This window comes from Proteiniphilum sp. X52 (assembly GCF_003712195.1).
Lineage (GTDB): Bacteria > Bacteroidota > Bacteroidia > Bacteroidales > Dysgonomonadaceae > Proteiniphilum.
Genome location: NZ_RDSD01000026.1, coordinates 1 through 57,671, shown reverse-complemented (window position 1 = coordinate 57,671; position 57,671 = coordinate 1). Strand labels below are relative to the sequence as shown.

The 57,671-nt window shown below is 47.3% G+C and carries 37 protein-coding genes; 19 read left to right on the top strand and 18 right to left on the bottom strand.

Features of this window, described 5'->3' with window-relative positions:
* Window positions 1-196: 196 nt before the first annotated feature.
* From purL to epsC, 7 genes are all read left to right on the top strand, one after another.
* Window positions 197-3,898 carry a phosphoribosylformylglycinamidine synthase gene (purL, locus tag D7D25_RS15565; protein WP_122969847.1) on the top strand — a complete coding sequence of 1,234 codons (3,702 nt, stop codon included), beginning with the start codon at window positions 197-199 and terminating at the stop codon, window positions 3,896-3,898.
* Between the two features lie 35 nt (window positions 3,899-3,933).
* Window positions 3,934-4,338 carry a thioesterase family protein gene (locus tag D7D25_RS15560; RefSeq protein ID WP_122969854.1) on the top strand — a complete coding sequence of 135 codons (405 nt, stop codon included), beginning with the start codon at window positions 3,934-3,936 and terminating at the stop codon, window positions 4,336-4,338.
* 142 nt (window positions 4,339-4,480) lie between these two features.
* Window positions 4,481-5,590 (top strand): DNA-processing protein DprA, encoded by a 1,110-nt coding sequence (dprA, locus tag D7D25_RS15555; protein WP_185140276.1) that lies wholly within the window; start codon window positions 4,481-4,483, stop codon window positions 5,588-5,590.
* Between the two features lie 78 nt (window positions 5,591-5,668).
* Window positions 5,669-5,794, top strand: coding sequence for a hypothetical protein (locus tag D7D25_RS18605; RefSeq protein WP_255417346.1), 126 nt, complete (start codon window positions 5,669-5,671; stop codon window positions 5,792-5,794).
* Between the two features lie 54 nt (window positions 5,795-5,848).
* Complete coding sequence (gene recA, locus D7D25_RS15550; RefSeq protein ID WP_122969846.1) at window positions 5,849-6,868, top strand: recombinase RecA; 1,020 nt, start codon at window positions 5,849-5,851, stop codon at window positions 6,866-6,868.
* A gap of 138 nt (window positions 6,869-7,006) precedes the next feature.
* Entirely contained in the window at window positions 7,007-8,995 is a 1,989-nt protein-coding gene (locus D7D25_RS15545; protein ID WP_122969845.1) for a DUF4954 family protein, read from the top strand.
* 12 nt (window positions 8,996-9,007) lie between these two features.
* Window positions 9,008-9,829 carry a serine O-acetyltransferase EpsC gene (epsC, locus tag D7D25_RS15540; RefSeq protein WP_122969844.1) on the top strand — a complete coding sequence of 274 codons (822 nt, stop codon included), beginning with the start codon at window positions 9,008-9,010 and terminating at the stop codon, window positions 9,827-9,829.
* Here the strand turns inward: epsC and mfd are convergent.
* Window positions 9,811-13,164, bottom strand: a complete 3,354-nt coding sequence (gene mfd, locus D7D25_RS15535; protein ID WP_122969843.1) for a transcription-repair coupling factor — start codon at window positions 13,162-13,164, stop codon at window positions 9,811-9,813. The genes epsC and mfd overlap by 19 nt on opposite strands.
* A 72-nt stretch (window positions 13,165-13,236) precedes the next feature.
* Between mfd and D7D25_RS15530 the strand changes: the two genes are divergently transcribed.
* The gene (locus D7D25_RS15530; RefSeq protein ID WP_122969842.1) at window positions 13,237-14,949 is read left to right on the top strand and encodes a glycogen/starch synthase; all 1,713 of its coding nucleotides are present in this window, start codon (window positions 13,237-13,239) and stop codon (window positions 14,947-14,949) included.
* 123 nt (window positions 14,950-15,072) lie between these two features.
* Complete coding sequence (gene glgP / locus D7D25_RS15525) at window positions 15,073-17,637, top strand: alpha-glucan family phosphorylase (protein ID WP_122969841.1); 2,565 nt, start codon at window positions 15,073-15,075, stop codon at window positions 17,635-17,637.
* Between the two features lie 124 nt (window positions 17,638-17,761).
* On the opposite strand, the gene D7D25_RS15520 is transcribed toward glgP, so the two are convergent.
* The 3 genes from D7D25_RS15520 to D7D25_RS15510 form a co-directional block, all read right to left on the bottom strand.
* On the bottom strand, window positions 17,762-18,238 hold the full coding sequence (locus D7D25_RS15520) for an AraC family transcriptional regulator (RefSeq protein ID WP_122969840.1): 477 nt from the start codon (window positions 18,236-18,238) through the stop codon (window positions 17,762-17,764).
* Window positions 18,228-18,638 carry a hypothetical protein gene (locus tag D7D25_RS15515; RefSeq protein ID WP_148038956.1) on the bottom strand — a complete coding sequence of 137 codons (411 nt, stop codon included), beginning with the start codon at window positions 18,636-18,638 and terminating at the stop codon, window positions 18,228-18,230. Before D7D25_RS15515 ends, D7D25_RS15520 begins: the two co-directional genes overlap by 11 nt.
* Before the next feature lie 181 nt (window positions 18,639-18,819).
* Window positions 18,820-20,412 (bottom strand): hypothetical protein, encoded by a 1,593-nt coding sequence (locus D7D25_RS15510; protein WP_148038955.1) that lies wholly within the window; start codon window positions 20,410-20,412, stop codon window positions 18,820-18,822.
* 379 nt (window positions 20,413-20,791) lie between these two features.
* On the opposite strand from D7D25_RS15510, the gene D7D25_RS15505 reads away from it, so the two are divergent.
* The gene (locus D7D25_RS15505) at window positions 20,792-22,006 is read left to right on the top strand and encodes an MFS transporter (RefSeq protein WP_122969837.1); all 1,215 of its coding nucleotides are present in this window, start codon (window positions 20,792-20,794) and stop codon (window positions 22,004-22,006) included.
* A gap of 1,028 nt (window positions 22,007-23,034) precedes the next feature.
* On the opposite strand, the gene D7D25_RS15500 is transcribed toward D7D25_RS15505, so the two are convergent.
* The 4 genes from D7D25_RS15500 to D7D25_RS15485 form a co-directional block, all read right to left on the bottom strand.
* Window positions 23,035-24,489: a SusD/RagB family nutrient-binding outer membrane lipoprotein gene (locus D7D25_RS15500; RefSeq protein ID WP_122969836.1), complete on the bottom strand. Its 1,455-nt coding sequence runs from the start codon at window positions 24,487-24,489 to the stop codon at window positions 23,035-23,037.
* A 25-nt stretch (window positions 24,490-24,514) separates the two neighbouring features.
* Window positions 24,515-27,670 carry a SusC/RagA family TonB-linked outer membrane protein gene (locus tag D7D25_RS15495; protein ID WP_122969835.1) on the bottom strand — a complete coding sequence of 1,052 codons (3,156 nt, stop codon included), beginning with the start codon at window positions 27,668-27,670 and terminating at the stop codon, window positions 24,515-24,517.
* Window positions 27,671-28,233: 563 nt separating this feature from the next.
* Window positions 28,234-29,247, bottom strand: a complete 1,014-nt coding sequence (locus D7D25_RS15490) for an FKBP-type peptidyl-prolyl cis-trans isomerase (protein WP_305000396.1) — start codon at window positions 29,245-29,247, stop codon at window positions 28,234-28,236.
* 72 nt (window positions 29,248-29,319) lie between these two features.
* Window positions 29,320-29,904 (bottom strand): FKBP-type peptidyl-prolyl cis-trans isomerase, encoded by a 585-nt coding sequence (locus D7D25_RS15485; protein ID WP_122969834.1) that lies wholly within the window; start codon window positions 29,902-29,904, stop codon window positions 29,320-29,322.
* 184 nt (window positions 29,905-30,088) lie between these two features.
* On the opposite strand from D7D25_RS15485, the gene D7D25_RS15480 reads away from it, so the two are divergent.
* From D7D25_RS15480 to D7D25_RS15460, 5 genes are all read left to right on the top strand, one after another.
* Complete coding sequence (locus D7D25_RS15480; protein WP_122969851.1) at window positions 30,089-30,775, top strand: NAD-dependent deacylase; 687 nt, start codon at window positions 30,089-30,091, stop codon at window positions 30,773-30,775.
* 570 nt (window positions 30,776-31,345) lie between these two features.
* Entirely contained in the window at window positions 31,346-33,961 is a 2,616-nt protein-coding gene (gene mutS / locus D7D25_RS15475; RefSeq protein ID WP_122969833.1) for a DNA mismatch repair protein MutS, read from the top strand.
* 69 nt (window positions 33,962-34,030) lie between these two features.
* A complete protein-coding gene (locus tag D7D25_RS15470; protein ID WP_122969832.1) occupies window positions 34,031-34,606 on the top strand; it encodes a thymidine kinase in 576 nt (191 codons plus the stop codon).
* A 218-nt stretch (window positions 34,607-34,824) separates the two neighbouring features.
* Window positions 34,825-35,295: a hypothetical protein gene (locus tag D7D25_RS15465; RefSeq protein WP_255417345.1), complete on the top strand. Its 471-nt coding sequence runs from the start codon at window positions 34,825-34,827 to the stop codon at window positions 35,293-35,295.
* 286 nt (window positions 35,296-35,581) lie between these two features.
* A complete protein-coding gene (locus D7D25_RS15460; RefSeq protein ID WP_122969830.1) occupies window positions 35,582-37,891 on the top strand; it encodes an ATP-dependent helicase in 2,310 nt (769 codons plus the stop codon).
* Window positions 37,892-37,956: 65 nt separating this feature from the next.
* Here D7D25_RS15460 and odhB read toward each other — a convergent pair whose 3' ends face one another.
* Both odhB and D7D25_RS15450 read right to left on the bottom strand, forming a co-directional pair.
* The gene (gene odhB, locus D7D25_RS15455) at window positions 37,957-39,171 is read right to left on the bottom strand and encodes a 2-oxoglutarate dehydrogenase complex dihydrolipoyllysine-residue succinyltransferase (protein ID WP_122969829.1); all 1,215 of its coding nucleotides are present in this window, start codon (window positions 39,169-39,171) and stop codon (window positions 37,957-37,959) included.
* Window positions 39,172-39,300: 129 nt separating this feature from the next.
* Window positions 39,301-42,036 (bottom strand): 2-oxoglutarate dehydrogenase E1 component, encoded by a 2,736-nt coding sequence (locus tag D7D25_RS15450; protein WP_122969828.1) that lies wholly within the window; start codon window positions 42,034-42,036, stop codon window positions 39,301-39,303.
* A 297-nt stretch (window positions 42,037-42,333) separates the two neighbouring features.
* Here D7D25_RS15450 and D7D25_RS15445 point away from each other — a divergent pair, with 297 nt between their 5' ends.
* Entirely contained in the window at window positions 42,334-43,989 is a 1,656-nt protein-coding gene (locus tag D7D25_RS15445; RefSeq protein ID WP_122969827.1) for a diphosphate--fructose-6-phosphate 1-phosphotransferase, read from the top strand.
* A 110-nt stretch (window positions 43,990-44,099) separates the two neighbouring features.
* Here the strand turns inward: D7D25_RS15445 and D7D25_RS15440 are convergent, their stop codons facing one another.
* The 8 genes from D7D25_RS15440 to D7D25_RS15405 form a co-directional block, all read right to left on the bottom strand.
* A complete protein-coding gene (locus tag D7D25_RS15440) occupies window positions 44,100-46,229 on the bottom strand; it encodes a peptidylprolyl isomerase (RefSeq protein WP_122969826.1) in 2,130 nt (709 codons plus the stop codon).
* A gap of 129 nt (window positions 46,230-46,358) precedes the next feature.
* Complete coding sequence (locus tag D7D25_RS15435) at window positions 46,359-47,648, bottom strand: hemolysin family protein (protein ID WP_122969825.1); 1,290 nt, start codon at window positions 47,646-47,648, stop codon at window positions 46,359-46,361.
* 161 nt (window positions 47,649-47,809) lie between these two features.
* Window positions 47,810-48,460 (bottom strand): LPS export ABC transporter periplasmic protein LptC, encoded by a 651-nt coding sequence (gene lptC / locus D7D25_RS15430; protein ID WP_122969824.1) that lies wholly within the window; start codon window positions 48,458-48,460, stop codon window positions 47,810-47,812.
* A gap of 26 nt (window positions 48,461-48,486) precedes the next feature.
* Window positions 48,487-49,851, bottom strand: a complete 1,365-nt coding sequence (locus D7D25_RS15425; RefSeq protein WP_122969823.1) for a lipopolysaccharide assembly protein LapB — start codon at window positions 49,849-49,851, stop codon at window positions 48,487-48,489.
* 146 nt (window positions 49,852-49,997) lie between these two features.
* Window positions 49,998-51,344 carry a hypothetical protein gene (locus D7D25_RS15420; RefSeq protein ID WP_122969822.1) on the bottom strand — a complete coding sequence of 449 codons (1,347 nt, stop codon included), beginning with the start codon at window positions 51,342-51,344 and terminating at the stop codon, window positions 49,998-50,000.
* Window positions 51,345-51,526: 182 nt separating this feature from the next.
* Window positions 51,527-52,084 carry a nitroreductase family protein gene (locus tag D7D25_RS15415; protein ID WP_122969821.1) on the bottom strand — a complete coding sequence of 186 codons (558 nt, stop codon included), beginning with the start codon at window positions 52,082-52,084 and terminating at the stop codon, window positions 51,527-51,529.
* 1 nt (window position 52,085) lies between these two features.
* Window positions 52,086-52,691: a riboflavin synthase gene (locus D7D25_RS15410; RefSeq protein ID WP_122969820.1), complete on the bottom strand. Its 606-nt coding sequence runs from the start codon at window positions 52,689-52,691 to the stop codon at window positions 52,086-52,088.
* Between the two features lie 74 nt (window positions 52,692-52,765).
* Window positions 52,766-54,799, bottom strand: a complete 2,034-nt coding sequence (locus tag D7D25_RS15405) for a M13 family metallopeptidase (protein ID WP_122969819.1) — start codon at window positions 54,797-54,799, stop codon at window positions 52,766-52,768.
* Window positions 54,800-55,129: 330 nt separating this feature from the next.
* Here D7D25_RS15405 and D7D25_RS18180 point away from each other — a divergent pair, with 330 nt between their 5' ends.
* From D7D25_RS18180 to D7D25_RS15390, 3 genes are read left to right on the top strand one after another with little or no spacing between them, the layout of a single operon-like run.
* Window positions 55,130-56,674 carry a hypothetical protein gene (locus D7D25_RS18180; RefSeq protein ID WP_185140275.1) on the top strand — a complete coding sequence of 515 codons (1,545 nt, stop codon included), beginning with the start codon at window positions 55,130-55,132 and terminating at the stop codon, window positions 56,672-56,674.
* The gene (locus D7D25_RS15395; protein WP_185140274.1) at window positions 56,671-57,102 is read left to right on the top strand and encodes a hypothetical protein; all 432 of its coding nucleotides are present in this window, start codon (window positions 56,671-56,673) and stop codon (window positions 57,100-57,102) included. Before D7D25_RS18180 ends, D7D25_RS15395 begins: the two co-directional genes overlap by 4 nt.
* A 14-nt stretch (window positions 57,103-57,116) precedes the next feature.
* Window positions 57,117-57,557, top strand: coding sequence for a hypothetical protein (locus D7D25_RS15390; RefSeq protein ID WP_255417344.1), 441 nt, complete (start codon window positions 57,117-57,119; stop codon window positions 57,555-57,557).
* Window positions 57,558-57,671 lie beyond the last annotated feature (114 nt).

Below are 57,671 nucleotides of genomic sequence, written 5' to 3'. Positions count from 1 at the left end.
ATGTTTAGACTTTTTCTTTACGCAACATCGACAAAACAAGTTTTGCTCTCTATCCGCTTATCGAAAAAGTTCAATTACATTAGACATTTTCTGTGCTCGGCAAAACAAATAAATTTATTCTGCTCTTGCTTAACGAAAATGTTCACTAACTTTGTCTCTCAATTCAAATGGATGAAAGTTGAATAGATTGACAGATATGATTACATTTTTTAGAACTCACTCCCAAAGCGTGATCGCCCTACAAACCAATGCGGAATTTTCCACTGAGGAGATTCAAAAACTGACATGGCTGTTCGGCGAGGCTGAATTACTCCCCGTAAAAAGTATCGACCAATCATTTATCGGCCCGCGCCGTGAAATGATCACTCCATGGAGCACTTGCGCGGTGGAAATCACCCAGAACATGGGTATCGGGGGAATCACACGTGTCGAGGAATATAGGCCATATAGTGACGACAATACAGCGGAATTTGATCCGATGTTGCAACGCAGGTATGACAAGCTGGATCAATCTGTGTTCACTATTGACAAGGAGCCCGAACCGATCATATATATTGACAATATTGCAGCTTATAATCAGGCGGAAGGACTTGCATTGAGCGATGAGGAGATCGATTACCTCAACGCTGTCAGCCGGAAAATGGGACGCAAGCTCACCGACAGTGAAGTGTTTGGTTTCTCACAAGTAAATTCAGAACATTGTCGACACAAAATATTTAACGGTAAATTCGTCATTGATGGTGAAGAAAAAGAGATGACCCTGTTCCAGTTGATCAAGAAAACGTCTTCCGTTAATCCCAACAGCCTTGTATCGGCTTACAAAGACAATGTGGCTTTTGTGCAAGGCCCTACCATACAACAGTTTGCCCCGGCAAGCGGTGATAAACCCGATTTTTTCCAAACCAAAGAGGTAGAAAGCGTGCTCTCACTCAAAGCCGAAACTCATAACTTCCCCACCACGGTGGAGCCATTCAACGGTGCGTCCACCGGCACGGGCGGTGAGATCCGCGACCGGTTGGCGGGGGGAAAGGGATCGCTTCCGGTGGCAGGCACAGCGATTTATATGACCTCCTATCCCCGTCTCGAAGAAGGACGCGCATGGGAACAAACGGTGCCATCACGCAAATGGCTTTATCAGACACCCGAACAGATCCTTATCAAAGCCTCCAATGGAGCGTCCGACTTCGGCAACAAATTCGGACAACCGCTGATCTGCGGATCGGTGCTCACCTTGGAGCATGCCGAGAACAACAAGAAGTTCGGATACGATAAAGTAATCATGCTGGCCGGCGGTGTGGGTTATGCCAACAAGCGTGACGCAAAAAAAGGAGATCCGCGAAGGGGCGAAAAAGTAGTGGTGCTCGGCGGTGACAATTACCGTATCGGCATGGGTGGCGGCGCCGTTTCATCGGTCAACACCGGTGAATACGCTGCCGGTATCGAATTGAATGCCGTGCAGCGCGCCAACCCTGAGATGCAGAAACGTGTAGCCAACGTGATTCGTGCCCTGGCCGAATCGGATGAAAACCCCATCGTTTCCATTCACGACCACGGAGCGGGAGGCCACCTCAACTGCCTGTCGGAATTGGTGGAAAAGACAGGGGGTATCATTGAGATGGGCAAACTGCCTGTCGGAGACGAAACCCTCTCCGCGCGGGAGATCATAGGCAACGAAAGCCAGGAACGGATGGGCTTACTGGTGGAACAAAAGGATATAGAACGGATAGGACGCATTGCCTCCCGCGAACGCTCGCCCATGTATGTGGTAGGTGAGACTACCGGCGATATGAGATTCACCTTCCGCCAGCCCGACGGTGCCTGCCCCATCGATATGGAACTGGAGGATTTCTTCGGAAAACCACCCGTCACCATCATGGAGGACACCAGTGTCACTGAAGAATACAGTGCCCCGGAATATGATCAGGAATTACTGGAAACATATATCGAGAACGTGCTCAAATTGGAAGCAGTTGCCTGCAAGGACTGGCTTACCAACAAGGTAGACCGGTCTGTTACCGGGAAAATCGCCCGTCAGCAATGCCAGGGTGAGATCCAACTGCCATTGAGCGACTGCGGTGCCATTGCGCTCGACTATAACGGTTATGCCGGTATGGCAACGTCGCTGGGACACGCCCCGCAAGTGGCCATGATTGACCCTGCCGCCGGATCGATGATGGCAATCGCCGAAGCACTTACCAACATCGTGTTCGCCCCGCTTGCCGACGGATTACAAACTGTCTCCCTCAGCGCTAACTGGATGTGGCCCTGCCGCAATCCCGGAGAGGATGCCCGTCTTTACAAAGCGGTGGAAGCTTGTTCCGACTTTGCCTGCGACTTGGGTATCAATATCCCTACAGGAAAAGATTCTCTCTCCATGACACAGAAATACGGCCACGACAAAGTCTACTCACCAGGGACGGTCATTATTTCCGCCGCCGCCGAAGTGAAAAATATCCGCAAGATCGTGTCACCGGTACTGGCTTACATAAGAGGCACCTACCTCTATTATATCGACTTTTCATTCGACATTTTCAAATTAGGAGGATCGGCATTCGCTCAAACAATGAGCAAGATCGGGGACGAAGCGCCTACGGTGACCGATGCCGAATATTTCAAGAACACCTTCGCGGCAGTGCAGGAGTTGGTGAACCGCGGATTGATCCTCGCCGGCCATGATATCTCTGCCGGAGGGATGATCACCGCCATGCTGGAGATGTGCTTTGCCAACCCCCGGGGAGGATTGGAAGCACGCTTCGACAAGATACGCCATGCAGACCTGATAAAAATCCTCTTCTCCGAAAATCCCGGGGTGATCATTCAGGTAAAACATCATCGCCTGGTGGAAAAGATCCTGCAGGATTACGGTGTGGGAGCCGCTATCGTAGCGCGCCCGATAGAAGAACGCAAACTGGTAATCTCCAAAGACACCTTCCGTAAAGAGTTCGCTATCGACCGGTTACGGGAGGTATGGTATAAAACCTCTTACCTGCTCGATCGGAAACAAAGTGGCGAAGCCTGTGCCGCACAACGGTTCGAGAATTATAAGAACCAACCGCTTCAGTTCGGTTTCAACCCTTCCTTTACGGGAAAGATGGAAGAGATGGGACTGAATCCCCACAGGCAGGAGAGATCGGGACTCACCGCCGCCATTATCCGCGAAAAAGGCACCAATGGCGAACGGGAAATGGCCTACTCACTTTGGCTTGCCGGTTTTGACGTGAAAGATGTGCATATGACCGATCTTACTTCCGGTCGCGAAACATTGGAAGATGTGCAGTTCGCCGTCTTCTGCGGCGGATTCTCCAATTCCGATGTGCTGGGATCCTCCAAAGGATGGGCCGGTGGCTTCCGCTATAATGAAAAGGCAAAAGCGGCATTGAGCCACTTCTTTGCGCGTGAAGACACGCTTAGCCTCGGCATCTGTAACGGCTGCCAATTATTGATGGAGTTGGGGTTGATCTACCCAGAAATGGGAGATAACCATCCTAAGATGCGCCACAACTTGTCCCACAAATTCGAATCGGCTTTCGTCAGTCTGGAGATACCAAAAAATGAATCGGTCATGCTCAAATCGCTCGAAGGCACGAAACTCGGTGTTTGGGTAGCCCACGGCGAAGGCCGTTTCGATCTCCCCGAAGCCGAATCGGCTTACCATATCGCGGCAAAATACTTCTATGACCAATACCCGGGTAATCCCAACGGCTCCGACTATGCCACGGCCGCGGTCTGCTCACGCGACGGGCGCCATCTGGCCATGATGCCGCATCCCGAACGTTCGATCTTCCCCTGGCAAAACGCATGGTATCCCCACGCTTACCGCAAGCATGAAGTAACTCCATGGATGGAAGCATTCGCCAATGCGAGAGAGTGGTTGAGGGTTAAGTCTCAAACAGTCTAAAAGCGAATATATCATAAAGAAAGGAGATGAAATCCATGGATCCGGTTTTTGCATACAAGATGAAAGTGCGGGATTACGAGTGCGACGTGCAAGGACATGTGAATAACGCCAACTATCAACACTATTTTGAGGTGACGCGGCATGAATTTCTGGAAAAGGCAGGGCTCAATTTTCACCAGTTACATCTGCAGGGTATCGATGCGGTAGTCTCACGGGTGGAGATCCGCTACAAGATACCCCTGGTCGGAATGGATGAGTTCAACTGTACTGTGCACCATATCGAAAAAACGGGAGTGAAATATATTTTCCATCAGAAAATCATTCGCCTGTCGGATAATGCAGTGTGTGCCAAAGCGAAAATTGAGGTGGTGAATCTGGTAAACGGCAAGTTATCACAGCCCGAAGTGTTCGACGAAGCGTTTGCGGAATATTTAATGTGACTAATGTGACTAATGTGCCAATGGGAATAATGGGAATAATGGGAATAATGTGATTAATGGCCTTCTCCCCTTCCCAGTTCCCAGTTCTAAGTTCCAAGTTCTCAATTCTAAGTTCTAAGTTCTAAGTTCTAATCCCCCCCCTATGAACACATCCAAGTCTCTATACCGGATAGCGCTCACGCAGATCAAAGGTGTGGGGGTGATGCATGCCCGCGCCTTGATGCAGGTGATCGGCGACGAAGAAGCGATCTTCAAAGAGGATGTCCGTAAGTTGGAAGCCATTCCCCGTATTTCCAGGCGGCTGATCGGGGAGATTCGTGATGCCGATGTACTGAGAAGAGCCGAAAAAGAGTTGGAATTCGTGGAGGAGAATAAACTACGGCTCCTTTTCTTTACCGATGAAGAGTACCCCCAACGGCTTACCCAGTGTATCGACGCTCCGCTACTGCTTTATGTCAAAGGGAATACCGATTTGAATCACCAGAAGACCATCAGCGTGATAGGTACACGTAATGCCACCCGCTATGGTGAAGATTTTTGCAAAGAATTTATTGAGGAACTATCTCGCAGAGTTCCCGACATGCAGGTTATCAGTGGCCTGGCATACGGTATCGATATCTGCGCCCACCGGGCAGCCCTCAAGCACAACCTCTCCACGGTAGCTGTACTGGCCCACGGGTTGGATCGGGTGTATCCGCAGATTCACCGGCAGACAGCCGTCGAGATGCTCCACAACGGCGCCCTCCTCACCGAATTTCCCAGCGGCACCAATCCCGACAAGCATAATTTCGTGAAGCGCAACCGTATCGTCGCCGGCATGGCCGACGCGGTGGTAGTCATTGAATCGGCCGAAAAAGGAGGATCGCTCACCACTGCCGACATAGCCAACTCCTATTACCGTGAAGTGTTCGCCTTGCCCGGCCGTATCTCCGACAAAATGTCGACCGGTTGTAACAGGTTAATATCAGACAACAAAGCAATCCTCTTGCAAAGCATCGACGGTTTTGTCTCACACATGGGATGGGAGGCGGAAGAGAAACAACCTCTTCCGGCACAGCAGGCGCTTTTTCCCGACCTATCGGAAGAAGAAGCGGTAATATTCGAAAAAATCAGCAAAGCCGGCCCTATCCAAGTGAACACACTGGCCATCGAACTCAACATTCCGGTGTCGGAATTGTTTATGACTTTATTGGAGCTGGAAGTAAAAAATATTGTGACATCGCTACCCGGTGGAATGTACCGGTTAGCGTAAAAATTGGCCCGCCTCTCTTCATGGCATCTCTTTATTTTTTATTACCTTTGGGAAATAATCACACCAAACAAAGGATGAATGGCATTACAGATTGGTGACAAAATAGCCGAGACATGGGGCATGGATCAGAATGGGAGACCGGTAACAGCGGGGCAATCCAGGGGAGGAAACCGCGCAAATATTAGAGAGAACGGAAGCCGGTAGTGAACAATAAACCGGCAATGAGCACAAGCTACAAAAATTAAACATAACCACAATATGGCAGAAGAAAAAGATAACAAGAACAGTGAAAAACTGAAAGCGCTGCGTGCAGCGATGGACAAGATTGAAAAGACCTACGGCAAAGGCTCTATCATGAAGATGGGCGACGAGAAAGTGGAAGAGGTGCCGGTCATCTCCTCCGGCTCCATTGCCCTGAATGTGGCGCTGGGTGTGGGCGGATATCCGCGCGGGCGTGTCATTGAGATCTACGGACCCGAATCATCGGGAAAAACCACTCTTGCCATTCACGCGATTGCAGAAGCACAAAAAGCGGGGGGTGTGGCGGCCTTTATCGATGCCGAACATGCTTTCGACCGTTTTTATGCCGAGAAACTGGGTGTACACACCGACGAACTGCTTATTTCACAGCCGAGTAGCGGTGAAGAAGCGTTAGAGATTGCGGAACAGTTGATCCGCTCTTCGGCGGTAGATATCATAGTGATCGACTCGGTAGCGGCACTTACCCCCAAAAAGGAGATAGAAGGCGAGATGGGTGACTCCAATGTGGGACTGCAGGCACGGTTGATGTCGCAGGCGCTCAGGAAACTCACTTCAGCCATCAGTAAAACCAACACCACTTGTATCTTCATCAACCAGTTGCGAGAGAAGATCGGAGTAATGTTCGGTAATCCTGAAACAACCACCGGAGGCAATGCTTTGAAATTCTACGCATCGATACGTCTGGATATCCGCGGTAGCGGCACTGCAATCAAGGATGGTGAAGAACAGATCGGGAAACCTACCCGGGTAAGGGTGGTGAAAAACAAACTGGCCCCACCGTTCCGTAAAGCCGAGTTCGATATTATGTACGGGGAAGGAATTTCGCGCACAGGTGAAATTATCGACTTGGGATCCGATCTGGGCATCATCAAGAAAAGCGGTTCATGGTACAGTTATAATGACACAAAGCTGGGGCAGGGACGCGATGCAGCAAAGGCAGCCATCAAAGATAATCCCGAACTGGCTGAGGAACTCGAAAAGCTCATTTTTGACGCACTCAAGGAGAACAATAAATGAGATGGAGAACGAGACATCCCTTCCCGGGTCTCGTTTTTTCTTTTACTCCAGATTGATCAAAAAAACTTTCTCCGGCACATTCTTCACATTAGTCACATTGGCACATTAATCACATTGGCACATTAGTCACATTCAATTATGCAAAATCACAGAAATTTAACGCGGTCCGAAATCCATCTGCTGGAAAAAAACGGATGTAGATGTTCCGACTGGGGTTTGATTATCGTAAAAGAAGGTTTCGATCCTGGCTATGTGCGTGAGAGCCATTTTTCAGGCAGGGTACAGCTCGGTATATTTGAGAAGGTGTTCTCTTTACCCGGTGGATTAAAAAAACATGCCGGCATTTATCGCGCCGTGATCCATAACTGCACCATAGGCGATAATGTGATGATCGAGAATGTGCAAAATTATATCGCCAACTATACTATCGGTGATAATTGTTTCATTCAAAATATAGATGTAATCCTGGTCGACGGGATGACGACCTTTGGAAACGGAGTGCAGGTCAATGTGCTGAACGAAACCGGAGGGAGGGAAGTACATATCAACGACAAACTCTCGGCCCATTTTGCTTACATCTACTCGCTTTATCGCCATCGCCCGAAACTGGTTGAACGGATGAAGGCGATCATCGATAATTATTGCAACAAGCACTCATCCGACAGGGGGATCATCGAGCATGATTGCATGATTGTCAACGTCGGATATATCAAAAACGTGCGGATAGGGGCCTGCTGCAAAATAACCGGCGCGATGAAACTCAAAAACGGCAGTATCAACAGCAATGAATATGATCCGGTCTATATCGGACGGAATGTGATCGCCGAAGATTTCATTGTCTGTTCAGGTTCCACGATCGACGGAGGTTCTATTATTTCACGCTGTTTCATCGGCCAGGCCTGTCATATTGATCACGGCTATTCCGCTTCCGACTCCCTCTTTTTCAGCAATTGTCAGGGTGAGAACGGGGAAGCTTGCGCGCTTTTTGCAGGCCCCTACACCGTCACACATCATAAATCCACGCTGCTCATTGCGGGGATGTTCTCCTTTATGAATGCCGGATCAGGTTCTAACCAGAGCAACCACATGTATAAACTGGGGCCTATCCACCAGGGGATCATTGAACGAGGTGCCAAGACGACCAGCAACTCTTACGTGTTATGGCCCGCCAAGGTGGGGCCCTTCTCCCTGATCCTGGGACGCCATTCCCAACATGCTGACACCTCGAATCTTCCTTTTTCCTACCTTGTGGAAAAAGACAACGGCACCCATATCGCGCCGGGTGTGAACTTACGTAGTGTGGGTACCATCCGTGATGCCAAGAAATGGCCGGAGAGAGATCGCCGGAAAGATCCCGACCGGCTCGACTGCATCAATTTCAACCTGCTCAGTCCCTATACGATCCAAAAAGTGTTTGCCGGTATGGAGATTCTCAAAAACCTTCAGGCCGCGGCCGGGGAAACATCGGAATTTTACACCTTCCAGAGTTGCGTCATCACCCATTCATCACTACTGAGGGGATTGAAGCTTTATGAGATCATTATCCACAAATTTCTTGGCAACTCGCTTATCAAGCGTTTAGAGCAAACCCGGTTTAAAAGCAATGAAGAGATCAGGCAGCGGCTCGACCCGCAAGACGCGCCCGGACTGGGAGAATGGGTAGATGTTTCGGGATTGATCGCCCCCAAATCGGAGATCGACGATCTGCTCCGCAAAATCGAATCGGGAGAGATCACCCAACTGAAAGAGATCAATCATGTGTTCCGGAAACTCCACCAGGACTACTATGAAAACGAATGGACATGGGCTTGGGATAAGATTCAGTCGTTTTACGGCATCAAAGCCGATGCGATTACAGCATCTGATGTGATCTCCATCGTTGAAAAGTGGAAAGCAGCGGTAATCGGTCTCGACGAGATGATCTACAGCGATGCGAAAAAAGAATTCTCCCTCTCATTCAAAACCGGTTTTGGTGCCGACGGCAATATCCAGGACCGGGCCATGGATTTCGAATACGTACGGGGTGCTTTCGACAAGAACCCATTCGTTATAGCCACATTAAAGCACATCGAAGAAAAAAGGGCGCTGGGAGACGAATTGATAAAAAGAATACAAAACATACAATAACATCCTATTTTCATGACAGACAAGATTGAGGCACTCATTCAGCAGTTCAACCCGCAACCTATACGCATTCCTGTTAACAAGTGTGATCTGGAAGAGGTGGTCGAAACGCTTATTTCACAGATGTTCCCTATTTGCGACTGCCCCGAACCGGTAGATATCCATGAAAAGCTAAAGGAAGCCGCTGTAACACTTCACGCCAATATATCCTCCCTTACCGGTGAGCGGAAAGCCGATGAGATCACTGAATCTTTTTTCGGCCAATTCCCTTCGCTTCGCGAGCGGCTCTACAAAGATGCGGCCTGCTATCTGAAAGCCGATCCCGCAGCCAAAAGCCTGGAAGAGGTAATCCTCACCTACCCCGGATTTTATGCTCTCTGTGTGCATCGGATAGCACATGAACTCCATCGACTGGGTGTACCCCTGATCGCCAGACTTTTTTCCGAATACGCCCATTCAAAGGTCGGCATCGACATTCATCCCGCCGCCAGGATAGGTAAAAATCTCTTTATGGACCATGGCACGGGGATCGTGATCGGTGAAACGGCCCAGATCGGTAACAACGTAAAGATATATCAGGGTGTGACGCTCGGCGCGTTATATGTAGAGAAGAAATTGTCTGACGTGAAACGACATCCCACCGTGGAGGACAACGTGGTAATATACGCCAATGCCACTATTCTGGGGGGAAAGACGGTGGTCGGCCATGACTCGGTAATTGGCGGCGGAGCATGGCTCACCCGCAGTGTGGTTCCCTACTCCCTCGTCTCCAACTCGATAGACGTAAAAATACGGATGGTGAGGGATCTTTCCAGTCCTTATGATTTTGTGATTTGATTTCCCGCTCCAATCTCCTCCAGCACAGCAACTGCCGTTTCCACGGTCTCTACGTGACCGATCGCCACCGAGCGTTTTTCCCCTTTTTCCTGCAAGCGGCATCGACGGGTTTGTTTCTGTACAAAATCCAATAACCGGTCGAACACCGGCGAATTGTAATAGGGCGACTCGGGATCAGAGATCAGGAAAAGGGTCATCTGTCCGTTTTTCAGGACTACCTTCTCAATTCCCAGAGACTTGGCGATACGGCGAAGCCGCACAATACGGATGAGTTCCCTGCCCGGCCCGGGAATTTTTCCGAAGCGGTCTTCCAGACGTTTCTTAAAATCCATGATCTGCGTCTCGGATTCCATATTGTCCATCTCACGGTAAATGGCTATGCGTTCCGCGTCGTTCGGGATATAATCCACCGGGAACATGAGCTCCAGGTCGCTCTCTACCAGGACATCATCCACAAAATCATGTCTCTGGGCCCTTTCCGCCTGCTGTGTGTCATATAGTTCGGCGAACTCATCTTTTCGCAACTCCTGTACCGCTTCGGCCAATATCTTCTGATAAGTCTCATATCCCAGGTCGGCGATAAAACCGCTCTGTTCCGCGCCCAACAGGTTTCCCGCGCCACGAATGTCCAGGTCCTGCATCGCGATATGGAGTCCGCTCCCCAACTCGGCAAAATTCTCAATAGCCTGAAGGCGCCTGCGTGAGTCACTGCTGAGCATATAAAACGGAGGTGCCAGCAGATAACAGAATGCCTTGCGGTTGCTTCGACCCACCCTGCCGCGCAATTGGTGCAAATCGCTCAGTCCGAAATTCTGCGCGTCCATCACAATGATGGTATTCACGTTGGGCATATCGATGCCCGATTCGATGATAGTCGTCGCGATCAGCACATCCTGTTCATGATTGATAAAATCGGCAATCACACCTTCCAATTTCTTCGGATCCATCTGACCGTGTCCCACTGCCACGCGCACAGCCGGCATCTCTCTCTTGATAAGGGCTTCCAGTTCATAAATATTCCTGATGCGGTTGTTCACTATAAACAACTGTCCATTCCGGTTCAATTCAAAATTGATCGCGTCGCGGATAAGCTCTATATCAAACGTATGGACCTCGGTCTGTATGGGATAGCGGTTGGGAGGAGGCGTCCCTATGGTGGAAAGGTCGCGCGACCCCATCAGCGAGAATTGCAGCGTGCGCGGGATAGGGGTTGCCGTCATAGTGAGCGTGTCCACGTTCACCTTCAACTGTTTGAGTTTCTCTTTGACAGACACCCCGAATTTTTGCTCCTCATCGATGATCAGCAGTCCCAGATCTTTGAATTCCACATCCTTGCCCACCAGTCGGTGAGTACCGATAAGGATATCAATCTTTCCCTCCTTTAACCGCAGGAGGATTTCTTTTTGCTCTTTCGCCGAACGGGCGCGGCTCAGGTAATCCACCTTTACCGGAAAATCAGCCAATCGTTCGCTAAAAGTGTGGTAATGCTGTGTGGCCAGTACGGTAGTAGGCACCAGCACGGCCGTCTGTTTCCCGTCGGTGGCCGCTTTGAAGGCAGCGCGGATCGCTATTTCGGTCTTCCCGAACCCCACATCTCCACAGACCAGCCTGTCCATGGGTCGCCCGCTCTGCATGTCGGCTTTCACCTCGCGGGTTGCTTTCACCTGGTCGGGCGTATCTTCATACATAAACGATGCTTCCAACTCTGTCTGCAGGTAAGTATCTTTCGAAAAAGCAAACCCCTTCTCCTGTTGACGTTGGGCATACAATTTGATCAGGTCGCGGGCAATATCTTTGATCTTCTTTTTAGTTCTCTCTTTCACCCGCTCCCATGCTCCGGAGCCCAGTTTATTCAGTTGCGGCTCCTCTCCCTCCTTGCCTTTGTACTTCGATATCTTATGCAGGGAATGAATGGAGACGAATACCGCGTCATTATTCTTATAGAGAAGTTTGATAACCTCTTGCACCTTGTCGCCGATGCGAAGGCGTACCAGCCCGGAAAACCGGCCAATACCGTGATCCATATGCACCACATAGTCTCCCTGTTGGAGCTGGTTTATTTCCTTGAGTGTCAAGGCGATTTTGCCCGATCGAGCCTTGTCTGATTTCAGGCTGTATTTATGAAAACGGTCGAAGATCTGGTGATCGGTGAAGCAACATATTTTCAGTGACTCGTCCGAAAATCCTTCATGCAACGTTTTGTTTACCGGTATAAAGGGGATGGGATCGTCACGATCCTCAAAAATATGGAAAAGCCGTTTCTGCTGCTTTTCACTATCGCTCAATATATAAATTGCATAGCCCTCATTCATGAACCGGTGTAAAGATTCGCCCAGAAGATCGAAATTCTTGTGGTAGAGAGGTTGCGCCGAGGTGTTGAACTCAATAACAGCATCCGGAGTATCCAACATTCTGGAGTCGAAACGGATCTGCCGGAACGAACCGATACTCTCTAAGAAATCCTTTTTTGTAAGTAGATCGGCCTTCACAAATTCCTCATCCTTGGGATCGACATGCAGTTCATCCTCGTGGATCGATTCCACCCGGCTTGCAATCCAACGCATATCTTCCGTACCGATCACCGAGTCAGCGGGAAGAAGTCCGAAAAGCGAAGCCTCTTTAGATCCGTCACGTCCAAACTCGGGAACGATCCGGATCTCGCTGAACTGCTCTTTGGACAATTGTGTTTCCACCTCGAAATTGCGTATGGTCTCCACCTCATCTCCAAAGAAGTCGATACGGTAGGGATATTCACTCGAAAAAGAAAAGACATCAAGAATACTTCCCCGTACGGCATATTGACCCGGTTCATATACATAATCCACTACCTGAAACCCCTGGCTGTCGAGCACTTCACTCACAAAAACATTATCGATCCGGTCTCCCACCCCCACCTTCAGCGTGTTATCCAGCAGTTGTTCACGGGAAACCGTTTTCTCGGTCAACGCATCGGGATAACTGACAATGATCAATGGCCCGGAGCCATCCTGCAGGCGGCTTAAGACCCCCGCGCGAAGCACCTCGTTAGCACGGTCTATCTGCCCGTACTTAGCTGCCCGCTTGTAAGCCGAAGGGAAAAAGAGCACGTCAACCGAACCCATCATTTGGGTCAGGTCATGATAGAAATAGCCCGCGGTTTCCGCGTCATTTAAAATATAAAGGTAAGTCTGGGGGTGTTTGTGAAATAATTCCCCGGCGAATAAAGCACGCGACGATCCGTGCAAACCCGTTACCGATAAAACCTGTATCTCTCTCAGTAATGAGCTTGCCGCCGCCAGGTTGGGATGTTTTCCAATCAGCCGCTGTAATTGGGTAATGTCTATTGTTTCAACCATTCAGAAGAAAGTGCAAAGATAAGCCAATTTTTTTAGTATCTTTGTACCCCAGAGACAAGAAAATAATTAGATATGGAGATAGATGCCAGGTGCACACCTGATTACCTCTTCGAGGTGAGTTGGGAAGTGTGCAACAAAGTGGGCGGTATTTACACCGTCTTGTCCACACGAGCCAATATTCTACAGAAAATTCATAAAGACCGTATCTTCTTCATCGGCCCCGATGTATGGGGAGAACAGGAAAGTCCCTGGTTCAGGGAAGATGAAACCCTCTTTTCGTCATGGCGTGAGTTCGCCGCGATCAATCAGCACCTGCCTATTCGGATCGGCCGCTGGAAAGTACCCGGAGAACCGATCGTCTTTCTGGTGAGATTCAATGCGTTTTTTGAAAAACAAAACGACATCTACACAGAAATGTGGATGGATTACGGTGTTGACTCGATTGCCGCCTATGGCGACTATCACGAAGCGACCATGTTCGCCTATGCCGCGGGACTGGTGATCGAGAGCTTTTACCGTTTCCATCATCTGGAAGCAGAGAATGTGATCGCCCACTTCAACGAATGGATGACAGGTGCCACAGCGCTTTATGTCAGAAAGCATGTGCCCAAGATCGCCACCCTCTTCACCACCCATGCCACCTCCATCGGCCGCTCAATTGCCGGCAACCATCTTCCGTTGTATGATCATCTGCAAGTGTATAACGGCGACCAGATGGCGCGCAAATTGAACATGACGGCCAAGCATTCCATCGAGAAGAAAGCCGCGCGGCATGTCGACTGCTTCACCACCGTGAGTGATATCACTGCGGCAGAATGCGCGCACCTTCTGCAGCGACAGCCTGATGTGGTCACCCCCAACGGGTTCGAAAAAGATTTTATCCCCAAAGGGGCCCATCACAGCCGGGCACGAAAAAAGGCACGAAAGATGCTGCTCAACGTGGCCGAGAAGATGGTGGGACATACTATTCATCCTGACGCCTTGCTGATAGCGACCAGCGGCAGGTATGAATACAAAAACAAAGGTATCGACCTATTTATCGATGCCATGAACCTGCTGCGGAAAATGCCGCAACAGACAAAAGACGTCGTCGCCTTCATCATGGTGCCCGGTTGGGTGAAAGGGCCGCGGAAAGACCTTCAGGCGCGTCTTTGGGAAGATAACCCCGCACAAACGGGGAACTCGTCCATGGAAAGCACTTCTTCAGACTGTCCGTTTACCACCCACGAACTGATGGAACCACAGCACGATATGGTGATGAACCAGATCAGGCATTTGGGATTTTGTAATGCGGAGAAAGAGAGGGTGAAAATGATCTTTGTTCCTTCCTATTTGAATGGAGACGATGGAATTTTCAATCTTCCCTATTATGATCTGCTGATCGGGTTCGACATGTCGGTTTTTCCCTCTTATTACGAACCATGGGGTTACACACCCCATGAGAGCGTGGCTTTTTCTGTGCCCACTATCACCACAACATTGGCGGGATTTGGCGTTTGGGCTAAAAAGGAGGGTGACAAGAAAGAAGGAATTGGCGACGGTATAGAGGTAATCCACCGTGACGATGATAACTATGCGGAAGTGGCGGAAGAAATTGCCGCAATCATCCATGACCTGTCACTAAAAAGCAACGAGCAGGTGAAATTATTGAGGCAAAGCGCGGCTGCCCTGGCAGATAGGGCAGACTGGGCACATTTCATCCGCTATTACGAGGAAGCTTATCGCAAAGCATTGCATAACTCATTTATCAGATTATCGTATCGTTATAAACTTAAAATAGAATAAAAGCGTTATACTTGCCGTATAGAAATAAAATCACAAAAAAGCGGATTCTATAGGATATTTTGTTCGTTTTTTGCGCGATTATTATTAAAACAGTAAATATAAAAGAAAATAAAAATAACAGCAATGATCATTCAGTCAAGTTATTCAAACTCTCCTATCTGGAAAGATATCCATGTAGGCGCCGAATTGCCTGAGCAGCTACGTCCGCTGGAGGAAATTGCCCATAACCTATGGTGGGTATGGAATGAAGAGGCAAAAGCCATCTTCGAGGTCTTAGACCCGCAGGAATGGGAAAAGAGTGGAAAAAATCCGGTCGTATTATTACAAAATTTACGCTCGGAAGTCACTGAAAATATACTGAAAGACAATGAGTTTATGGAACGCATCCAGCGTGTCTATGAGCAGTTCAAAGATTATATGGGTGTCCCGCACAACAGTGAACGGCCGAGTGTGGCCTACTTCAGCATGGAATACGGGTTATCGCATGTCTTAAAGATCTATTCCGGTGGTTTGGGAATCCTGGCCGGAGATTACCTGAAGGAGGCAAGCGACAGTAATGTGGATATGACCGCGGTTGGATTTCTATACCGTTATGGCTACTTCACGCAAACCCTCTCGGTGGAGGGACAGCAGATCGCCAATTACGAAGCGCAGAATTTTGGAAATCTCCCCATCACCCAGGTGATGAACCAAGACGGATCTCCCATGATACTGGAAGTGCCCTTCCACGACCGCCCGATCTATTCAAATGTGTGGAAAGTGGCTGTAGGACGCATTAACCTCTACCTGATGGACACCGACATCGAACATAACAGCGAGTATGACCGCCCCATCACTCATCAGTTGTATGGAGGGGACTGGGAAAATCGAATGAAACAGGAGTTTCTGCTGGGCGTCGGCGGGATATTGCTGCTGAAGAAACTCGGCATCCGCAAAGATGTCTATCACATGAATGAGGGCCATGCCGCCTTCATCAACATTCAACGTTTGCGAGATTACGTGGTTGAAGAGGGACTTTCATTTCAGGAAGCGTTAGAGGTGGTGCGCGCATCATCGCTCTATACGGTTCATACACCGGTGCCGGCAGGTCACGACTATTTCGATGAGCCTCTGATTACCAAATACATGGCACCCATGATACAAAGTATCGGTATTCCTTGGCAACAATTTATGGATATGGGACGCGACAATCCCGGGTCGCATGAAAAGTTTTCCATGAGCGTATTCGCGTTGAATACCGCGCAGGAAGCCAATGGTGTAAGCAAACTTCATGGCACTGTCTCGCAAAAAATGTTCCAGCCTGTGTGGAAAGGTTATTTCCCGGAAGAGTTGCATGTGGGTTATGTGACCAACGGCGTTCACCTGCCCAGCTGGGCGACCTCTTCGGTAAAGGCACTCTATGAAAAATATTTCGGCGAGTCGTTTTACAAAGACCAGTCAAATACCGAAATCTGGAAAAATATCTATAACGTGAGTGACGACGAGTTGTGGAAACTCCGCATGCATCTGAAAAAGAAGCTGGTAGATTATATCCAGGTTGAATTCAAAGAGGGATGGCTCAAAAACCAGGCAGCCCCTTCAAGAATTATGAACATGCTGGAAGAGGTCAATCCCAACGCATTGCTGATAGGCTTCTCCCGCCGTTTTGCCACTTATAAGCGGGCGCACCTGCTATTTACCGACCTCGAGCGTCTGTCGAAGATTGTAAATAACCCAAAATATCCGGTACAGTTTATTTTTGCGGGGAAAGCACATCCTGCCGACGGGGGAGGGCAAGGATTGATCAAACAGATTGTGGAGATATCGCGTCGACCGGAATTTCTGGGCAAGATTATCTTTCTGGAAAATTACGATATGCGTTTGGCAAAACGACTGGTATCAGGTGTGGATATCTGGCTGAATACCCCCACCCGCGCGCAGGAAGCATCGGGAACATCGGGAGAAAAAGCTGAGATGAACGGTGTATTGAACCTGTCGGTGCTCGACGGATGGTGGTATGAAGGTTACAAAGAGGGTGCCGGCTGGGCGTTGACCGACGAAAGGACTTATGACAACCAGTATTACCAGGATGAACTGGATGCCTCCACCATCTACTCTCTGCTTGAAAACGAGATCATTCCGCTCTATTACGCGCATAACAGCAATGGTTACTCGCACGAGTGGATACAATACATCAAGAAGTCGATGGCAGAAATAGCGCCCCACTTCACCACCAAACGAATGATGGATGATTATTTCGACCGTTTCTACAACAAACTGGCCAAGCGTTCGCGCCTGCTTCAGGAGAACGGCTACGCGAAAGCCAAAGAGATCGTGGAATGGAAAACAGATACGGTATCGAAGTGGGATCACTTTGAGGTAGTCAAATTAGAATTCAATCCCAATCAGAAGGCCAATTTCAACAATGGCCACAATGAAGTCTTCGGACAGGTTGTAATCGACAGAAAAGACCTGAAATGCGACCTGGGTGTGGAATGTGTGGTGGTAGACCATGACACGATGAATAATGAGCCTCAGTTTGTACAGTCCTATGAGCTCGATCTTGTCAAGACCGAAGGATCACTGCTTTATTTCGAAGCACGCAAAGCGTTGAACGATCCGGGTACGCACCAGTATGGCTTGCGGGTATATCCCAAACATCCCGATTTGCCCCACAGAATGGATTTCGCATATATGCGTTGGATATGACCAACCTGTGTCACAAAACGAAAAAGCGCCCTCCTCACGAGTGGCGCTTTTTTGATTTCACCGACACACAAAGAAATAGTAATCAAAACCTATTCGAAGATTGTGCCTGCATTAAAGGATTAAGTCAGATAGCATTCGAGAACCTGCTTTTATACGGTGAAATACCAAATCTCTTACTATATGCGTTCACTAAATGCGACACGCTTTTGAAGTCATATATCCTGGATATCTCGGTAATACTAATGTCAGAGTTAAGCACCAGAGACTGTATCTCTTCCATTTTACGATCGAGCATCCACTGATAGGGCGTTTGTCCGAAGCATTTCTTGAAGTGGCGAGTAAATGTCCTTAGGCAGTCATATTTACAGAGTCTAGCCAGTTCATTCATATTTCTTGCCGAAGAGTAATTGCTCAGCACATTATCCTCAAAGCGTTTTGATTTTGAAGTACGCGGGATCAGTTTCACAAGTACGATCTCATTGTCGGGCGATGGAGTGACCTTGCTCTTCAACCCGTCAGAAAAAGTAAATGTGCATGATGCCACATCCGTCAGCAGATATTTGCGTACCTCTTCTTTGTTTATTTTAGCCTTAGCGTCCATAAGATGCTTTTTTAAATGTGCCCGTATATACTTCCGATCCGAGTGTGATACGTATGGTGTATTGTCCTGCGCGCAGGCCGGAAAGATTCACTACACCAAAACCCATGTCATACACTTCGATATAACTCTGCCTTACTTCCCTCGGGCCGATGATCTCAACCCATGCGCCACCACGATAGTTCTGTACGGATATGGAAATCACGCTTTGGGAATTGAATGCTTCCACAACCGGTTCCGCAGGTTGAACGCCGAGCGTGCTGCTCATCGCGCTTGCACTTCGGGTAGTGCCTCCTTCGCGGCTCAAATTAATCCTGTCCGAAAGTTGGCTTTGTGCGGAGACTGAAAACAGAAACGCACTACACATTGTAATAAGGAAAAATACCCCCATTGTCTTTTTCATATCCATTCTTTTTTAAATAATGATACTTTGTTTGAAATTAATTATGGATTACCGACACAAAATAACAGAGTAACGACAGAAAAAACAATACCCCGCCGGGAATTTAACGGCCAAAAAGAATTCAAACAATTGATTATCAATGAATTTAAGAGAAGAGATTTAACGGCACTTTCCGGTATTTTCACTCATGGAACAGGCTCGTATCCATATTTTTTTCCTGCATTTTTCTTTTAAGTTGCGATTTTCTCACCCTGACACTTTCCATACTGGTATTCATAAAAGTAGCCAGCTGACGGTTATCTGCGTCGCATGCCAGGAGCATCAGCAACATTTTTTCGGTAGTATTCAATATGCCCTCTTCGTCTTTCAGGCGGGTATAGGCATAAAAAGTTTCATCGTCCGTTGCGACAGCTTTGGTTATATCCCGCAAATCGGTGTCGGTATTTTTCAATATTTTCTCCATCTCACGGTAAACCTTCGGGTGGGAAGAGATATAACGTTGGGTAAGCGTCTCAATTTCCCCCTGCAGGAATGCAAGCCTGCCCGAGATATGGCTGTAGAGTTGCAGCAGCCATTTGCGCTTGCCCGCCTCTTCCCTTAATATCTTGGCCTGCAGTTCCTGCTGCCGCATCTTGTACTCGGCATTCAACAGTTTCAACCGGGCGGTTCGCCTTACTTTCCAGGCGTACATCAGGATAAAGACCAGCACGATCACCAGCATCAACGCGCCGATAATCACAAGAAGACTCTGCTGGCGGGCCCTGAGCACCTCGTTCTCCGCCTCCGACAGGTCGTATTTCTTTTCCAGTTCCGCGATCTGGGTATCCAATCGGTCGCTAATGGATTTATTATAGAGTTCGAATGCACTTTTCAAATATTGGTTGGAGAGGGTAAAATTACCCTGTTTCTCGGCAATATTGGCTACATTATGGTAATAAAGATAATTCTGCATAAAAGACGGATCTTCAATACAATCTATTGCCATCTGCGCGTACAACATGGCGCTATCCAACTGTTCGAGCCCGACATATCTATAGGAAATATTATAATAGACTCTCGAGAGTTCAATACTTTCCTCCTGATTTCTGTACAAAAGGAGTTTGGTCTTTTCCCGTTCCAATGCTTTTTCCGGTTCACCTATCACGTCATAATAAATGGATTGCGCGTTCAGGATAAAATAATCCTTCCCGGGCAACCGGCTATAAAAGGACGAGAGGGTATCCAGGTATAACTTGCCTCTGGCAAATCTCTCTTGTTCCATCTCATTCCAGTAGAGCGCCAGGTAGGTATCGAACAGGTGGATGGAGTCTCTCTCTTCAAGGGCATAGTCGAGGGTCTTACGGAAGTACTCGTCCGCCGACGCGTAATTCCGGTTGTTGTAATGGATATTTCCAAGGAAATAGTTGATCAGGTATCCCAACGAAGGATCCGGATTAGCCATCGAGGCAAACAATTTACCTGCTTCCCTGAGCGGTTCATACACCGTGCTGTCTTTTACCCCCATCCGTGTCCGGACAATACCCTGATAGGCCAGGGAGCGGATATAATTCCTGTTTCTGGGATCGTGAAGCCGATAGTGATCGGTGACAGCGTTTATCAGGGAGTCGCTGGCGAAATTGACATAGGTCTTATCGTCCGATATCACCTTTAACAGGCCGTGATAAGCCCTGTTAGATCGATTCAGACCTTCAGGATCAACTCTCAGCAGGCTGTCCGACACAAGTTGCGGCACACTATCCACCATACTGTCCCAATAACACAACCATTGATACATACGTTCATCAGCCTTGTTCCTGCAAGAATTACAGATAACAAGGCAAACCAAAAACAGCGAAAGAATGAACACGCGCCGCATTATTATAATCTCAAATGAAAAAGAATACAAATATAGTATTTTTTTTTCGCATTGTCCAAATTTCATAACTTCCGTGACATCATAATCCGGTATGGGTATATTTGTATGCATTTGGAAGGCGTCATTCACGGAAAAAAGACAACAATCCATGCAATATGGAATGATGGTGTAAATAGATAAAAAATCTCAATCGACCGGTTTTATTTCCCTAAATTCTGTCAATCCATAAACTGTTATTACTTTTGTGCCGTTATAACACTATCGTTCACTATAATGGCAGTCTTTATAATCAAACAGAATGGATAATCATTGGAAGAGAGCCTTTGCGATCATCTGGAGTGGCCAGTTTTTCTCCATACTGACCAGCAGCCTGGTCAATTTCGCCGTCATTATATGGCTCAGCCTGCAAACCGGCTCCGCCGAGATGCTGGCATGGGCAGCTATCGCGGGGCTACTCCCTCAATCACTGATCGGCCCATTTACCGGGGCATTGATCGATCGCTGGGACCGTAAACGGATCATGATGCTTGCCGACTCCTTCATCGCGTTGTGCACACTGGCGCTGGCAACCCTCTTCTGGCTTGATATTGCACGGATATGGCATATATTCGCTCTGCTGGGGCTGCGTTCAATAGGTTCGGCCTTCCATATGCCGGCGATGCAGGCTTCAGTGCCTTTGCTTGCTCCCACGGACCAGTTGACCCGCGTCGCGGGGGTAAACCAGATCATCGCCTCGGTCAGTCAGATTGCCGGCCCTGCCCTTGGCGCCATGCTGATAACCATATGGGATATAGAATATGTCCTTCTATTCGACGTAGCAGGCGCTTTGCTGGCAGTCGCATCGCTTTTCTTTGTGCATATACCCAATCCGGAAAAAGAAGAAGGAAAAGAGAGGAATATTTTAAAGGAAATGAAAGAGGGGGCCATGATCATACTCAGGAACAGGGGATTAAGCCTTGTTTTCCTATATTCCGTACTGGTGGCATTCTTCCTGGTTCCTATTAGCGTACTGTTCCCCCTGATGACGCTGGAGTATTTCAAAGGGACAGAATTCCAGGCGGGCATCATAGAAGCGATATGGAGTGTGGGCGCGTTGGCGGGGGGCGCTATCATGGGAGCGAAGGTCTACAAGGTCAACCGCGTTGCATTGGTAAACTGGATGTACCTTTTGTGCGGACTCACCTTTCTGTTGTCCGGCATCCTATCGTCCGACGGGTACGTGGGGTTTGCCGTGCTGACCGCGATCGGGGGTGTTTCAGGCGCCGTGTACAACGCGGCATTTACCGGCCTTCTACAGACAAAGATAGAGCCGGCGGCGCTGGGGAGAGTTTTCTCCATGTTCTTCACTTTCAGCCTTATCCCGGCCATGTTGGGATTGATCGGGATCGGATTCCTTGCCGACGGACTGGGACTCACCACTTCTTTTATCCTATCGGGGATCATCATCCTTATAATTGGGGTTGCGGCTTTCCTCACCCCCTCGGCCATGCGGCTCGACCGGCAGCAGGAGTAAAAAAATCCCTCCGAAATTCGACACGTAAAAGTTATTTTTATCGGCGGAAATTACTCCAAATACACCGACATTCCGCCGGTAAAATATTTTACACTTGGCGTTATCCATATTATTTCACACCTTTACCGCCAATAAAAGAGATATATTCTGAAAGAAATTATTGGACGGAAACGTGAAATTGAGATGTCACGGAAATATCTCGAGACCGAAAAATCTGAAATTATCGCTGTCTTCTAATCGTTTGTGCATCGGCAACCTCATGGATTATCAACATTGTAATAAAGAATAAAGGTGGGCTACACAACCGTGTTACACGCCAGATATTGTTGAATCCTTTTACGCTGAAGGGAATCGAAACATTTCTAAAACATATGAAAATCAGTTTCAACCCACATCACATAACCGAACTTTATATGATTATGGGCGGGGCTTACTATCTCGAACAGTTGGACAAATCTGATAGACAATGCGAAACACCGTAATTGGAGCGGTTACGGATTGGAACAGTTTTGCTTGATGCACGAGGCCCAAATTCGCAAGAAATTAGGCATTTCCGGGGTTATCTCCTATTCGTATTCTTGGCGTAGCAAGGACAAAGACGACGGCGCACAGATGAATTTAAAAACGAGACCATCTCAAAATGAATGAGATAGACTTTTCTACTTAATATTTAGAAAATCGATTTACTTAGCCACCTTCGCTAAATAGATAAAATTTGGAACTGGATAACGGATAAAGTAGGGAGTATCTCACGAACTGTGCAAGTTAGTTATTGAAGGGTTGAAGTCAGACTTTAGCCTTCCAATAATTTTATTAACTTTACACTTGGACAATTATGAGAAAAAAAGAGTGGCAGTGAACCAATTTTGAGTCTATTCTTATATGACTAGGCTGAATCAAACTAGGATTGGACGCAGAAATATAAAGAATTTGCCCAAGTTGATGTTAAAACATCGAACTTGGGCAAATAAACTAATTTTTAATTGGAGATGACTTAGACTCTTCTTAAAGCGACCTTAATATATTATTTATTTATCGTTTACCCACGTTTTTTGAGTATAGATATAAAAACCGTCCCCGTATGCAGCTTTCACATTCGGATTGCCTATTACCGCACTGTTACCGTAAGGTAAGCGTTCCGGATAGCGGTTAATGCCGGTTTGGGTATTCCACGGATTTGTCAATACCACGTACGTTTCACCCATTGCTTTCAAGCGACGGAGGTCATTGTAGGTTTCCACCTGTTCGTCATGCGATTGGGCAACGTATTTTTGCTCAAAAAGTTTTTTGAGAGTCGGAGCACCCAAAGAAACCGCAAAATCCTTTGCATCCGTATCATCCTCAAACAAAGCTAAGATTTCACTTACAGAAGTTTCCACTGCTGTCTGGAATGCAGCAGTTGCATCCTTACTCAAACGCAATTGCGCTTCGGCCAGAATAAAGTAAAGTTCCGATTTACTAAACAAATGAAGCGGTTGTGACCCCAAGAGATACCATGTAGGCTGGAATGCCAATACGCGTCCATCATCAACAGTTTTGGCAATATTTTCATTTCCGGGTTCATAGGATTCTTCCTTTGAATTTACATAATAGGCAAGTCTCGGATCACGAGTTGCCTCCATCAGGTTGGCTACGGTTTTAGAGGGAGCCGTATAATAACGGCTAAAAACAAAAGCGCTCCACGGATTATCGGCCGTTTTGCCGTTAAACTCTTTAATGGTAAACCCTTTAAAACCTAAGTCCACCGCTTTCTGCGCGTTTTCTTCCACCTGTTCTAAGACATTCGGTTCTACCGCCAACTTGTGCAGCTGGTAACGGGCTTTCAAGGCATAAGCCGTGGCTTTCCACTGATTAATGTCCCCGGCAAAAGCAATATCTTGATTCCCGGCTGACTTTAACGTTTTCCCTTTTTCGAAATTGGCGATTGCTGCATCGAGCGTGGAGAGAATCCCTGCATATACATCTTTTTGTGCATCCAATTTCGGTTGAAGATTGGCTTGGCCTTGCAACGCCTCACTGTAGGGAATGTCTCCATGCAAATCCGTCAGTATGCCGAAATTAAGTGCTTCCAACACTTGCGCCATACCCAAAAGATCGTATTGGTCAATATTTCCTGGAACATCGTTCTCAATTTTCCGGATGATTTCACGGATATTCTTTAAATTACCGTAAGTGGAATTCCATACGTTGTTAAACGTGGTAGAAGCCGCCCATTCATTCGAGTTGCGTAGTTCGGCCCTCATTAACTGGTTGTTGCCCATTCCCAACGACTGCTCATTCAGTGATGAAAGATAAAAGGCATAGTCACCCGAAACGGTACTGAACCCCGTCGACATGATTGCCTCACTCAATTGAAGGCGAGCAGGAACCGCATCCGGGGACGGGTGTTGATTGTCTTTATTTATTTTGTCGAGCACGTCCTCAGTACAAGCTGTAAGTCCAAGAAAAACAATCGACAGTATGATTAATATATGTTTCCTCATAATTAAAATATTTTTATTTAATTGTTTAGAATGTAAAAGTAAGCCCACCGCCGTAGCTGGAAGTGTTGGGAACCGAGAAGCGTTCGAAATAACCGCTCATGTTGTTGTTTCCTTGGGAGGATTCGGGGTCAAAATTGGGTAATTTGGCCCAAAGAAGTACGTTGCGGGCAAAACCGTGCACGGAGATATCAAATGATCCCAGTTTAGGAAGCTGGTAGGTAAGCGTCAGATCACGCAGCTTAAAGAAACTGGTATCATAAATCCCCGATTCGGTAACGTCGTAATATGCCTGATAATAATCCTGTTTGCTCACCTCTACCGTATTGGCCTTGCCGGTTGCCTCATCAATTCCTTCCGCAACCATTTTTCCTTCATGGTATGGCAGGGATTCTTTGGTGACGCCAAAAAAGTTCATCACCATATTTGTACCGTGATACATCTTTCCTCCCTGCTGCCAGCTCCATGTAGTTGCCAACGACACACGCTTGAAACGGCCTCCGAAAGTAAATCCTGTGGTAAAATCAGGCGATCCCTCTCCCAGATTCTGGCTGTCACCGGTTGCCTGGGGCAGACCGTTCAACAAAAGAAAGTTCCCGGCTTCGTCCCGTTTAAAGGCATTGCCATAAATGTTCGGATAGGTAGTTCCGGCCTGCGCGCGAACCTGAGGCTCCACAAAACCTCCCAACATGATGGATTCGACTCCGGGCGCCAGTTCAATCACTTCGTTCTTCATCTTGGTGAAGTTTACTCCCAAGTTCAAATCATAATCCCTCGCTTGCAGGATGGCTCCATTAATGGAAAGCTCGTGTGCGCGGGTCTTCATTCTGCCGGCGTTCGTCAACATTTCTTGATAACCGGTAGCTCCATCAACAGGAACGTAAAAGATTTGATCCTTCACATCCTGATAGCTGTAGGTATATTCTAATTTCAAACGGCTGTTGAAAAAATGCAAATCCGTACCCAGCTCGTAGTTGGTTGTATTCTGGGGTTTCAAGCCCTCGTCGTAAACCCTGTAATAGGGAATAAAAGTGGAGATACCGCTTGGTAAAGGATAAGAAATGGGAGTATACGTGTAAAAACCTGAGCCGTAAGTGGGAGTATAATAAAAGTTATTATAGAAATTTCCAGCTTGCCCTACTTGCGCAAACGATGCGCGCAACTTACCGTAGTTTAGGACACCATTATTCTGCAAACCGGGCAGTTGGGTGAATTCCCATCCCAACGAAACGGAAGGATAGAAGAAGCTGCGGCTTCCCCGTGGCATGGTAGACACATAGTCATTGCGCCCCGTAACGGTCAGATACAGTTGTTCCGACCACGACAGGGAGGCGCTTCCAAAGAATCCAACCGTACGTTCCTGTCGTGTATATTCGCTTGAAGTATAGGAAGTGGCATTCCCGATGTTTTTGAATCCGGAAAAGTTAAAGTTACTCCCGTAATAGTCCCACACACGCATATTTTCGTGATTGATTTCGTTACCCAGGACAATGTTCAATCCCCACTCTTGGTCAGCGCCGAATTTACCGTCGAGATTGGCTGTAAGCAGGTTGTTGAATACATTGTGTTGCCTTCCGTAATTTTCTATGTCTCCACCTTTTAGCGCAGGGGTAGTGCCCATTTCCCTGACATCCGAATAATCGGAGGTCCAGATATCCAAACCGACTTGTTCGCGGAATTTGAATGTGAAGTTTTCCGAATTCAATTTGGGCAAGAATTCTACGTAAGCGTTTCCAAATGCGCGATTGGTATGCTGCGAATATTCATTATGTTCAGCCCACCAATAGGGATTTACAAATGAAGTCGAACGGAATAACACTTGCTGGGTAATATCTCCGGGAACATGGGTAGGTATTCCCTTCAAGTCATACTCGGCTGGAGCGGAGTAGATAACATTCATGATGCCATCATTAGCACCCGGGGCTCCGGTAATCTTATTTGAAGAATAATTCATTGAGAATCCGGTGTTCCATCGGTCGTCTATTTTCCAGTCCACTAAGCCACGGGCTCCCCAACGGTTCATCCCGGTTGAGGGAACAATGCCTTCCTGATAGGAATTGTTCAAGCCAAAAGAGTAATTAATTCCGTTGATGCTTTGCGAAATATTCAGGTTGGTGTTTTCGGTGAATCCGGTTCCCAGAAAATCACCCACATTGTCATAGGTCTGGGGGGTTGTCCAACCGTCCAATCCGGCCAGAGCCCGTTTGGGATTATAGTATTGCCCCGGGCGTTTGCCGTCTTTGACGGTATAATCATTGTCCGTATTTCCTCCATAGGTAGGATCGTTTGGCAAATCGCTGATCTTGGGGCCCCAGGACATGGATGAGGAGGGGTTGTAAGCTGAAAAACCATTTCCCTGCGCGTAAACATCCTGACGTTCAAATTTGCGGGAAACTCTCTGGGCGCTCAAATTAGTGGAGACCGTAACCTGCGGTTTGCGCATATTTCCTGCCCCCCGTTTGGTTGTGATCACAATCACACCGTTGGATGCACGGATACCGTAAAGTGCAGATGCAGCCTGTCCTTTCAAAACGTTGATGGATTCGATGTCTTCCGGATTGATATCGATACTGCGGTCAGCATAATTAGCACCTGTTACAGAATTTAGCGTATTAAAATCAGCAGACGTGTTGATAGGCATGCCATCAACCACATACAAGGGCTGGTTGTTGCCATCGAAAGAACGGGCGCCGCGGATTACAATCTGCGCAGAAGCACCGGGTGCTCCGGAGGATTGACGAATATCCACCCCGGTAAGCTTTCCTTGTATGGCATTCGCCAATGAAGTGGTCCCGGCTTTATTCAACTGATCCGACTTCAAATCCTGAGCTGCATAACCTAATGCTTTGCGGTCGCGCCTGATCCCCAAGGCCGTAACCACTAATTCATCGAGCATTTCAGTATCATCCCTTAGTACTACCCTCACATTGGCTCTTACGGGTACTTCCTGTGTCTGGTAGCCCACATAAGAAATTACGAGTGTGCCGCCCGTAGGGGCAGACAGGGTGAAATTACCGTTGGTATCGGAAACGGTTCCCTGCGATGTACCTTTAATCTGGATAGTAGCCCCGATCACCGGTTCGCCCGCTTCATCCGCCACGGTACCCCGTACCTGGGTCTGAGCCACAGCAAGCCCTATCCCAATAAAGAACAGAGCTAAAAACATAGTTAGCTTTCTTTTCATAAACTCTACTTTTAAATTAAACACTATTATAATATACTTATACCTCTCTAATAGCCGGCAAGGGTTTGAACCAATAACAATGGATTAATTACCAAAATTATTAACGTACAAACACCTTCCTATCATAAAGACTCCATAACTTCACTATCTTAAACTCTACTCTACATAATTTTAACATTTTGTGGTTATATATGCGTTGCGCAAATATAAATCATTTATTTTAATTACGTGGTTTTTTGCACTTTTTTTTAAAAAAAAACGTCAGACTGAAATTTTCATCCCTGTTTTTGATATATTTCATTAAAAATTCCACCGAAATATTACATCAAAAACGATCATGGACTATTAACAAATTCAAATACTATAACCTTACAATCTATAATAGTGCAAATATACACCTTCAAAAATCATTATGCAAGTAAAAACTGATATTTTCTTTATTTTTTATTGAACATTGAAGAAATCAATGTAAAAAAGTAAATCCAATGGAGCATTCAAAAAACAATAAAACAAAAAAAGGTGGCCTTTCGGCCACCCTTTCTCACTCCTGTGCAAAGGATTGTTTATTCTTCTATTCCCAATAATTCCACATCGAAAATAAGGTTGGAAAATGGTTTGATCGTGCCACGATCCTGTGCCCCGTAGGCCAAATCGTAAGGAACATACAATCTCCATTTTGATCCCACGGGCATCAACTTCAATGCTTCGGTCCAGCCGGCGATCACATGGGTCACACCAAATGTGGAAGGCTCACCCCTGTCTACGCTGCTGTCGAACACCGTGCCGTTGATCAAGGTGCCATGATAATGCACTTTCACGCGGTCGGTATCGGTGGGAATCGGTCCGTTACCTTCACGAAGCACCTCATATTGCAACCCGCTGGGGAGGGTAACCACACCTTCTCTTTTAGCATTCTCGGCAAGATAAGCATCACCGGCGGCAATACTATCGGCATACTGCACCTTAAGCTCCTCTTCCTGGCGAGCTTGGCTGGCTGCCTGGGCCTCCTCCATCTTTTTCTGCACTAACGCGTTGGCATCCATCGTACTGATCGCCAGCTGTTGATTTTTCAACACAGAGATCAATCCGGCCATAATCTGGTCGTTATTCACTTTTTGTGCGGAGTCGGATCCGAAAAGCATCGAGTTGAATTGAGGAAGCATCATCTGGGAAAACTGCACTCCAATACTTAACCCTTGGGCATAAGGAGACTTCTCCTCAAGATTCATGGCCGCTTTTAACCCTTTAATAAATTCATTTAGACGGGGAGCATTGATCTTGTTCACTGAGTCGATCTTTGCCGCCATCTCTTTTTGCAATGCTGCCTTTTGGGTAGAATCGGCAGCGGCAATCCTCATCTGATAATCGTATTCGATGTTGGATGCACTTTGCAATACTCCTTGCTGTTCGAGGTATTGCACTAATCCCTGCTCTGCCATGCTTACACCATAGGCATAAGAGACACTGTCCACGGAATTTTTCAGCGAGGTCTTCGGCGTGGAGGCTCCTCCGCAGGAGACCATCAACACTGCCAGCACAGTCATGGCACAAAATGCGCCTAAAATTGTTTTCTTCATTTTCTTCTATATATTAATAATGTGTTATGTTGATTTTGTGAGGGAGAAAAGAAGTAATATAACTATGATGAATTACTCTATTCCCAATAACTCCACATCGAAAATAAGCGCGGAATTAGGTTCAATGGAGTTTCCCGCGCCTTGCGTTCCGTAAGCAAGATCGGAAGGAATATACAATCTCCACTTCGATCCCACAGACATGAGTTGAAGCGCTTCCACCCATCCTTTGATCACCTGATTTACACCAAAAACAGCAGGTTGACCTCTCTGCAGGGAACTGTCAAAGACCTGACCATTCAACAATGTGCCGTGATAGTGGCATTTCACTTTGTCGGTAGCTTTCGGTTTAGCTCCGTCTCCTTCCTTCAGCACTTCATACTGTAATCCGCTGGAAAGCGTGACCACACCCTCTTTTTTACGGTTCTCTTCGAGAAACGCTTCTCCCTCTTTCAGATTATTCTCCAACCTCTCATCCTGTATCTTGCTAAAACAGCTTTGAATAACCTGATTTGCCTCCTGATGGCTCATGGAGGGGGTGGTATTATTCATAATCTCCGTAAAGGCTTTCACAAACGATTCCACATCGATCTGCCTCAATCCTGAATTCATCAAATTTGAAGCCATACTCATCCCCAACGCGTAGCTTAGTTTGTCCATCTAACTCTTCCTTTTTGATTTTAACTCACAAAAGTAAGATTTTAATATGAATTATCTTCATTTTCCGGCAATAAAAAACTATATTTCCATAATATTAGGATGCGCCTCGGAAAATCTCAAGCAAGCTTGGTTTTTCTCTCGGCTTTCACTATATTTGCCTCGGACTGACATAACAAAGAAGAATATGAAAAAGAAACTGGTTGTGCTTACAGGAGCCGGGATGAGTGCGGAGAGCGGGATTGCCACTTTCCGGGATTCCGGAGGGTTATGGGAACAATATCCGGTGGAACAAGTAGCCACTCCCGAAGGGTTTGAGATGAATCCCGAATTGGTCCTGAATTTCTACAATATGCGTCGTCGTGAACTGATGAAAGCCAGACCCAATGAAGGGCATTATGGACTGGCAGAGATGGAAAAAGAGTTCGATATCCACATTATCACTCAAAATATCGACAATCTGCATGAGCAGGCCGGAAGCACAAAGGTACTGCATCTGCATGGCGAACTGATGAAAGCACGTTCCACCGGGGATGATTCGCTTGTTTACGATATCGACCCGGAGCATATCGACCTGCATTTGGGTGACACCTGTGAAAAAGGGTTCCAGCTACGCCCCCATATCGTCTGGTTCGGCGAGGCGGTTCCCATGATCCACGAAGCGGAAAAAATTTGCCGGCAGGCCGATATTTTCGTTATCATCGGTACTTCCATGAATGTATATCCTGCCGCCGGATTGCTCAATGACATACCAAAGAACACACCGGTATATTTAATTGATCCAAAAGAAGTGCATACCAGCCGCCACGATATCCATCCTATCCAAAAAGGGGCTTCGGAAGGGATTAAAGAACTAAGACGACTGCTACGGTAATTCCTTAAAGCGTTTGGTCATTCATGATACGATCCCGTATGATATAGACATCCATAATTTCACGGAATAAACACTCTGATTGTATCCCATAAAGCAGGTTTTGTCGTTATCGGGTAAATTACAAATCGATTTTAATCTTCGGTAATATTGCCCGTTTTGAGTCGCCTTCGCTCCTCTATTTCCAATTGTCGCCATGTCGAGGTTCAACTGAACTTGGAAACAAGTTTGATTTTGATCATTTAGCTTCACGAAAACGTTCATTTACAATAGACATTTTCTGTGCTCGGCAAAACAAATAAATTTGTTCTGCTCTTGCTTAACGAAAATGTTCGATAATCATGCTTTTTTTTGTAATTTCGCTCCTTGGATTCACAAATTCAAATTTCAAATTCAAAATTGAGTCTGCTCCGAAATCTCCCAAAACCGATTTCACAGGTCTCCAACTCATTGAAAATCAACAGTCGATTTGAGGAAATTTGGGTAAAAAAGACTTTTCGGAGGGGATTCAAAATTCAAAATTCAAAATTTGGTAATTAATAATTGGTAATTGGTAATTGTAAATAAAGATCTGTGGGAAAAAAGATAGCGGAAACACCGATGATGAAGCAGTACGTGGAGATAAAAACACAACATCCCGACGCTATATTGCTGTTTCGCGTGGGTGATTTTTATGAGACTTTTTCGGATGACGCCATCGTCGCAGCTGAAATATTGGGTATCACACTTACACGCAGGGCGAACGGTACGGCGCGGTTTGTGGAACTGGCAGGTTTTCCTCATCACGCGCTGGACACCTACCTGCCGAAACTAGTGCGCGCAGGCAAACGGGTGGCTATCTGCGACCAATTGGAAGATCCGAAGATGACCAAGAAACTGGTCAAGCGGGGAATTACGGAATTGGTCACTCCCGGAGTTTCTATCAACGATCACATATTGAATCACAAAGAGAATAATTTTCTCTGTGCAATGCATATGGAAAGGGGGAATCGGTTCGGGACCGCTTTTCTCGATATTTCCACGGGTGAATTCCTCACCGCTGAAGGCACAGCGGATGATATTGACAAGCTTCTTTCCAACTTTGCTCCCAAAGAGATACTCATTGAACGGGGCAATAAAAAGAAGTTTGAGGAAGCCTTCGGTTCCCAATGGTTCCTTTTTGAACTGGACGACTGGATTTTTACTGAAAGCAGTGCCCGCGACAGGTTACTTTCGCATTTTCAGACAAAAAACCTGAAAGGCTTCGGGATCGAGCAGCTTACACAAGGAATTGTCGCTTCAGGTGCCATACTCCATTACCTGGATATCACGCAACATACACATATTGGACATATAACCTCGTTGTTACCTATTGAAGAAGAGCGTTTCGTAAGACTCGACAGGTTCACCATACGCAACCTGGAATTGATCAGTCCTCTCAACGAAGGGGGAAAAAGCCTTCTCAATGTGCTTGACAAAACCATTTCCCCAATGGGTTCACGACTGCTGCGCAGATGGACGGTGTTTCCGCTGAAGGAAGCCAAACCTATCGAGTCACGCCTGGAGGTAGTGGAACATTTTTTCCGGAATCCGGAACTGAAAATGTTGCTTGAACAACAACTCCCGCTCATTGGCGATTTGGAGCGGATCATCTCCAAAGCCGCCACGGGAAGGATCAATCCCAGGGAAGTAGCGCAATTGAGAGTGGCGCTCACTGCCATCGAGCCAATCAGGAAAGCTTTCCTCTCATCCGACAACCAAAGCATTGTAGAGATGGGAGAGAAACTCGACCCCTGCCCCGCGATCCGGGATCGTATCGAAAAAGAGATTGTCCCCGACCCACCGACCTTGACACACAAGGGTGGATATGTCAGGAAGGGGGTGGACAAAGAGTTGGACGAACTGCGCCAGATCGCCTATTCAGGCAAAGATTACCTGATGCAAATCCAGCAACGAGAGAGTGAAAGGACCGATATACCATCGCTAAAAGTAGCTTTTAACAATGTATTCGGCTATTATATCGAAGTACGCAACACCCATAAAGACAAAGTCCCGGCAGACTGGATACGCAAACAGACATTAGTAAACGCGGAACGTTATATCACCGCAGAACTGAAAGAATATGAGGAGAAGATCCTGGGAGCCGAAGAGAAAATCATCTCGCTTGAGAACCGGATTTACTCCTCATTGGTGGAAAGCCTGCTGGAATATATTCCTGCCATACAGGCCAACGCCAACATAATTGCCCGGGCCGATTGTCTTCTCTCTTTCGCCAATATAGCACAAGAAAACAAGTATATCCGGCCGGAGATCAACGATTCCGGAATCATCGACATAAAAAATGGCCGCCATCCGGTAATCGAGAAACAACTCCCTGCCGGGGAACCCTTTATTGCAAACGACCTTTATTTGGATGGCGAAACCCAACAGATCATTATCATTACCGGACCCAATATGGCGGGGAAATCGGCACTCCTCCGCCAGACCGCGCTTATCACGCTGATGGCACAGATCGGATGTTTTGTACCGGCCGATTCCGCGAAGATCGGGCTGGTAGATAAGATATTCACCAGGGTAGGCGCGTCGGACAACATCTCTCTTGGTGAATCCACTTTTATGGTAGAGATGAACGAAGCGGCCAATATCCTTAATAACCTGTCGGATCGCAGCTTGGTGCTTTTTGATGAACTGGGACGCGGGACAAGCACCTACGACGGCATCTCCATCGCCTGGGCGATAGTGGAATATATACACGAAAATCCGAAAGCGCGCGCCAAGACACTCTTCGCCACGCATTATCACGAACTCAATGAGATGGAGAAATCGTTCAAACGCATTAAGAACTACAATGTGGAGGTAAGGGAAATCGACAATAAAGTGATCTTCCTACGCAAATTAGTGCCGGGCGGAAGCGAGCACAGCTTCGGTATCCATGTGGCAAAAATGGCCGGTGTTCCGCAAAGTATCACCCACCGGGCAGATGCTATTCTTGGCCAGATGGAATCCTCTAACCGGAAAGAGATGATCAAAAAACCTATTCAGGATTTCGTGGAAAAACGGGAAGGCTATCAGTTGAGTTTCTTCCAATTGGATGATCCCATCCTCAGCCAGGTGCGCGACGAGATCATCCACCTCGATGTAAACAACCTAACCCCCATCGAGGCGCTCAACAAGCTGAACGAAATCAAGAAAATCGTCAAAGGAAAATAATCCCCCTTCTATTGCCGTAACGGGTAAACCCTCAGAAAACATATCAGGAAACAAACATCCGAACAGAAGATGTATTACGAAAACAAACTAAACGAAACAGCACGCGCCGGACGCATCGAAGTTATTTGCGGGTCAATGTTCTCCGGCAAAACCGAGGAATTACTGCGCAGATTGCGCCGCGCCCAGTTTGCGCGTCAAACGGTGGAAATCTTTAAGCCCGCCATCGACACCCGCTATTCCGACGAGCAGGTAGTATCGCACGATAAAAATGCCATTCTTTCCACCCCTGTGGAACATTCCAGTAATATCTTACTTCTCTCCTCCGGTGCGGAAGTGATTGGGATCGACGAGGCACAGTTCTTCGACCTGGGATTAGTGGATGTGTGCCAGAGTCTGGCCGACCAGGGCATCAGGGTGATCATTGCCGGGCTCGACCTGGATTTCAAACGCGTTCCCTTCGGCCCCATGCCGGCATTGTGCGCCATTGCCGATGATGTGATAAAAGTACATGCCATCTGCCTACGTTGCGGTAACCTGGCAAACTACTCGCACCGGTTGGTGAAAAATGACAAACAGGTGATGTTAGGTGAGACCGACGAATACCAGCCTCTCTGCAGAAAATGCTATTTGGAAGTGGGAAAGTGAGAGGAGTGAAATGTAATAAAAATAATTTCCAAAAGCGTTGCAAACAAAATGGACGATGATTTGTTATTTACCTATAAAAGCTTAACTAAACGTATGAAACAAACATATAAGTCACTTTGACAATGTAATAATTCGGTGATATGTTGATTTAATCCGCAAATCGCCAAATCATTCAATTAACCAATTATTTCCTGTTAATGTAAAAAATTAATAATCGTATGAAACTAAAAAAACTACTTTTCGCGGCGCTGCTAATGACAGCTTTCGCGACTACACTCAACGCGCAACGGTACAATACCGCCCTCGGTGTGAGATTGGGCTATGACAGCGGCGTGACGCTGAAACATTTCTTCGCGCCCGCGTCGGCCGGTGAGTTCATCCTTGCCGCATCACCCAATTACTTCTTGCTTACCGGATTGTACGAATATCAACAACCTATACCCGGCGCACCCGGCTTAGATTGGTATGTGGGGCTGGGCGCCCATCTCGGTGGAATACACAAAGATAAAAAGCATTACGACAACGCTTTCCTGCTCGGAGCTGATTTGATTGGAGGTATCGAGTATGTCTTTCCCACGGCTCCCTTCAATGTTTCTTTGGACTGGAAGCCCGCGTTTAATTTCACCAACAGCTACAACGACTATTGGTTTAGCGGATTTGCACTCAGTTTGCGCTACACATTCAGGTAAAATGAAGAAACTGTCTCTATTTTCACGAGTAATTCTTGTAGAGAAAGGGAGTTGCCTCTAACGAGGCAACTTTCTTTTTTTGGCAAACGGATAGTAAAATTATTCAAGTTTCGCATGCAAGTTTATCTCCCCTAAAAACAGGTTATCTAAATTATCCGACCCATAGTCTTCACTAAAGACGGCTACTTATATCGCGACACACTGTTTGCCAAGATATTTCATGACCGCTTTCGTTTGAAAGCGCTTTTTTTATTCTTTTACGTCGAAAATTCGTACTTTTGTGGTTATGCAGCAAACCCAAACAAATAGTGATCACAGCCTGCTCGACCACCTGAACGAAGCGCAGCGGGCCGCCGTGGAATTTTGTGACGGGCCGTCGCTCGTGATTGCCGGCGCGGGATCGGGTAAAACACGGGTACTCACCTATAAGATTGCCTACCTGCTGGAACAGGGGCTTCCTCCCTACTACATCCTGGCCCTCACCTTCACCAATAAGGCGGCCCGCGAGATGAAATCGCGTATTGCCGGCCTGGTGGGAGAAAAAAGGGCCCGGCGGCTCTGGATGGGAACCTTCCACTCCATCTTCGCGCGCATACTGCGGAGTGAAGCGGAAGCGGTCGGTTTTCAATCGAATTTCACTATCTTCGACTCATCCGACTCCAACAACCTCATCAGGCTCATCATCAAAGAAATGGAGCTGGATGATAAACAATACAGGCCCGGGGCGGTACACGGACAGATATCAAGGGCAAAGAACAGCCTGATCACACCGGCCATGTATGCAGCCAACGCCGAAATCCAGCAATACGACCGGATGGCCAGGCGGCCACAACTCTTCGAGATCTACCGGCGCTACCAGAACAGGCTCCGCTCGGGCAACAGCATGGATTTCGACGACCTGTTGATGTACACCAACATCCTGTTTCGCGACCACAAGGATGTGCTGGAAAAATACCGGAACCAGTTTCAGTATATCCTGGTGGACGAGTACCAGGATACCAACTTCGCCCAACATCTCATCGTGAAACAACTGGCGGACGAACATCACCGTGTATGCGTGGTGGGTGACGACGCGCAAAGCATCTACTCATTCAGGGGTGCCAATATCGACAATATCCTGAAATTCAAATCGAATTTCCCCGGCACACAAATATTCAAATTGGAACAAAACTACCGTTCCACCCGCAATATCGTGAACGCGGCCAACAGCCTGATCAAAAAAAACAGTGAACAGATATTCAAAAACGTGTTCTCAGAAAATGAAGAGGGAGACAAGATTGAGGTCAGAAGCGCTTTTTCCGATTTTGAGGAGGGGTTGATCGTCTCCAACAAAATCGCCAGGATGCGGCTCGAAAAATACGCCAGCTACAGCGACTTTGCCATCCTTTACCGCACCAACGCCCAATCGCGTGTTTTTGAGGAAGCCCTGAGGAAAAATAATATTCCCTACAAGATATACGGGGGACTGTCGTTCTATCAACGCAAGGAGATCAAGGACATCATCAGCTATTTCCGGCTGATTGTCAATCCGAACGACGAGGAAGCCTTCCGCCGTATCATCAATTACCCCGCCAGAGGTATCGGTGCCGTAACTCTCGCCAAGATCACTTCCACCGCGCAACGCCACAACGTGAGTCTCTGGCAGGTGGTTACCGCTCCACTGGAATACAATCTGGATGTGAACACGGGTACCGCAAAGAAATTGGAGGGTTTTTATTCCCTGATACAGGATTTTATCGATAAAAACGAAACCATGAACGCCTTCGAACTGGCGCAGGAGGTAATCAAAAACAGCGGAATCGCCAAAGAAGCTTATGACGACATGACACCCGAAGGGATGAGCCGCGCGCAGAATATGCAGGAGTTGCTGAATGCGATGAACGAATTCGTGGAAACGCAACAGGAGCAGGGTGAGGAAAATATCCGCCTGGCAGACTTCCTCTCAGAAGTGTCATTGCTCACCGACCAGGACACTGACCATGAAGCCGATCACGAGCGGGTAACACTGATGACGGTCCACTCCGCCAAAGGGCTGGAGTTTGACCACGTGTTCGTGGTGGGACTGGAAGAAGATCTCTTTCCTTCCGCCATGGCGAAATCCGAAATACGGGGCTTGGAAGAGGAACGCCGCCTTTTTTATGTGGCGATCACCCGCGCCAAGAAAAGCTGCACCATTACCTACGCGAAAAGCCGCTTCAGGAACGGACAGACTAATTCCGCCACACCAAGCCGCTTCCTCAATGACATTGACGCCGCCTATATTGAAGGCGGGGAAAATGACTTCATTACCAGGACGGCTCCGGCAGATGATTTCTGGGGATCTATGCGGGAGCGGCGATTACAGAATGCCATGAGCAATCACTCCATCACTCCAAAGCGGGTGGTGCCCGTCCAACGAATCGCTTCCTCCACTCCCTTATCGAAAGAGGCACAAGAATTGGAAGTAGGACATAGAATAGAACATGAGCGGTTTGGACGCGGCGTGGTGACTTCCATCGAGATGAGCGGCAACGATCGACGCGCGTTTGTGGAGTTCGAGTCCGCCGGCAAGAAACAACTGTTGCTCAAATTCGCCAAATTCTCGATTGTGGAGTAAACTCATCACCAATGCCGGCTTCCTATCACACACCTGGTGTGGTAAAGAAAGAACAGGGTCTTTTTTCAGATTCCAAGCAACGCCTTCTCCCCGCTGCTTCCCCCGAACAGCATATCAGTCGGTTTTTCCAGCAATTGTTTAACCCTGACCAGAAAACCGACCGACTCCTTGCCGTCAATCACCCGATGGTCGTACGACAATGCCACATACATCATGGGACGGATCACCACCTGACCGTCTATGGCTACCGGACGCTCCTGGATGTTGTGCATACCCAGTATGGCGGACTGGGGGGGATTGATAAGCGGTGTGGACAGCATGGAGCCGAATATGCCGCCATTCGTCACGGTGAAGGTGCCGCCACTCATTTCGGGGATGGAGATCTTGCCGCTCCGCGCCTTGGCGGCAAGTTCCTCAAGCGCACGCTCTATTTCCGCCAATCCCAGGCTTTCCACATTGCGGATGACAGGCACCATCAATCCTTTGGGTGTGCTTACGGCAACCGAAATATCGGCATAATCGTAAGTAACCATATTCTCACCGTCGAGCATGGCGTTTACATTGGGAAACTCGCGTAAAGCCACCGAGCAGGCTTTCAGGAAAAAAGAGATGATACCCAGCTTGATGCCGTGCTTCTCCACGAAAAGGGTCTGGTATTTCTTCCGCAAATCCATAATGGGCTTCATGTCCACCTCATTAAAAGTGGTCAGCATGGCTGTCTCGTTCTTCACCGACACCAAACGCTCGCTCAACTTCCGCCGCAGTGAGCTCATCCGCTCACTTTTGGATTCCCGGGTGACCGGACGATTCAGTCCATTCGTACCAGTCCCGTCCGATGCTCCACCCAGCACAGCCTCCACATCCTCACGCTTCAATCTCCTCAAACCGCTGATCACATCCTCCACCGACAACCCGCTCTCTGTCATCACTTTTTTTGCCAAAGGGGTGATCTTTATTTTGTCATACTCAGTTTGGGATTCTGACGGCTCAATGGCAGTTTTCGCCATAGGGATACCTGCCGCGGCAGGCTGTTCCGGTTGCGCCGAGGTATCTATGGTACAGGCCACAGAGCCCACCGCTATCGACTCCCCCTCCGCGGCTTTGAGTGATATCTTCCCGCTCTCTTCGGCCATCAGCATCAGCGTGGCTTTTTCCGATTCCAATTCCGCTATTTCAGTGTCTTTTCGCACGAAAGCGCCCTCTTCCACCAACCAGCGGGAAAGCTCCACGCGCGTGATGGATTCTCCGGGACTGGGTATTTTTATTTCTATAATTGCCATAAATTTAATGTGCTAATAAGTCAATGTGCCAATGTGCCAATGTGCCAATGTGACTAATTAATTATCAACGAATGACGAATGACTGATTGTGAATGTGTTCCGAAATCTTGAATCTTGCATCTCGAATTTTTAATCTTGAATCAAATTTAACGCTTCATCCATGATAATTGCCTGCTGCATTGCATGTTGTGCCGACAACCCTTCGGCCGTGACACCACTGGCGGGACGGCTGAGGATCTCCAAGGCACAATCATTCATTTGCTGTTTTACAAAAAGGGCTGCACCCATATTGAATGGTTCCTCCTGTACCCACACAAGCTCCACATTGGCAGGATAGCGCTGTAATATGCCCCTGATCTGCTTTTCGGGAAAAGGATAGAGCTGCTCCACACGCAGAATGGAGACATCGTTTATTTTTCTCTCTTTCCGCACCGCGTTGAGTTCGTAATAGATCTTACCACTACAAAGCAGCACTCTTCTCACTTTTGAGAGATCTTCGAAGGCGTTGTCTTCTATCACCTCCATAAATCCGCCTTCGGTGAAATCGGCAAGGGAAGAAGTACACTCAGGGTGACGCAGGAGGCTTTTGGGTGTGAAGACGACCAGCGGAAGACGGATATCGCGGTGCAACTGCCTGCGAAGCACGTGGAAAAAGTTGGCGGGGGTAGTACAGTTTACCACTTGTAAGTTATAGTTAGCGCAAAGGCTTAGAAAGCGCTCTATCCGTCCACTCGAATGTTCCGCTCCCTGCCCCTCGTAGCCGTGCGGAAGAAACATCACCAGCCCCGACCTTATACCCCATTTCTCCTGTGCGGATGAGATATACTGATCCACGATCACCTGCCCCACATTGTAGAAGTCACCAAACTGTGCCTCCCAGATGGTAAGCCCTTCGGGATGAGCCAGTGAATAACCATACTCGAAACCCAGTATACCATACTCATTGAGGGGCGAATTATAGACCCGCACAGGCGACTGTCCCTCACCCAGGGTTTTCAGGGGAAAGTATTTCTCCTCACCGTCTTCGGTGATCACCTCGGCATGGCGATGTGAAAACGTACCCCGCTCGGAGTCCTGGCCGCTCAGCCTTACCGAATGCTTTTCTTTCGCCAATGAAGCATATGCCATCAGTTCGCCCATCGCCCAATCGTAACTATCCTGTCCGATCATGGCCGCCCTCTGCGCGAACAGGCGCCGGGTCTTGTTGAAGAATTTCTTATCCTCCGGCAGCGTTGTAATATCTTTTGCTAACCCCAAGAACAACTCTTTTGAGATGGCCGTATCCACACTCTTTTCAAAATCCGCGGCCTTGGGATAACGTATGTTTTTATATCTTTCCGGGAAAAAGGGCTGAAGGTTTAGTTTATTGGATTGGAGCGATTCTTGGTAAGCCTCCTCCAGCCGCCGGTGAAATGCGGATACTTTTGCCTCAAACTCCCGCCGGCTAATCACCCCTTCGGCGATCAGTTTTTCCGCATAGATATCGCGCGGATTTTTATGCTTGGCAATGATATCGTAAAGTTTCGGCTGTGTAAAACGGGGTTCATCCCCCTCGTTATGACCGTATTTCCGGTAAGAGAGCAGATCGATAAAAACATCGATATTGAACTTCTGACGAAATTCCAATGCCAGCTTGGCCACATATACCATCGCCTCTATATCGTCGCCGTTCACATGGAATACGGGTGAATGGGTCACCTTTGCCACATCGGTACAATAGGTGCTGGACCGCGCCTGCAAGTAATTAGTGGTGAATCCCACCTGGTTGTTAATCACAATATGGATTGTACCTCCTGTTTTGTAACCTTCGAGTTTTGAAAACTGAATGGTCTCGTACACAACCCCCTGTCCCGCGATAGCCGCATCGCCATGAATAAGGATCGGCAATACCTGATGATATTCATAATTGTGCGCGTTTTCCAGCATCGCCCTGGCAATACCCTGCACCACGGGCCCCACCGCTTCAAGGTGAGAAGGATTTGGCGTCAAGCTAAGCGTGATGGCACGTCCTTCATGTTCGATCGTATTGCTATATCCAAGATGGTATTTCACATCACCGTACTTAATTTCCTCATCGTAATTTTGGGCATTGAATTCGCGGAAGACCTGCGCGTAAGGCTTTTTCATCAGATTGGTAAGCACATTCAACCGTCCGCGATGGGCCATGCCTATCACGATCTCATTCACATCGTAAGCGCCACCACGCGACATCACGGCATCCAGCGCCGGTATGATGGACTCTGAGCCTTCCAAAGAAAACCGCTTTTGTCCCACAAACTTTTTGTGAAGGTAATCTTCGAAGCCTGATGCCTCGATAAGCCGGTCCAGGATCCGCAGTCTCGCTTCCCGGGACAGTATCTCCCGGTTTTCGGAGTCCTCCATTTTTTCCTGCAACCATCGAACAATCTCCGGCTTGGTCATATAACGGTATTCCACTCCGATTGATTTGCAATAGGTGTTTTCGAGACGGTCGATAATCTCCCTGAGTGTGGCCTTTCCCATACCCCCCACCTCATGCCCCGCCTCAAAGTGCCTGTCGAGATCACTTTCGGTAAGATCAAAATTCCCGATGTCAAGCGTCGGGAAATAACTCCGGCGCGCGCGCACCGGATTGGTCTTGGTAAAAAGATGGCCTCTCCGCCTGTAACCGGTAATCAGCTTCATGACCGCCAACTCTTTCCGGGTTTTTTCCACCGAGACACTCCCCTCTCCCGCCTTTACCGGGAAACGGGTAATGGCTAAGTCAAACCCCTGAAAGAAATGACGGAAACTCCCATCCACACTTTCGGGATCAGCCTTGTATTTTCTATATAAATCCTCTATGGCTTCCAGATCCACAGCATTCATCTCATCTTTGGCATTCATCGGTCAATTTCAAAAAGTGAAAAAGAATAGCGAAGAGTGAGAAAATGAACAGTGAAGAATAAAAATTCATCGCCTTCCCACCTTCCCACTATTAGATATGAATGGTAAAGATAGTAAAATTGTTCATTATTTCACGAAAAAACAGTACTTTTGCGGTTCGACTTCACCGACTGTCAGTCGTTGTCCGGACGTATAAATCGATGTGGAGCTACCCTCCACCCGTTTGCTTAGCGCAAAGCCCGGCACAAACTATCCGAGAAGAGACAAATACAATTCATCATAAAAAAAATCGATCTAATGACAAAAAGTGCTTTACAAATTGCAAGGGCAAGTTATGTGCCCAAGATGCCCGAAGGTTTGAAGGGCAATGTGAACATCCAGGAAGGTGTTGCCACCCAATCGGTGCTTGATCAGGAAGAGATACAAAAACTCTTCCCCAACACGTACGGGATGCCGATTGTCCAGTTTGCACAGATGGCCGGCGAGGCCGGAATATCCACGCCGGTAAATGTGGGCGTGATCCTTTCAGGAGGACAGGCGCCCGGAGGGCACAATGTGATTGCCGGCATATTCGATGGAATCAAAAGGCTTCACAGTGACAGCAAACTATATGGTTTCATCCTTGGACCTGACGGACTGGTCAAGCACACATACAAAGAACTTACCGCCGAGATCATTGATGAGTACCGCAATACAGGAGGATTCGATATCATCGGCTCGGGACGTACCAAACTGGAGACCAAAGAGCAATTCGACAAAGGCCTTGAAATACTGAAAAAGCTGGACATCAAAGCTCTGGTTATCATTGGGGGGGACGACTCCAATACCAACGCTTGCGTGTTGGCCGAGTATTACGCGTCGATCAACGCCGGCGTACAGGTGATCGGCTGCCCCAAGACCATCGACGGCGACCTGAAAAACGAGCAGATCGAGACCTCTTTCGGCTTCGACACCGCATGCAAAGTATATTCCGAATTGATTGGAAATATCCAGCGCGACTGCAATTCGGCGCGTAAATACTGGCACTTCATCAAAGTGATGGGCCGCTCGGCATCGCATATCGCGCTGGAGTGTGCCTTGCAAACACAACCCAATATCTGCATCATATCGGAAGAGGTGGCCGCCAAAGGACAGTCCCTCGACGATATTATTGACTACATAGCCGGCGTGATTACCCAACGGGCAGAAAAAGGATTGAATTTCGGCACAGTGATCATTCCCGAAGGGCTGATCGAATTTATTCCCGCAATGAAAAAGTTGATCCATGAGCTGAATGATTTCCTCGCGCACAATCAGGAGGAATTCAACCTGGTACGCCGCTCGGGACAACGCGATTACATCATCAGCAAACTCTCAAAAGAAAATGCCGATATTTACGCCAGCCTTCCCGAAACGGTGGCACGCCAACTCACGCTGGACCGCGACCCGCACGGCAACGTGCAGGTGTCGCTGATCGAAACCGAGAAACTGCTGGCCGAGATGGTGAAGAAACGGCTAGATGCATGGACGAAAGAAGGCCGGTATAAAGGCAAATTCTCGAGCATCACCCATTTCTTCGGATATGAGGGACGTTGCGCCGCTCCGTCGAACTATGATGCCGACTATTGCTATTCACTCGGCTACACAGCCTCCATGCTGATTGCGGCGGGCAAGACCGGCTATATGTCGTCCGTACGCAACACCACAGCCCCCGCCATAGAGTGGACCGCAGGTGGAGTGCCCATCACCATGATGATGAATATGGAGCGCCGCCACGGCGAGATGAAACCGGTAATTCAGAAAGCATTGGTGGAGCTGGACGGCGCCCCGTTCAGATATTTCGAAAGCCAGCGCGACCAGTGGGCCATCGAAACGGACTACGTATATCCCGGCCCGATCCAGTATTTCGGCCCTACAGAGGTATGCGACCAGCCCAGCAAGACATTGCAATTGGAACAAAAGGGTATCGAGTAATAACTCTTTGATACGAATATCAAAAAGAGGTGGCCTCGTTGTGAAGCCACCTCTTCTTTTTTACTCTCCAAGGTTACCGCAAACCTGGTTAATCTTTTATCAGGATAGGATCAGAAGAACCTGAAACGGTTGTCTTGCACTCCCAGTTTGGTTCTCAACACCTCTACAGACTGCATCTGCAGGCGGTAAGCGTTGTTGTTGAGTATCCGGTTTTTCTGCTCTTGCGCATCGTATTCCTCTGTTCCTTCCGAGCGGTTGGCAACAGCAGCCACATACACCCCCATGTTCCCCTTCAACGGGCCTACGACCTTATGGAGTGGTGCAAATGCGGACACGGCGTTCAAAGCCGGTTCAAATCCCAATCCGGTAATATTCTGCGTATTGAAGTTCACAAAACGGACGGTATCGCTATGGGCGTCCATGGCTGAGGCGTAGGCGTCGAGCGTGGTCAGGTTTTGCGCCTTCAGATCGTTGATGATCTTTTCAGCCTTCTTCTCGTTCACCAATTGGGCACGGATACCTGAAGAGACCTCCGACAGGGGTGTCGTACCCGACGGTATCACCCTCTCCACCCTTGCTATGACACGCAGGTTGGTGAGATCGAACTTCTTCACGACTCCGGGTTTCTTCTCGTTGGCAGCCCAACTGATCACCTGGCGGGAGCCGGGTATCTGCGCCAATGTAAAATCATTTGCGGAAACAGTGATACCGGGCATCACCATATATCCTTTTTCAGAGGCCAGTTCATTGAACTTCTGCTCCACACCGGGCGTGGAGACGAATTGATTCAGTTCGTTATCGATATTGTTCGATGTCTTTTCACTTGGCAATACCGGCATATCGATCACTGCCAGTTTATATTTATTGACCGGACGGGTGCGCTGTTCCACCTGGAAGATGAGTTGCTGTCCGGGGATAGACAATTTAACAGGTTGTCCTATGGGTGCATTGAAAGCGGTCTTCACCAGATCCGTGCTGAAGCCTGCAAGATCGATCTCTCGCGCCCACCCCATATCTCCGCCGTTCGAATTGGGGTTGAGGCTGTTGGCAGCCTCCGCAAAAGGAGTGCCTCCGGCAATAGCCCCGTAAATACTATCCACAAAGTGGGTGATGATGGAATCCTGTCCCACCACAGAAGCATTCGGAACGGCCATCATCCTCAGATAGACAGAGTCGGGAGCCACAGTCTTGTCGACCAGCTTGTAGATATGGAATGAATCCCCCTCACGGGTAGGGCCATACATCTCGTTGACAGCGGCCGAGCGGACAAATTCCACCTGCGTGGGAGTCAGCATATGCTCGCTGACAAATACATCCCGATAGGGCGTCTGCGAATAATCCGCCACAATTGCGGCAGGATTGGCGGCACCGCTCAGTTCGTCAAAGGCTTTGCGTGATTCGGCTTCGACTTCAGCGTAGTCCTCCTCGCTGGGAGTGATCGCTTTGGTGAAATAGGAGAGCCTCACAAGAGGGGCATCCATCCTGAAAGATCCCTTATGCTTGTCATAGAACGCTTTTACTTCGCCATCAGTTACATTTACGGTAGAATCAGGAACAGTAAAATAACTCTTCATCGCGTACTCAATGTCGGCATTCCGCTGTGAAAGCTCGAATGCGGTCTTCGCCTCCACATCATTCACCATGACGGCATTAGACAGAAGGGAGATATATTTTTCTTCCAGCCGTTGTGTCCTGACCATTTCCTCGATGAACAACCACAAACTCTTGTATTGATTCACCAGAGCCTGTTCCTGGGGATTGGGACTGGGGATGTTGACCGTATTAATAAATTCTATCAGGGCACTCCGGTCAAACAGACCTGTCTGCGGGTCGAGGAAAAACGGAAGTTGCTGTAATACAGGTGAGATGGATTGTCCGTGCACCAGATCATTCAGCTCCTCTTTGGTTACGGTGAGTCCCAGTTTGGCTGTCTGGTGACCGAGCAAACGATCCCGCACCATTTGCTGATATACGGCTTCGCGTATCTGCGACGACACGTTTTCATCGAGGGACGACTGTCCGCTTACCATCTTCTGGAATTCTTCGAACTGCGTGATTTTATCGGCATATTGCTGGGTTGATATCACCTCGCGATTCACTACGAACGCCTTGTCCTGCGCTCTTCCAAATAATGTTGTCCCGGAAGTGAGCAAATCTCCCAACACAAAGGCAATCAACGCCGCGCCGATCACAATGACGAGAAGCGTACCTTTATCTCTAATCTTCTGTAAAGTAGCCATCTAACTATCTTTTTATTTACTTAGAACGTGATAAATTGTTATAATTCAAATAAGGGCACGAAGTTAGCAAAAATAACGCAGACAGCGTTATTTTTTTCAGGAAAAGTGCATATTCACCTGCCCATATCCTCAGGACAACATCTCCTCTGCTGTTTTGGTTTCGGTAATAAGCCGTACGACTTCTATTTTCCGGGCCGTTACTTTTAGTATTTTAAAGGTATATTTTCCAATAATAACAGTTTCATAGGTCTTCGGGAAACGTTGGGTGTGAAACAACAGGTAACCGGCAATAGTGGAATACTCGTCCGACTCCGGAATATCGAGATGGTGCGCTTGGTTCAGATGGTCTATCTCCACACGTCCCGACATCACCCATTGGTTTTCTCCCTCCCGTTTCACGAATTTTGATTCCACATCATATTCATCTTCTATGTCACCGAATATCTCTTCCACAAGATCTTCCATGGTGACAATCCCGGATGTGCCACCAAACTCGTCCACTACCACGGCGATACTTTTACGATGCTGCATCAGGTCGCTCATCAACTGGTTGGCCTGCATACTTTCGGGCACAAAAGAGATGGAAGCGAGATTATGGGTCCACTCCCGCGGATTATTGAAAATCTCCCACATATGGATATATCCGACTATATTATCGAGATTTTCTGTAAAGACTAAAATCCTGGATATGCCGGATTCGATGAACAACTCTTTCAATTTATCGAGATCGGTATCAAGGCTTACCGCCACAATATCGGCGCGGGGCACCATGCAATCCCTCACTTTTTTGGAGGAAAAATCAAGGGCATTCCGAAATATCTTGACCTCTGAATCGACCTCCACTTCTTTCGACATATCATCGGCATTCTTTTCCATAACGGTATCGAAATTAACCCTGTAAAACAGATCATCCTGTTCCTCCCTGGAGAGATCCACTCCTGACAGTCTGCATATTACTTTTGACAAACCCTCAAACAGGCCCGCCAGCGGATAAAGCAATATATGGAACAAAAAAGCGGGGACGAGAAACAGTTTCACCCACAGGTCGGGCTTTTTACCAAACAGGATGCGCGGCAGAAATTCCTGCGACAGCAAAAGAAAAAGTGTGCCCACCGCAATGACCGGCAATATCTTTATGAAATCGCGATGTGGTGTTTCATTCGAATATGGGTATATGATCAGGGTAGTAAAATAAACAAAAAAGAGGAGCAGAATAATCCTTCCCACCATCATGGTAAGCTGAAACCGGCGGAAGCGGCTGTAGATAGTGTCCAGTATATACCTGTAAGCCCGCGACGAACCCCTGCTGACAACATATTCCAACTTAGCAGAAGAAATATAGGCCAACTCTATTCCCGAAAAAAGGATAGAGAGAAGCAGGAATGTAATCCACCACCCTATTTCCACATGGTCATGCATTTAGTTAGGAGTCATGAGTTATAAATTACCAATTATCAATTACCAATTACCAATTACTAATTACCAATTCTTCATTCTTCATTCTTCATTCTTCATTCTTCACTCTTCATTCTTCACTCTTCATTCTTCACTCTTCATTCTTCACTCTTCATTCTTCACTTTTAATCCGTGTCAGGCATCGGATTTTCCGCCTCACTTACTTCTCCGGTGCCCGATTGAATAGAATCGGCAGGCGTGGTCTCAGAGAAAGGAAGTTTTCCGTCATGCGGCCGAAAAATACGGTAATCGGTCATTGTCTGGTTCGATTCAAACCCATAACCTTTGAGTTCTGTAAGACCGCTCTGGATCTCGATATATGCCTCGGAAAAGACTTTCCCGTTTTTTCCATCCCAGAAGAGCTCATCACTATCGAACTGCTCCCCTTTCCTGTTTTCCACATGGACATTCTTTTTCAATCTCCACAGGTCTTTCGTGTTGTAATACCACGCCGTGTCGGCCTCAACAGTAGCCTCAATCTCAAAATCGGGCGTGAACTGCTCAAAATACAATCCTTCGGGAAAATGCCAATAAGGCTCTTTCGCCTGATTGAAAACCATCCACACATCCGCGACTATCCTATAACGGGTGATACCGGAGTCTGAAATAAGTTGGGATACGGAAGTGGTAATCATAGTCGGCACCGTGTCCGGGTCATAGGCAAAAGCGATCAGATTATCGTTCTTATCCTTACATGAAAAAAACGACATAACAACCACTGAGACAGTGATTGTTATGCGCCATACATATTTTATGTGACGATGTCCTCGCAACATTTGTTCAATGAATCAGACTGTACGGATTATCTCAAACGGACAGTGGTCGTTTCCCCGATCCAACCGGGAATGGTCACCGTCTCACCGGCTTTGATCCCCATCATAAAAGCAGTTTCAGTATCCATGAATCTGGCAGAATAATTGTTGATGAGATTATTTGCCTTACTGGCCACACTCGGATCAACCGACCTTGCTTTTTGCAGTTTGTCAACCGCCACGAGGTATACCAATCCCGCTTTTTCCGGCTCAGGGAAGATATTGGCTGCCGAGCTGGCATAGAGCTGGGCGATCAGGATATACGCGTCTCCGTTGTTGGGGTTATACTCCAACGCGTCATAAGCGGCCTGTCTTGCCCTGGCAAAATTGCGCTGATTAGAGAAGATACCCGCCAGTTGCATCATATAATCAGATGCTTTCGTTTTATTGGTTTCCATCTTCGCGGCATCGGCATAATACTTCACAGCCGTTTCGTAGTCCTTATCCCTCAGGCTCTTGTTAGCCAATCCGAGCGCGGCTCCCGCCGACGGCTCAAGACGGTAGAGATACTCCGCGGCGGTAAAGTAGAGATCGGTATCGGAGCAGCCTACTGAAGACAATGCATCCAGCACTTCGTTCAGGAATGCCTTGTCGCCCTTATTCGGTTCCACCTGATCGGCATAGTAATCAGTGAGCGTCTTGCAATCACCCGCGCCACTATTGACAAATCCCTTTACAATACCCTCTTTCACCTGTCCCAGGTAGTCAGCGCTGGCTTCATCATTCGCGGTGCGGGCATTGGCAATAGCCTGGTCCACATAACCTGCCACTCTGAAATAGTCAGAGATATAGCGCTCTTTTTTGGAGTTGTCACTCAGATATTCATTCAAAGAGGCAACCATAAAATAAGAATAGGCGTCGAGCGGGTTCATCTGGTCTTTCAGATCTTCGATGGCCTCATTCAACATACCATAAATAACCGACTGGTCAGCCTTCTCACCCATCAGCTCCATATAATCGTAAGCTTTATAAGCAAGGATGGTCCCTTTGGCATCGTCCTGACCGTAATATTTGAGACGGGTGTCATATATCTCCATCACTTTGTCGAGATGTTCCTTTTTCTTGGCCGCGTCTGTCTCGGCAGCGTGAAGCGCTTTGAAGATGCGGGGGCCATAGATATAGATATTCTTGCTTGAGGCGGGGCAATTCTGATAGGTATAAACCCACGGTTGTAACGCGCCTTTATAATCTTCCGCCTTGGCAGATGTTTGCATAAGACTTAAGTTCAGCCGGCAGTTCACACTATCCTCTCCATGGCCGTAAGGCGCCTTCACAGGATCATATCCCGGTTTTTGCGCTGAGGCGGCAGCCGCTACCACAATAGCTGCCAAACCCGATAATAATAACTTTCTCATATTCCTTGTGTTTGTAAATTGTTTTTTCAACTCATTTGCTTGACAAAAATCTATTTTGTGGATTGGACAGAGTGTTAAAGGAAAAGTTTAAACAACTGCCCGAATTTGATTTCTTTTTTTCACTCTCCTTTTTCCTATGAAAAGCATTAGTTAAACTGCCGTTTGAAGAACCAGAACTCATTTATATTCATATTCACAGATATCTTGAACATATCCTGGCTGATCATATAGTCTCTATTGGGTTGCTGTCTTGTATAGCCAAATCCGATATTAAGCATCGAGATATGCCCCGACATATAATCTCTTAATGGGAGTCCCAGTCCCACATTCATTCCGTATTCATTGAAGGTGCCAATATACTTTCCGATACCGTTCACAGGATCAGTGGGGTCATTCACTTTGAAATTGTTATAGGAATTGGAATAAGAAAGCCCTCCCCTGAAACGTATGCGGTGAAAAAAGTTCTGACTCATGGGGTCGATGATATATTCCATGCCGGCATTAATGCGAAAAGCGTTATTAAATCGGTTCTCTGATGAAAGATTATCCAGCAGGTCGGGGTAATCCAGATTTTTCCACAGTTGGTAGGTCCCATCCAGGCCGACCAGAAAGCGGCCGGTACTGTATGTGATACCCGCGCCAAAGGTATGGGGCAGTTGGAAAGAAGCATTCCACAACGTGTCAGTCTTCAATACCTGGGAAGGTGACAGTCCCGGGGTGTTATACGGATCGCTGCTATATAACATCTCGGTGGGATTCACATCGGCCCGGGCATTCAACCGAGGTGAATAAACCGCGCCAATGGTTAGAGAACGGGTCTTGTCGATGGGATAAGTAAATTGTACTCCGAGATCATATTTCAATTCACGCAAGGAATAACTATATTTGGTCTCTCCCACTAACCCGGAGCTCGGAATAACCACACTACTGCGCGAGAAATTACCGAACAGGTAAGAAAGATTGGCTCCTATGGAAACATTTTTAACGGGCTCCCAGGCAAGGCCCCCGTATATCTGGCTCAACCCCCCGGTACCCCTGTAATGCTCATCATACCAAGCATTTGACACTGAGCGGCGATCTCCGAAATTATATCCCATTTTGGAATAAGGGAGAAGGCCAATACTCGCCCCCACTTTGCGGAAGATTGGGAACTGCATGGCCACGTAATCAAGATTGCCGTTATAAAAATCCCTCGGCTCATTCACTCCGTCGTTCATGCGGGCAAGATGCCCGGAAATGCCCAAATCAAAGATAAAGGTGAGCGTGTCGAGTTTAGAATAGGATGCCGGGTTGGCCCAATTCACCTGTTGACTTCTTCGCAGTCCGTAGCTGATTCCTCCCATAGCCTCCGACGCACCTGGCACCGGATTCATTAAAAGTCCGTATCCATACCTGCTATAGGGTGAATTAGACCCTACTTGCTGCGCGAGAATAACTGTGGTAATCGAGAGAAAAGCGATCAATAAAGAGAAACGTTTTTTCCTAATATTCATCTGTTTCAGATATATAACCAGCTCTTAGCCGCCTTGTTTCATATTTTTTTTAACGTGTACAAAGATGACATATTTTTGCGATGCCACCAAAAATCGGAACAAAGATCGTGTTAAAAAGATCAAAGTTTAATGTTTATAAACGATTCAAGTCTATTCAGCAGCGGCAAGCTATATTCATATAATTATTTCACACCATTTCTATAACCGTTGTAGGAGACCACTTCCTCCCATGGTTTCCGTTTTTTCGGTCTTAACGGCTGCACGCTGTACCCTATGGCAATGTCGAGCCACACCCTCTTTGAGTCGGGGATTGACAAGATATCGCGCATCTTGGCTTCGTTGAACCAGCCGACAATACAGGACCCCAATCCTTCGGCATGAGCTGCCAACGCGATGTGTGCCGCAATCACTCCGAGATCCATCTGGGCATAATCTTTCTGCTTTACCCATCCGCCCACGCCGGAGGCAAGATTCACCTTCTCTTCCACCAGGACAATATGTACCGGGGCTTGTTTGGTAAAATGGTTCATCCCCAAGGCGCGGGCAGAGGTGGCATCTGCCACTCTGTTCTTGAGTTGCGGATCATCCACTACAATCATGTGCCATGGCTGCGCGTTGCAGGCCGAGGGAGCCAATCGCGCCGCCTCTACGATACGTTCAATTTTTTCTTTCTCCACCGGGCGGGCGGGATCAAAAGCACGGTCACTCTGGCGGGTGGAAACAAATTCTAAAAAATCCATATCACGCGTTTAATGCAGCTATCCGGCTGATATATTTACCAATAATGTCGAACTCAATATTCACCACCGTCCCTTTCTTTATCTGATGGAAATTGGTAAACTCGTAAGTATAGGGGATAATGGCTACCTTAAAGCTGTTGTCCGTGGGCTCCACCACAGTGAGGCTCACACCATTCACCGTAACGGAGCCTTTATCTACTGTCAAATATCCTTTTTTGGCCATCTCACGGTCGAACGTATACTCGAAAGTATAGTACCAACTGCCATCAGCCTCGGTCACATCGGCACAAACCGCGGTCTGATCCACATGTCCTTGTACGATATGGCCGTCGAGTCGCCCGTTTATCGGCATACTGCGTTCCAGGTTGACCTTACTGCCTACTTCCAACAGACCGAGATTCGACCGGTCGAGGGTTTCTTGGATCGCCGTCACGGTATAGGTATCCCCTTCGATGGAGACCACCGTAAGACATACACCGTTGTGCGACACGCTCTGATCGATCTTTAGTTCTCCCGTAAAGGAACACCTCAGCGTAATATGCAGGTTCCCTTTATCCTTTTTAAGTGCCACTACCGTTGCCGCTTCTTCCACAATTCCTGAAAACATGTTGTTGACGTGTTGATTAGTTGATGTTGATGATATGTCGCCCCCATTGGTGATTGGTGATTCACCACACCCCATTACCAAATCGAAGCCCTTTCCTCTTCGGGCAGATACATCGGGTCGGATGGCCGGATAGCAAATGCTTCATACCACGCGTCGATATGGGGCAGTGCTCCGTCCACACGCCATCTGCCAAGCGAATGCGGATCGACCTTGGTGAGCCGGAGAATTTCAGCATCACGCACGTTGCCGGCCCAAAGAGCGGCATAACTCAGGAAGAAACGCTGCGCCGGAGTGAAACGGTCAAGCAGTTCGCCCTCCTTTGCCTGTGCTGTTTTCAGAAAGGCATGATAGGAAACCTGTAAACCTCCATGATCGGCAATATTCTCTCCAAGGGTAAAACGCCCGTTGGCATGCACGGTATCGAGCACCACGATATTATTGAAATACTCGACCAGCACGTGGGCTCTCTCTTCAAACCGTCGCGCGTCTTCGGCAGTCCACCATTCAGCCAGATTTCCATCTTTGTCGAATTTACGCCCCTGGTCGTCGAAGCCGTGTGTCATCTCATGGCCGATTACCACGCCGATACCGCCATAATTGATCGCGTCGTCGCCATCCATATAGAAGAACGGAGGCTGAAGTATCCCGGCAGGGAAACAAATTTCGTTGGATGATGGATTGTAATAGGCATTGACGGTCTGGGGCGACATATACCATTTCGTTTTATCGACCGGCTTGCCCAGTTCATCGATCATCTCGGCATGGGCGAACTCGGAAGCACGCACCATGTTCTGCCAGTAAGAATCATCCTTTATCTCGAGTGAAGAATAGTCTTTCCATTTATCGGGATATCCTATCTTCACGATAAAGGTACTCAGTTTTTCCAGCCCTTTTTCTTTGGTGGCGTCGCTCATCCATTCCAGACCAGCGATCCGTTCACCCAAAGCTGTCTTCAGGTTATCCACCAATCCGAGCATCCGCTCCTTGGCTTGCGGCGGAAAATATTTCCGCACATAGAGCTGCCCGACTGCCTCTCCCATGGCTCCGTTCACAGCATCAATGCTTCTTCTCCAGCGCGGACGGAGTTCTTTACTGCCACTCAGCGTTTTCCCATAGAATTCGAAATCGGCGTTGACAAAATCATCGCTGAGATAGCCCGCGGCAGAATTGATTACTATCCAGCTCAGATAGTCGCGCAGCGCCTCTACCGGTTCTTTGTCGACAATGGTGACAGCGGTTTTTAGCGGCTCTATCTGTGAAACATTCAGGCTGTCGATGCCGGCAGCGCCCATCTCTTCCAAATAGCATGTCCATTCGAACGGGGCAACCACCCTGTCCAGGTCAGCCACCGCCAGTTTATGATAGTTAAGTTCGGGTTGACGCCGCATCTCTTTGGTGAAGTGCGCTTCTGCCAGCCTGGTCTCTATATTCAACACGTTCACGGCTGCATTTTCAGCATCGGCTTCGGTATAACCCGCATTCCGGAACTGTGTTTTTATCAGCTTTTCATACTCTCCGCGCACCATTTTGGCATGCTCATCCTCTAACAGATAGTAGTCCCTGTCGCCCATGCTTATCCCGGATTGGTAAAGATGAGCGATATTCATGGAGCTATTCATGTCATCAGGACCCACATAAAATCCAAAGAAGGGATTAGCCGCATAACGGCTTATCCTGGCCGTCAACCTGACAATATCTTTCTTGCCTGATGCCGCCGCGATCTCCGCCAGTTGCCGGAGGAGAGGCCCGGCGCCGTCGGCATTCAATTTCACGCTGTCGATACCCATCTTATAGAGATCCCCCACCTTCTGGGCATTGGAGCCGACGGAGTTTTTCTGCTTTCCGAGTTCTTCAATCAGCGACTGGATCTGCACTTGGTTCCCTTCCCGCAGCTGGTCGAAAGAACCGTATCGCGCGTACTCATCGGGGATAGGGTTGGCTTTCTGCCATCCCCCGGTAGCGTATTGGTAGAAACTCTCCCCGGGTATGGCCATGGTGTCGAGGTTAGCGAGATCGAGCCGCTCATGGGGCTGCGCCGCTTTCCGCTGTGTGCAACTTGTGGTGATCATAACAGCTAAAACGATAAATGGAAATATGATCCGTTTCATATATTTGATTGTTTAGACCTGAGAGCCGGGGATCAAGACAGAGGACATTTTAAAAACGTCTCCGCGTGAGAGCCTGCCACTCATGAATGTTTTATATATATGCTAATCACATGCAAAAGTACAAAAATATTTCGTTCGTTGCACATCAATGATACCGAACTATAAAATATCAGTATCATACTGAATACTATAATTTAACGCAATAGTAGAAATGAAGCAACATAAACTGAGGCCCCATTGTTAAAATACAATAAATATTTGCAAAAGAAGAACATCTGCCCAAATAAATATTTAATTTTGTTGATAGTACCGCTTAACCCATGAAATATTATGACACGGGCTTGTTTTATTTTCCTCGTTTTAACGTCACTAATCTCCTGCGTCAACGAAGACTTCCTTATTGATGAAGAAGTTCCTGATAAGGATAAAGGGCATTATGCGCTTTTATTTTCCTCCGCCCAGAAAGTGTCGCTTGATCCAGTATTGTGCGATGAATTGTTTCAATTGATTGATTCGGAAAGGGGGCAATTCCAAAACAAATTCTCCTTTATATCAAATTATTTTAAACTGACCCCCAGTCCCCAGTGGGACAGATACAAGATTGTTCAACTGAACGATACCGACTTCAATATTTTTATTCATTGTGAGGATATTTCCTCTGAAAAAATTTTCAATAATGAGATTATGCTCATTATTTCCAAAAGAGGAAGCTTGTCTTATTCTTACGTCAAAGTATTACCTAAAAGTAAAGACAATACAGGAAGGCTTATTGCCGTAAACCTTCAGGATAGTGTTTATTTGGAAAAAGAAGATCGGATGGTTACGGGGGAGATTTTTAACCAGGGGTTAGGTTATCTTTCCAAAAGTGTTGGCAGCACCCGGAGTGATTGGGATTGCTGGACCGAGGAAGTGGCCGTAACTACCGGCATAGAGGTTACCCGTAACGGCGACAGGATGGACATTAAAACCATTACCGAGAACTTTTACGTGCTCCATTGCACGTACGCGGGAGGAGGTGTCAATGTTCCACCGCCGCCTGATTTCTCGGGGGTAATTCCTCCGTATAATAATAGTAGTAGTGGAAGTAATAATGGGAATGGTAGCAGTGGAAGCAATAACGGGAACAGCTATAGAGGAAACGGCTATTATGGCGGAGGCGGCAACTACGGTGGTAATGGGAGTAATCATAGTGAAGGCGGAGGCGGAGGCAGTTCAAATAACAACAATTTCATAGATGACCAGGACAATCCTTGTCCCGATTATGGTGGTATGGATTTCACTCCGGCCCCTGTTGAAGTAATCATTGAAGATCCCTATGCCAATGCCCGGAAACGTTTTGACAAAGAAATACACAAATTGGTGGATGAAGTGAAAAAATATATCCAAATACCCGATGGGACAGGGATAAAGCTTGTTGATCATTGCGTTTCAAATGCAAGAGTAAAAGATGGGAATATAGAGGTTTGCTATCAATTCTACATGAACGAACATCTTACCGATAAGGATCGTGTCTCGATCTTGTATCACGAGATATACCATATAAAAAACCATGATACCTATAAAGAATTTGAACCATATAAGATGAAGACGGCCATAACCCTTCAAAACGTACCTTCCGAATTTAAACTATATATCATTGATTATGTCATAGGAAAAGAACATTTCCCATCGAATAAATGGGAGTCTATGTACCTTGAGGTTATTACATTCCAATATATTTTTCCTCCGGAATATTACGAGAACGAGATTCAAGCTTACGAAAACGAAATAGAGACAATAAAAAATGTATCTGATTATTACGAGACCGAACGCAGGTACTACTTATGGAGATATAAACAGTTATATGAAATCTCTAAAAATTATCACGGAAAATGAAAACTTTATTATTTATTTTATTCACCCTTTTGCCTTGTACTCTTCCAGCTCAATTTACGGTAAAGACATACAAGACAACGGACCAATACAACAGGAAGGTCATCCGGATAGAAATAAAGAACACAGGAAGTCAGGATATTAGGATCAGTAATGCAATTATTGGTCTTGAAAATGGAACGCTATTACATTTCAGCACAAGTAAAAAACAAGAAAACAATGCATTCTTTAGTTTCCATCCCAATCCGATGGAGCAAAGAAAATACACAATTGTAAAAAAAGGAAAAACAGAAAAAGTAGATGTACCTCTAAACGAGGTTGCGAATTATATTCCGATTGACAAGGATATCTATTTGCTGGGACACATTGAATATTTTCTTCCCGATGACAGTAGGTTACAGATTAAAGAAATAGCAATAAAGGTTGAATAGTAAATATTTTCTATATGTATCGGCTAATAAAGATATTTCCACTTTTTCTCGCATGTATGCCATTATCCCTTCCAGCTCAATTTACGGTAAAGGCATACAAGACAACGGACCAATACAACAGAAAGGTCATCCGGATAGAAATAAAGAACACAGGAAGTCAGGATATTAGGATCCGTAATGCAATTATTGGTCTTGAAAATGGAACGCTATTACATTTCAGCACAAGTAAAAAACAAGAAAACAATGCATTCTTTAGTTTCCATCCCAATCCGATGGAGCAAAGAAAATACACAATTGTAAAAAAAGAAAAAACAGAAAAAGTAGATGTTCGTTTAAACGAGGTTGCGAATTATATTCCGATTGACAAGGATATCTATTTGCTGGGACACATTGAATATTATTTCCCCGAATATAATAAGCGACATATCAAAAAAATAGCAATAAAGGTTGAATAGTAAATATTTTCTATATGTATCGGCTAATAAAGATATTTCCACTTTTTCTCGCATGTATGCCATTATCCCTTCCAGCTCAATTTACGGTAAAGGCATACAAGACAACGGACCAAT

Coding starts and splice junctions, on each gene's coding strand:
- D7D25_RS15495 (WP_122969835.1), bottom strand. CDS start 27,670: ATGAAAAGAAAGCTAACTATGTTTTTAGCTCTGTTCTTTATTGGGATA.
- D7D25_RS15420 (WP_122969822.1), bottom strand. CDS start 51,344: ATGAATATTAGGAAAAAACGTTTCTCTTTATTGATCGCTTTTCTCTCG.
- D7D25_RS15505 (WP_122969837.1), top strand. CDS start 20,792: ATGGATAATCATTGGAAGAGAGCCTTTGCGATCATCTGGAGTGGCCAG.
- D7D25_RS15530 (WP_122969842.1), top strand. CDS start 13,237: ATGGAGATAGATGCCAGGTGCACACCTGATTACCTCTTCGAGGTGAGT.
- epsC (WP_122969844.1), top strand. CDS start 9,008: ATGACAGACAAGATTGAGGCACTCATTCAGCAGTTCAACCCGCAACCT.
- dprA (WP_185140276.1), top strand. CDS start 4,481: ATGAACACATCCAAGTCTCTATACCGGATAGCGCTCACGCAGATCAAA.
- recA (WP_122969846.1), top strand. CDS start 5,849: ATGGCAGAAGAAAAAGATAACAAGAACAGTGAAAAACTGAAAGCGCTG.
- D7D25_RS15415 (WP_122969821.1), bottom strand. CDS start 52,084: ATGGATTTTTTAGAATTTGTTTCCACCCGCCAGAGTGACCGTGCTTTT.
- lptC (WP_122969824.1), bottom strand. CDS start 48,460: ATGTTGCGAGGACATCGTCACATAAAATATGTATGGCGCATAACAATC.
- D7D25_RS15485 (WP_122969834.1), bottom strand. CDS start 29,904: ATGGACAAACTAAGCTACGCGTTGGGGATGAGTATGGCTTCAAATTTG.
- D7D25_RS15425 (WP_122969823.1), bottom strand. CDS start 49,851: ATGAGAAAGTTATTATTATCGGGTTTGGCAGCTATTGTGGTAGCGGCT.
- D7D25_RS15500 (WP_122969836.1), bottom strand. CDS start 24,489: ATGAGGAAACATATATTAATCATACTGTCGATTGTTTTTCTTGGACTT.
- D7D25_RS15545 (WP_122969845.1), top strand. CDS start 7,007: ATGCAAAATCACAGAAATTTAACGCGGTCCGAAATCCATCTGCTGGAA.
- mfd (WP_122969843.1), bottom strand. CDS start 13,164: ATGGTTGAAACAATAGACATTACCCAATTACAGCGGCTGATTGGAAAA.
- D7D25_RS15490 (WP_305000396.1), bottom strand. CDS start 29,247: ATGAAGAAAACAATTTTAGGCGCATTTTGTGCCATGACTGTGCTGGCA.
- D7D25_RS15440 (WP_122969826.1), bottom strand. CDS start 46,229: ATGGCTACTTTACAGAAGATTAGAGATAAAGGTACGCTTCTCGTCATT.
- D7D25_RS15405 (WP_122969819.1), bottom strand. CDS start 54,799: ATGAAACGGATCATATTTCCATTTATCGTTTTAGCTGTTATGATCACC.
- purL (WP_122969847.1), top strand. CDS start 197: ATGATTACATTTTTTAGAACTCACTCCCAAAGCGTGATCGCCCTACAA.
- D7D25_RS15450 (WP_122969828.1), bottom strand. CDS start 42,036: ATGAATGCCAAAGATGAGATGAATGCTGTGGATCTGGAAGCCATAGAG.
- D7D25_RS15460 (WP_122969830.1), top strand. CDS start 35,582: ATGCAGCAAACCCAAACAAATAGTGATCACAGCCTGCTCGACCACCTG.
- D7D25_RS15515 (WP_148038956.1), bottom strand. CDS start 18,638: ATGAAAAAGACAATGGGGGTATTTTTCCTTATTACAATGTGTAGTGCG.
- D7D25_RS18605 (WP_255417346.1), top strand. CDS start 5,669: ATGGCATTACAGATTGGTGACAAAATAGCCGAGACATGGGGCATGGAT.
- D7D25_RS15445 (WP_122969827.1), top strand. CDS start 42,334: ATGACAAAAAGTGCTTTACAAATTGCAAGGGCAAGTTATGTGCCCAAG.
- D7D25_RS15470 (WP_122969832.1), top strand. CDS start 34,031: ATGTATTACGAAAACAAACTAAACGAAACAGCACGCGCCGGACGCATC.
- D7D25_RS15465 (WP_255417345.1), top strand. CDS start 34,825: ATGAAACTAAAAAAACTACTTTTCGCGGCGCTGCTAATGACAGCTTTC.
- D7D25_RS15395 (WP_185140274.1), top strand. CDS start 56,671: ATGAAAACTTTATTATTTATTTTATTCACCCTTTTGCCTTGTACTCTT.
- glgP (WP_122969841.1), top strand. CDS start 15,073: ATGATCATTCAGTCAAGTTATTCAAACTCTCCTATCTGGAAAGATATC.
- D7D25_RS15410 (WP_122969820.1), bottom strand. CDS start 52,691: ATGTTTTCAGGAATTGTGGAAGAAGCGGCAACGGTAGTGGCACTTAAA.
- D7D25_RS15390 (WP_255417344.1), top strand. CDS start 57,117: ATGTATCGGCTAATAAAGATATTTCCACTTTTTCTCGCATGTATGCCA.
- D7D25_RS15520 (WP_122969840.1), bottom strand. CDS start 18,238: ATGGACGCTAAGGCTAAAATAAACAAAGAAGAGGTACGCAAATATCTG.
- odhB (WP_122969829.1), bottom strand. CDS start 39,171: ATGGCAATTATAGAAATAAAAATACCCAGTCCCGGAGAATCCATCACG.
- D7D25_RS18180 (WP_185140275.1), top strand. CDS start 55,130: ATGACACGGGCTTGTTTTATTTTCCTCGTTTTAACGTCACTAATCTCC.
- D7D25_RS15480 (WP_122969851.1), top strand. CDS start 30,089: ATGAAAAAGAAACTGGTTGTGCTTACAGGAGCCGGGATGAGTGCGGAG.
- D7D25_RS15560 (WP_122969854.1), top strand. CDS start 3,934: ATGGATCCGGTTTTTGCATACAAGATGAAAGTGCGGGATTACGAGTGC.
- D7D25_RS15435 (WP_122969825.1), bottom strand. CDS start 47,648: ATGCATGACCATGTGGAAATAGGGTGGTGGATTACATTCCTGCTTCTC.
- D7D25_RS15510 (WP_148038955.1), bottom strand. CDS start 20,412: ATGTATCAATGGTTGTGTTATTGGGACAGTATGGTGGATAGTGTGCCG.